The organism is Enterococcus sp. BWT-B8 (assembly GCF_020567625.1).
Classification (GTDB): Bacteria; Bacillota; Bacilli; order Lactobacillales; family Enterococcaceae; genus Enterococcus_L.
Genome location: NZ_JAJDJV010000010.1, coordinates 115,344 through 160,128 on the forward strand (window position 1 = coordinate 115,344; position 44,785 = coordinate 160,128).

General features: G+C 38.8%; 39 protein-coding genes and 1 pseudogene (1 of these 40 running past the window's edge). 11 read left to right on the plus strand and 29 right to left on the minus strand.

The genetic code is table 11. From position 1 onward, the window contains the following. From LI951_RS10640 to LI951_RS10680, 9 genes are all read right to left on the minus strand, one after another. Positions 1-594: the 5' portion of a type IV pilus modification PilV family protein gene (locus LI951_RS10640; RefSeq protein ID WP_229442120.1), read on the minus strand. It extends 108 nt beyond the left edge of the window; only the first 594 of its 702 coding nucleotides appear in the window; the start codon lies at positions 592-594; its stop codon lies off the left edge, out of view. 56 nt (positions 595-650) lie between these two features. Beyond that, complete coding sequence (locus LI951_RS10645; RefSeq protein WP_229442121.1) at positions 651-1,943, minus strand: glucosaminidase domain-containing protein; 1,293 nt, start codon at positions 1,941-1,943, stop codon at positions 651-653. Then, positions 1,936-2,241: a hypothetical protein gene (locus LI951_RS10650; protein ID WP_229442122.1), complete on the minus strand. Its 306-nt coding sequence runs from the start codon at positions 2,239-2,241 to the stop codon at positions 1,936-1,938. Before LI951_RS10650 ends, LI951_RS10645 begins: the two co-directional genes overlap by 8 nt. A gap of 225 nt (positions 2,242-2,466) precedes the next feature. After that, positions 2,467-3,165, minus strand: coding sequence for a winged helix-turn-helix domain-containing protein (locus LI951_RS10655; RefSeq protein ID WP_202067071.1), 699 nt, complete (start codon positions 3,163-3,165; stop codon positions 2,467-2,469). Between the two features lie 60 nt (positions 3,166-3,225). Next, entirely contained in the window at positions 3,226-4,080 is an 855-nt protein-coding gene (locus tag LI951_RS10660; protein WP_229442123.1) for a hypothetical protein, read from the minus strand. Positions 4,081-4,312: 232 nt separating this feature from the next. Beyond that, positions 4,313-5,266, minus strand: coding sequence for a hypothetical protein (locus LI951_RS10665; RefSeq protein ID WP_202067073.1), 954 nt, complete (start codon positions 5,264-5,266; stop codon positions 4,313-4,315). 257 nt (positions 5,267-5,523) lie between these two features. Beyond that, entirely contained in the window at positions 5,524-6,639 is a 1,116-nt protein-coding gene (locus LI951_RS10670) for a tyrosine-type recombinase/integrase (protein ID WP_229442124.1), read from the minus strand. 1,025 nt (positions 6,640-7,664) lie between these two features. Next, positions 7,665-7,802 carry a hypothetical protein gene (locus tag LI951_RS15415; RefSeq protein ID WP_420705930.1) on the minus strand — a complete coding sequence of 46 codons (138 nt, stop codon included), beginning with the start codon at positions 7,800-7,802 and terminating at the stop codon, positions 7,665-7,667. A 76-nt stretch (positions 7,803-7,878) separates the two neighbouring features. Then, the gene (locus tag LI951_RS10680; RefSeq protein ID WP_229442125.1) at positions 7,879-8,571 is read right to left on the minus strand and encodes an NAD(P)H-binding protein; all 693 of its coding nucleotides are present in this window, start codon (positions 8,569-8,571) and stop codon (positions 7,879-7,881) included. 454 nt (positions 8,572-9,025) lie between these two features. Here LI951_RS10680 and LI951_RS10685 point away from each other — a divergent pair, with 454 nt between their 5' ends. Both LI951_RS10685 and LI951_RS10690 read left to right on the plus strand, forming a co-directional pair. Next, complete coding sequence (locus LI951_RS10685; RefSeq protein WP_229442126.1) at positions 9,026-10,411, plus strand: M24 family metallopeptidase; 1,386 nt, start codon at positions 9,026-9,028, stop codon at positions 10,409-10,411. 124 nt (positions 10,412-10,535) lie between these two features. After that, positions 10,536-11,297, plus strand: a complete 762-nt coding sequence (locus tag LI951_RS10690; RefSeq protein ID WP_229442127.1) for a DeoR/GlpR family DNA-binding transcription regulator — start codon at positions 10,536-10,538, stop codon at positions 11,295-11,297. A 102-nt stretch (positions 11,298-11,399) separates the two neighbouring features. Here LI951_RS10690 and LI951_RS10695 read toward each other — a convergent pair whose 3' ends face one another. Together LI951_RS10695 and LI951_RS10700 are read right to left on the minus strand one after the other, a co-directional pair. Next, the gene (locus LI951_RS10695; protein ID WP_229442128.1) at positions 11,400-12,044 is read right to left on the minus strand and encodes an HAD family hydrolase; all 645 of its coding nucleotides are present in this window, start codon (positions 12,042-12,044) and stop codon (positions 11,400-11,402) included. Between the two features lie 30 nt (positions 12,045-12,074). Continuing rightward, positions 12,075-12,350, minus strand: a complete 276-nt coding sequence (locus LI951_RS10700; RefSeq protein WP_229442129.1) for a hypothetical protein — start codon at positions 12,348-12,350, stop codon at positions 12,075-12,077. Positions 12,351-13,220: 870 nt separating this feature from the next. Here LI951_RS10700 and LI951_RS10705 point away from each other — a divergent pair. Then, on the plus strand, positions 13,221-13,979 hold the full coding sequence (locus LI951_RS10705) for an ATP-grasp domain-containing protein (RefSeq protein WP_229442130.1): 759 nt from the start codon (positions 13,221-13,223) through the stop codon (positions 13,977-13,979). A gap of 136 nt (positions 13,980-14,115) precedes the next feature. Here LI951_RS10705 and LI951_RS10710 read toward each other — a convergent pair whose 3' ends face one another. Both LI951_RS10710 and LI951_RS10715 read right to left on the minus strand, forming a co-directional pair. Then, positions 14,116-16,488: a glycyl radical protein gene (locus LI951_RS10710; protein WP_202067112.1), complete on the minus strand. Its 2,373-nt coding sequence runs from the start codon at positions 16,486-16,488 to the stop codon at positions 14,116-14,118. Positions 16,489-16,699: 211 nt separating this feature from the next. Then, positions 16,700-17,443, minus strand: a complete 744-nt coding sequence (locus LI951_RS10715) for a DeoR/GlpR family DNA-binding transcription regulator (protein WP_202067081.1) — start codon at positions 17,441-17,443, stop codon at positions 16,700-16,702. Between the two features lie 141 nt (positions 17,444-17,584). Between LI951_RS10715 and LI951_RS10720 the strand changes: the two genes are divergently transcribed. Then, a complete protein-coding gene (locus LI951_RS10720) occupies positions 17,585-18,361 on the plus strand; it encodes a glycyl-radical enzyme activating protein (RefSeq protein WP_202067082.1) in 777 nt (258 codons plus the stop codon). Positions 18,362-18,620: 259 nt separating this feature from the next. Here LI951_RS10720 and LI951_RS10725 read toward each other — a convergent pair whose 3' ends face one another. The 7 genes from LI951_RS10725 to LI951_RS10755 form a co-directional block, all read right to left on the minus strand. Continuing rightward, the gene (locus tag LI951_RS10725) at positions 18,621-19,796 is read right to left on the minus strand and encodes a MalY/PatB family protein (protein WP_229442131.1); all 1,176 of its coding nucleotides are present in this window, start codon (positions 19,794-19,796) and stop codon (positions 18,621-18,623) included. Next, complete coding sequence (locus tag LI951_RS10730; RefSeq protein ID WP_229442132.1) at positions 19,783-20,838, minus strand: M42 family metallopeptidase; 1,056 nt, start codon at positions 20,836-20,838, stop codon at positions 19,783-19,785. The genes LI951_RS10725 and LI951_RS10730 overlap by 14 nt, the downstream gene beginning before the upstream one ends. After that, entirely contained in the window at positions 20,829-21,914 is a 1,086-nt protein-coding gene (locus LI951_RS10735) for a M24 family metallopeptidase (protein WP_229442133.1), read from the minus strand. The genes LI951_RS10730 and LI951_RS10735 overlap by 10 nt, the downstream gene beginning before the upstream one ends. Before the next feature lie 89 nt (positions 21,915-22,003). Next, positions 22,004-23,344 (minus strand): PTS sugar transporter subunit IIC, encoded by a 1,341-nt coding sequence (locus LI951_RS10740; RefSeq protein ID WP_229442134.1) that lies wholly within the window; start codon positions 23,342-23,344, stop codon positions 22,004-22,006. A gap of 23 nt (positions 23,345-23,367) precedes the next feature. Continuing rightward, on the minus strand, positions 23,368-23,691 hold the full coding sequence (locus tag LI951_RS10745) for a PTS sugar transporter subunit IIB (RefSeq protein WP_202067087.1): 324 nt from the start codon (positions 23,689-23,691) through the stop codon (positions 23,368-23,370). A 15-nt stretch (positions 23,692-23,706) separates the two neighbouring features. Continuing rightward, a complete protein-coding gene (locus LI951_RS10750; protein WP_202067088.1) occupies positions 23,707-24,024 on the minus strand; it encodes a PTS lactose/cellobiose transporter subunit IIA in 318 nt (105 codons plus the stop codon). Positions 24,025-24,030: 6 nt separating this feature from the next. Beyond that, positions 24,031-25,950 (minus strand): BglG family transcription antiterminator, encoded by a 1,920-nt coding sequence (locus LI951_RS10755; RefSeq protein WP_229442135.1) that lies wholly within the window; start codon positions 25,948-25,950, stop codon positions 24,031-24,033. A gap of 368 nt (positions 25,951-26,318) precedes the next feature. On the opposite strand from LI951_RS10755, the gene LI951_RS10760 reads away from it, so the two are divergent. Next, positions 26,319-27,536, plus strand: a complete 1,218-nt coding sequence (locus LI951_RS10760; protein ID WP_229442136.1) for a DUF998 domain-containing protein — start codon at positions 26,319-26,321, stop codon at positions 27,534-27,536. Between the two features lie 92 nt (positions 27,537-27,628). On the opposite strand, the gene LI951_RS10765 is transcribed toward LI951_RS10760, so the two are convergent. Further along, positions 27,629-28,669: an aldose epimerase family protein gene (locus LI951_RS10765; RefSeq protein WP_202067091.1), complete on the minus strand. Its 1,041-nt coding sequence runs from the start codon at positions 28,667-28,669 to the stop codon at positions 27,629-27,631. Between the two features lie 213 nt (positions 28,670-28,882). Here LI951_RS10765 and LI951_RS10770 point away from each other — a divergent pair, with 213 nt between their 5' ends. Genes LI951_RS10770 through LI951_RS10785 form a run of 4 tightly spaced genes read left to right on the plus strand, consistent with a single transcriptional unit; the run spans position 28,883 to position 33,563 of the window. Next, positions 28,883-30,049 carry a galactokinase gene (locus LI951_RS10770; protein WP_229442137.1) on the plus strand — a complete coding sequence of 389 codons (1,167 nt, stop codon included), beginning with the start codon at positions 28,883-28,885 and terminating at the stop codon, positions 30,047-30,049. A gap of 38 nt (positions 30,050-30,087) precedes the next feature. Beyond that, on the plus strand, positions 30,088-31,077 hold the full coding sequence (gene galE / locus LI951_RS10775) for a UDP-glucose 4-epimerase GalE (RefSeq protein WP_202067093.1): 990 nt from the start codon (positions 30,088-30,090) through the stop codon (positions 31,075-31,077). Between the two features lie 11 nt (positions 31,078-31,088). Then, positions 31,089-32,567 carry a UDP-glucose--hexose-1-phosphate uridylyltransferase gene (gene galT, locus LI951_RS10780; RefSeq protein ID WP_229442138.1) on the plus strand — a complete coding sequence of 493 codons (1,479 nt, stop codon included), beginning with the start codon at positions 31,089-31,091 and terminating at the stop codon, positions 32,565-32,567. A 15-nt stretch (positions 32,568-32,582) separates the two neighbouring features. Next, positions 32,583-33,563 carry a LacI family DNA-binding transcriptional regulator gene (locus LI951_RS10785; protein WP_229442139.1) on the plus strand — a complete coding sequence of 327 codons (981 nt, stop codon included), beginning with the start codon at positions 32,583-32,585 and terminating at the stop codon, positions 33,561-33,563. Between the two features lie 773 nt (positions 33,564-34,336). Here the strand turns inward: LI951_RS10785 and LI951_RS10790 are convergent. Then, positions 34,337-35,377: a glycosyltransferase family 4 protein gene (locus LI951_RS10790; protein ID WP_202067096.1), complete on the minus strand. Its 1,041-nt coding sequence runs from the start codon at positions 35,375-35,377 to the stop codon at positions 34,337-34,339. Between the two features lie 690 nt (positions 35,378-36,067). Further along, the gene (locus tag LI951_RS10795; RefSeq protein WP_202067097.1) at positions 36,068-37,360 is read right to left on the minus strand and encodes a CAP domain-containing protein; all 1,293 of its coding nucleotides are present in this window, start codon (positions 37,358-37,360) and stop codon (positions 36,068-36,070) included. Between the two features lie 937 nt (positions 37,361-38,297). Here LI951_RS10795 and LI951_RS10800 point away from each other — a divergent pair. Both LI951_RS10800 and LI951_RS10805 read left to right on the plus strand, forming a co-directional pair. Then, on the plus strand, positions 38,298-38,969 hold the full coding sequence (locus tag LI951_RS10800) for a hypothetical protein (protein WP_229442140.1): 672 nt from the start codon (positions 38,298-38,300) through the stop codon (positions 38,967-38,969). Further along, positions 38,969-39,838, plus strand: a complete 870-nt coding sequence (locus LI951_RS10805; protein WP_229442141.1) for a sce7725 family protein — start codon at positions 38,969-38,971, stop codon at positions 39,836-39,838. Before LI951_RS10800 ends, LI951_RS10805 begins: the two co-directional genes overlap by 1 nt. 210 nt (positions 39,839-40,048) lie before the next feature. On the opposite strand, the pseudogene LI951_RS15420 reads toward LI951_RS10805, so the two are convergent. The 6 genes and pseudogenes from LI951_RS15420 to LI951_RS10830 form a co-directional block, all read right to left on the minus strand. Next, a pseudogene (locus tag LI951_RS15420) lies at positions 40,049-40,246 on the minus strand (transposase); the annotation flags it as partial. A gap of 641 nt (positions 40,247-40,887) precedes the next feature. Further along, the gene (locus LI951_RS10810; protein WP_229442142.1) at positions 40,888-41,076 is read right to left on the minus strand and encodes a hypothetical protein; all 189 of its coding nucleotides are present in this window, start codon (positions 41,074-41,076) and stop codon (positions 40,888-40,890) included. Between the two features lie 30 nt (positions 41,077-41,106). Next, positions 41,107-41,994 (minus strand): signal peptidase I, encoded by an 888-nt coding sequence (gene lepB / locus LI951_RS10815; RefSeq protein WP_229442143.1) that lies wholly within the window; start codon positions 41,992-41,994, stop codon positions 41,107-41,109. Further along, positions 41,991-42,674: a hypothetical protein gene (locus tag LI951_RS10820; protein WP_229442144.1), complete on the minus strand. Its 684-nt coding sequence runs from the start codon at positions 42,672-42,674 to the stop codon at positions 41,991-41,993. The genes lepB and LI951_RS10820 overlap by 4 nt, the downstream gene beginning before the upstream one ends. A gap of 21 nt (positions 42,675-42,695) precedes the next feature. Then, positions 42,696-43,859, minus strand: coding sequence for a DUF916 and DUF3324 domain-containing protein (locus tag LI951_RS10825; protein WP_229442145.1), 1,164 nt, complete (start codon positions 43,857-43,859; stop codon positions 42,696-42,698). Between the two features lie 133 nt (positions 43,860-43,992). Then, the gene (locus LI951_RS10830; protein ID WP_202069435.1) at positions 43,993-44,742 is read right to left on the minus strand and encodes a WxL domain-containing protein; all 750 of its coding nucleotides are present in this window, start codon (positions 44,740-44,742) and stop codon (positions 43,993-43,995) included. Positions 44,743-44,785: the final 43 nt, after the last annotated feature.

The window sequence follows — 44,785 nt, forward strand, 5'->3', positions numbered from 1 at the left end:
GGAAACCCCAACCTTGTGATTCACAACAATTTTCACTAAAAAATCAGTTTCTTCATTAAAACGATCAACATATTGACCAATGTATAATTGATTCCCATCCGTTCTTAGTGATTCCGGCAAAAAATCTGCATCCGTCAAATGATACTTAAGCTTTTGGATAAAGGTTCCCCGCTCATCATCACTCAACGGCACTTCAATCTCTCCATACTTGCCCTTACCTGTCAGCACATCTCTTTGAATGCCGGAGTTATCCAGAATCAAATGATTCCTTCTAGCTATCTGTCCCTCGTCAAGCGACGCTTTGAATTCAATAAAAACAAATGAATTTAAGTTGGCAATATCCTGCAGCTGTGATTTATAAAGCAGCCATTCTTTAATGTCTTCACGAACAAAGATTGCTTCTTCTTTTCGTTTATTGAGCTTAATTGCCTGATTATTTTGATAAATCATTGATGCCAGAAACAAGAACGAAGTCCCCAACAAAACAATGGCAATCAGTATTTCCAGTAATGAAAAACCTCGTTCATCCAGCTGTCTGTTCTTTATGATCTCTGTCACAGCTGTTTTAACCCGCCCCTCTTTATTTTTCTTCATGATGAGCCATCTCGATTTTCCAGTTTTTTCGCAAACTATTCAGCACCGTTTCAATTCTATTCCTCATCGACTTCTGAACTCTCTGAAAAGGTATCATCAACTGTAGATGAAACGACTTGACTACCCATAATTTCTCTGGCAGGTTGTTTGAAAATAGACATTTTTTCTTCCGTCCAGTTTTTAAAAATGTAGGTTGTGGTCTGTGAAGGATCGGTCTCTTGACTGTTGCTAAAGCCAAATTTATAGGCATCTTTCACTTTTTCTACAATCTCAATTGCTCTTGAATCAAGCTCAGTATCTGTTATCTGCTTTGCCTTCTCAGAAGGCTTGCTTTTCTTTTTCTCTATAACATTGCCATCAAAGGTTGTTAAATCATAGGCTTCAATCAATGCATTCAATTTGTTTCCATATTGTGTATCTGTTGCATATCTGCCGGTTAAAAAAGCCGTCACATCTCGATAACTTTCAGTATTGGATTTCCACGTTTTACTGTAGAAATTCTTATTACCGTCAATACCATTTTTCAACAATTTCGCGTAATCTTCCAATGACTCTTTGTAGCTAGGATATTTTCTAAAGCTGGCAGTTATAGTAAACAAGCTCCCGTCTCCTGCATCTTCCTGAGTGAGGAAGCTGACACTTTTTCCGTCATACGCACCTTTGACACCAAATAAATTATAATTAGGTGCCTGAGAAAGACTGCTTCCGCCAGAACCTGTTTCTAAAATTGCCTGACTAATCATTACCGAAGCGTATAAGTCATTGTTCCATGCAATTTCCTGTGCAAATGAGCTGATCGAATCAATAAACTCGCCTGTGCTCTGATTTTTTACAACTGAAAACTCATAATTTGCCTCCACCTCTTCTGTTACAGCACTTCCTGGAAGAGACTCAGCTGCTTCCTCCTCCATTTGTTCCGCTGCCTCTGTTTGTGAGGTTTCTTTTCTGTTGGACTCTGTTGTTTGACTGGCAGAGCTTTCAGTAACAGAAGAATCTTCAGTGACCGAAGAGGTTGTAGTAGCTATCTCTTCTTGGCTTTCTCTAGACGGCTCTTCCATACTTGAAGATGCTGTGCTTTCATATGTTGTATCTGTTACATCTGTTGATTCTGTTGTATCTGTTGAAAATTCTAATGCTTCCAACCTGCTGTCTGTTGTTTCCTCTATATCTAAAACTGATAATTCAGCAGTATTCAAATCTGTTGATTCCATTCTTTCTGTCTCTTCTGTACTTTCAGATGTCTGGTTCTGTTCCTGTGCCAAAATTCTGCCGGGTACATTTTTTACACCCAAAAACAGCAACCCTGCACAAATCGTCAGAGCAGTGAAATAATTCAATTTTTTATTCATAAAATTGTGTATCCTCCCTCAATTGCTGCAACTTTTCTTTACTCATCCGTACACGGGCCGCTTCTTCTTCCTTCCATAAAAATCTTTGATAGTGACAGGCATTTATTCGAAAAAAAGTGGTTAGCATAATCAGCAGAACCATCAAAATTAAATGAGCCAATGTCACTTTTTCCTGAAAGTCAGTAAAATAGCAAAAATAAAATACGATAGAAAAAACAGTCAGTAATACCAGCGAAGCAACATAGTGCAGCCAGAATAATAGCGTGTATTGTTTTATCTGAATGTTACGTCTGTACATGTAAACAGACCTCCTCTCATTCACGGCTGCAACACTTTCAGCTTATTTAAATCAGAAGGTTAGAAAAAACTTTCATCTATCAACTATTGTTTATTGTCAGAATTTTCAAATAATTAACCCGAAAAAACATCTGATTTTAACAATTACCCTTACTAAAAAATAGTTTTCCATTTTTTAACATTCAACTACTTTCGTATGCAACAACAACTGCACACCTTCAATCAATTAAATACTGAATTCCGGATTTAACATATAGCCTTTCAAACGGATCGTTCGAATAAATTCTGAACAGCCGGTATGATCTTCGACTTTTTTTCTTAAATAAAAAATTAAATTTGCAATGCGCATTTTGTAATCTTCTACTCCATTTTCTTTCCAAAGAATTTTATTTAGTTCCTCATAGCCAAACACTTTTCCGTGTTCACTATGCAAAGCATCCACTAAACGATATTCCAATCTGGTCAAACCAATTTCAATTCGGTCATCAATCATCATACTTTGACTGTGATTACGCAATTCTACTATTTGTTTAGCATTTTTTAGAGACTTTTCATCCTCACTCTTGACTTTGCAATGATTCACAGTATTTGCCAAAACTAGTTGGAATTCTGTCGGTGTACATGGTTTCTGAATTGTTCCATTTGCACCGAGCTGAAGATAAACCAGCCGATTAACATCAGATATTTTTTTTGAAACAACCCATATAAACGAATGCTTTTTATCTTTAATCTGTAAAATTAAATTACAGACCATTCCAACAAATTGTTCTTCTTCAGCATATATAACTACTGCATCAGTCTCCTTTGCTGTGAACAGTAAATCCTCTGAATCCATAAAAACAATCTCATGCTGCGCTTCTGCCAAGGCTCCGATATAGGATTCATCTAATTCTCCAGAAACATTTATTATTCCAACTGTGCACATTTTAATTCCCCCTGTATATGTACTCAAACACCTAATGCTACCATCGAATATAAGAACAAATCATTTCACCTGATAGCTGTTAATAGGTTGACAATCGTAGATTAATTTTCTTAAAAAGTAATTTTCTCCCTGTAATAAATCAAAATAGGCAGCCTTATTCTTCAAACTAATGTAGTCTGCTTTCATTAGTTTAACAAAAGGCTTACGAAACCATGGATAGAGATTAATTACGGTATTTTCTTCAATCTCTCTGCACTTATTCATCGTTAAAAATACATCACTATCCAAAATTGTCGATTTGATCTCCTCCACCTGATTTTTATACTTATAGTTTGGAGTTTTTCCAACTGTTTTTTCTGATTGCATAGTTAGCTCTCTATTCTGCTTCCAAATTTTTTCTAAATATTTGGCTTTTTGCATTAAATAAGAGTATTCCCGAAAAGCAATATGTAAATATTCTTTATCCTCATCAGTTTCTTTTGAAGAGTTTAACTGACGGATGCCGCTATATATTGCAGCCCGCTCCATTTCTTCAATCAGAATCTCCAGCTTCTCATTTGCAATTCGCATCCGTTCTTTCGTATAATTACTTCGTTTAAGCTCTTCCTGATATATCAACAGCTGATTTTTCAAGCTGGTCGCTTCTCTGATAAAACAGGTAGCTTCTTCCTGCGGCTCTGAATAAAGTTCATTCTTGCTAATTTCTGTTTCTTGCGATGGGTGTATTAAAGATTTAGATAAAATACTTTGTTCAATATCTGAACATAAATTATTAACTGATTCTTTTGGACTATAAAACAGTTGTTGTTGGATACTGTCCTGCAGATGAATATCGTAAGTACAGCTAGTTTCACGATACACAACTGGAATAAAATCAACATAATAAATAAATCGATTATTTTTTTTCTTTGTCATTTTACACCTAATCCAGGCAAACTGAGGGAGTAAAACAGCTAGGTCTTGCATCAGCTGCTCCCAGTTCAGTTTTCCTGATATTATTGAAAACTCCATATGATGAACAAAGGTCATTATTTTTAACATAGAATGAAAACGCTGTTTGACTTGATCACATTCATACTTCCCCAATATTTCCCTGTTCAAATGGATTTTTTCACAAACATAACATAATTCGTCCAGCTCTTCTCTTTTATAGAGTAGCTCTTCTGTTGACGGGGCTAATGTCGGGTAAATGTTCACTTGCAGCTCTCTTACCTTCAATGGTAAAGTCCCCTCCCCGTATTTCCTGCTGACTTAGTTTCTCCGTTCTGATAATCAGCTGGTCAAACAGCTTACCGGATTCATTTTTCATTTCAATCAGCTGTTCCCGATGTTTCTCTGCCGCCTGTTTAATCAGACGTAACTCCATTGCAGCTTCTGTTAACACTCGTTGTGCTTCACTTTGTGCATTTTCACGAATTTGCTCCGCTTCCCATTGCGCACGTGTAATTGTTTCTTTTTGTTGTTCTTTTGTTTCAATAATAATATTTGCCAAATCATTTTTGAGTGATTCCTGCTGATGTGTTTTCCCTTGCAGCTCATGAATTCGCTGCTCCTGCTCGGCTATTTTTCTTTCATAAGACTGTTTGACAGAATCTACCTGCCTATCTTGTGTGCGAACCTGTCTTTTACGTTCAGACAGCTCATCTTCCAGCATCTCTATGCGATTCTTATACTCTCTTAACACTGCCTCTGACTCGCTGCGAACCTGAGAAATTTCTTCATCTACTTGTTTTCTCAGTTCACTTACAGCTGCATCAGAGAGACTTTCTTTTTCAGTCAGTAAATTGGTCACATTATAAAGTTCTTCCTGTTTCACTTCCAACTGACCTGTCAATCGTTCCACCGTTTCCTCTAAATGATCAATCTCAAAGCGCAACTCTTCTTCTTCCTGTTTGGAAATGCCAGACTCAGCAACGCTCTGAACTTCTTTTTCCCGTTGTCTCTTTGTAGAATATTGCGACTGTCTATCATAGCTCTCTTCATCATATTCTTCGTCATCGTATTCTTCATACTCATCCTCGTACTCGTCCTCATACTCATCTTCATAAACATAGACATCATTATAATCTTGTTCCTCTTTACGCTTACCTAGTCCAAACATTTAGTGTCACCGCTCCAATCTTCTATCTTTTTTTTTACAACATTTACAAACAACCTTAATTCTTTGCACCTCAGTTAAAACATTATTTCCTACAGCATCAATTTGTTACAGCTCAACTATTTTTTTCTTTCTTATCCCACTATTTTTTACAAAGTAAATAATTGACAACTTTCTTAATTCAGCTAAAATTGAGAAAATTCTTTCTAATTCCAATAGTAATGCGGGATTAAAAAAAATATGACCATTTTTCTGACGTGTTATACTGACCCGTAAAACATGGTATCGATTGTTGACATAGCCAGTCGCCTTGTTTCCATCAGTGAGTCTGTATATGTGTCCAATGTCATTTTTATTGATTGATGTCCAAGGATTTTGCTTAAACTGGCTACATCTATTCCTTTTTCTATGCACCTTGTAGCAAACGTATTTCTCAATACATGGAACTTGACATCTTTCAATCCGGCATCCTTTAAATTTCTTTTAAAATGATTCGTTATTGTTCTTGGTTCCACTAAACCAGTTGCACCTTCTATGACATATTCTGTAGCAGCCCTCTTATGTTTTTCCAACAAATATTTTTTTAGATTATTTGCCAGTGGAATCTGACGGATTGAACGGCTGGATTTAGGTGTCCCTTCTATCAATTTTGTCTTTGAATGCAAAGAAGACTCATCCAGCACTCTGGATACAGTTCGCCTAACGTAGATAAGCTCATTTTCTATATCAATGTCAGACCATTTTAAGCCGCTAATCTCCCCAATTCGCATGCCGGAATAAAGAGACAGTATGACTGGTGAACATCCTTTCTCCTGAAATGCAACAAATTCCAATTTTCTCTGTTGCTCTATAGACAAAGCATGGACCTCTGTTCTTTTTGCTTTTGGAAGCTCTACAAAATCACAGGGGTTTTCCACAATATATGACTGACGTTTTGCATCATTCAAGCATTTTTTTACAATGCTGAATATATTTTTTATTGATCCTGCAGATAAATCTTTTTGTAGAATAAAAATAAAATTTTGTAAATCTTTTGTTTGAAGTTTTGTGAGTGGATAGTTTCCTAGAAGCGGTAGTATATGCTTCTTAATCAAGCGGAAATAGTTAGAATACGTAGTAGGTTTTACCTGATTTTTCACCTGAGTTGTCACCCAATATTGAAGCCAGTCAGAAAATAGGTCATAGTAAGGATTAATCACTGCACTATTTTCAAGATGTTGTGCTTTTACCTTGAATAATTTTTCTTTCACCTCAGTGTATTTTTTCCCATAAACAGAACCATAGATGATTTTCCCAGTGCTGGTTCTTGCCTTTACGTATCTGCCTTCCCATCGGCCATCTTTTCGTTTATAGATATTCTCACCTTTTTTCGCCAATTGAATCTCCCCTTTTCTCCACTCATCACTAGTAATACTTGACAATTTTTTTGACGGCTCATTTTGTATTTCCCCTCCTTCTTCCTCTAAAAATTCTTATGTTTTTCTGATTTTCCAAATCATAAAAAAATAAAAGTGAAATTTTTATGATTATCTTGACAAAAACTAAGTACATTGCTAAGATAATATCGACAAGTAATGAACAGATTGTAAAATTTTCTGTTGTAAATAATTATTTTAATAACATTTACATTTCCTAATTTTAGCTGAATTAAGAAATATGTTTCATTACTACCCTTGATTTAATAAGGCAGAAATCACACAGCCATTTTTTCTCTCTCTCTCAAAAAAAAACATATTTTTTACAATTAAATACTCATTTAAAAATCATAACATTTTGAAAATAACACTTCAATTTTTATTTTATATGATACATCAAAAATTATTGAACACGAAAAACAAGTCTTTCAGAATGAATAACTTTGATTAAAGTCAGATAAATAACTGTTTTTTTCTCTTTATAAAGTACATAATACCTTTAAGTAAGTAATTTAATTCATTTTCATACAAAAAACCCGGTGGATCTTCATTTATGAAGGTTCCTCCGGGTCTTTTAATTATTATTTCTCTACCAATATACTTGTAAAAGAAGATAACAAGACTTCAGTCTTTATATATCATCTTCAAGATTGAGACTTTTTACAAATTCCTATCAAAGAAGTCTTTCTCTTTTTTAAATAATTTTTTTCTCTAATTAATTATTGGACCATACTCATCATCTGAAATAAGTTCCAGCTATTCCGGTATGCCGACAGTTATCGTAATATGCTCAAACCGGCTATCCTTTGCCGCTCCATACCAATACTTCACACCCTCATGAGTGATAACTGTATCTCCGACCTTTAACAATCTGGCTTTCTAACCTTCTTCCTGACACTAGCCTCCTCCGCTCGTTACCAGTAAAAGCTGATAGCCATCTCAATGAATATGCCAGTAATTCCAGCAGCCGGCTCAAAAGTCACATTTCACACATCAACATTAACAGCCGAATCAGCAATCAACATTTGAAGATAATTTTGACCGATAAAATACTGGGAAAACACCTCATTTATTTCTCTAACCGGAAAAATAATGCCGTTCTCTATTTCTTCATTTTTTATCATCTATACTCCTCCACCTTATCCCTTCTCAAACTAAAATCATCTTAACAGCCCATATTCCAGCCCTTGTCAGTTCACCTTACTTCCATTCGTCCAATACCTGTTGACGGACATCACATGCCCGAAAGGTACCATCAATATAAAACTGCGCAGTCCAGTCTGCATTCGGCTCGGCTACTCCCAGACTTTGTTGAGCATAACACTCGGGATCAGCCAAAATATCCATCAATAACCGGGCAACTGCCTCTCTGGCAACTTGCCTGCCCCTGACGGGCTCCGATTTTTGTGTCAAAACATATCTTTCATTATTTCTCTGATTGTAAAGCCATGTCATCCGTAGAATTGTATAATTGATTCCGGATTGTTCAATAATTTCAGCAGAAAGTTTTTGGTGATCTACCAAAGTATTTCCTGCTATCCGAGCATAGGAATGTCCATATCTGGCAATTAATTCATCATAAATTCCCAAAATAGAAGAGCAGATTAATCGATCTACTTCACAAATTTTCATAGCATTTAAAATCTGCTGTGTCGCTGCCGGAGAGTCCAGACTATTTAAATAAACAATATCCACTCCTTCCATTGCCTCCACCAGTATATTCCAATCAGTAAAATCACCATCAATAATTTTTTCTCTTTTTGGTTTTAATCGTGTTAACCGACGAGTGCCATTTCTTGCGTAAAGAATCAGTTCATCCTGCCGCTCATTCAAAATCCTTTTAGTGAACCGACGACTAATCTCTCCAGCAGCCCCCAAAATTAATATTCTCATAAACCTCTCCCTTCCATGTATCTATAAAATCTTCAAATATTTAACTTACACTGAATAGATTCCTTCAATACTTTCAAGAATACCCCCTGAAGTGAACTTTAGGTCAAGAGATTAAGAACAACTTTTTCAGTATATTTTCCTGGAAGGCATACTCTGGAAATTTTGTCTCACTGAAAAAAAGTAAATTTCTTGATTCAGGAAATAAAGGAAAAAAAGCACATACTATACAGCAGTCCAAAAATACAATTTGTTTAGATAATTTACTATTTGGTCATTCTTTAATGACAATAATTAATAGGCATTTCCGATGTATTTATCTTTAGATTGATTTTATATTTGACATCCGCTTTGAAATTAACAAATTATAACAAAAATAAAGTTATATGTTGTTTCGTTATATTTACCATGCTATATTAAACTTGTAGAAAATCATTACTTATAGAGGAGAAGAAAAATGAAAATTGTTACCTCAGAAATCGCGCAACCTACTATATCCCAAAAGTTATTTCCAGTCGATTTGAGTCAGACGACTATGGAAGAAAGAAAAAATAATCTATTGACGAAAATGAAGGAACATCAATTGGATACTATTTTTATCTATGCGGACCGTGAGCATGGTTCAAATTTCGAATATTTGACTGGATTTATTCCCCGTTTTGAAGAAGCCTGTCTGGTTGTTCATTCAAACGGCAGTGCTTTTTTACTTTTAGGAAATGAAAATACAAAAATGGGCAGCTATTCCCGCATAGCTGCCGAAGTCATTCATGTCCCTTACTTTTCTTTACCTAATCAGCCGATGGAAGATGACGCCCCTTTCACCAGTTATTTGGTACAGGCCGGCATTCATGAAGACAGTCGGCTGGGGCTTATCGGCTGGAAAAATTTCACTACAGCTTATCAGGATAATCGATCACTATTTGATCTGCCCCATTTCATTGTTTCAGGACTGGAAAAGCTCGTTGCCAGTCCGGCTCAGTTAATGAATTATGCAGATTTACTGATTGGTCCTTCTGATGGTCTAAGAACCGTGAACAACGCAAATGAAATAGCACATTACGAATACGGTGCTGCCTTGGCTGGTCAATGTATTTTGACTACTCTAAATCGGATCAAGCTCGGTAAAACTGAGCTTGATCTGGCAGAAACACTGGCTGCTTCCGGACAGCCTCACAGTGTTACAACGATTTGTGCAACAGGTGATCGGTTCACAAACGCTGTACTTTATCCAAGAAATAAGCAGGTTCAGCTAGGGGATACCTTTTCATTAACAACTGGCTATAAGGGCGGACTATCCAGTCGAGCCGCCTATATTGCTCAGTCTCCAAAAGATCTGCCGGCAGCTGTACAGGATTATGAAGAAAAAATTGCTCAGCCGTATTATCAGGCATTTGTTACCTGGCTGGAGACAATTCGAATCGGGATGACTGGAAAAGAATTATTTGACACAATTCAGACCATACTGCCAAAAGAAAACTATCACTGGGAATTAAATCCCGGTCATTTTACAGCAGATGAAGAATGGATGGCTTCTCCTTTTTATGAGGGCTCAACCAGTATTCTTAAAAGCGGGCAGCTGTTTCAAATTGACATCATCCCTAAAGTAAAGGGGTACGGCGGAGTCAGCTGCGAAGATGGTATTGTACTGGCAGATAACGAGCTGCGTGCTGAAATCCAAAAGGAATATCCTGAAATGTGGGAACGTTTTTCCAAACGCAGAGACTACATTATTAACGAATTAAATATACAGCTTTCAGAAGACATTTTGCCGTTGAATGACATCGTGGCTTATTACAGACCTTTCCTGCTAAATCAAAATCTGGCTTTTTCAGTAAAAAAATAGGCTGTTAGGTTTCAGAGAAAATTGAATTTAAGAGCTCAGAAACAAACCCAACCATCACTAGTCTTAGAACAGTCATTTCTACAGAGGGTTTAAAATAATAATTTGAAGAAAAGAGGGAGAGAGAATGAACCAAAAACAGCGACAGGATTTAATCGTGGAAAGAATCCGAATGACCGGACAAGTGACTACCAAAGAATTGGCTGATGAATTATCAGTATCTTCCATGACAATCGGTCGGGATTTAAAAGAACTGGCAAATCAGCAGATTGTTGAACTGTTCCATGGCGGCGCTGTTTATAAAGATGCAAATTTACTGGAATACCCTATGTCCATCAAAGAAGATGTCTCTGTGGAAGAAAAAAAAATGATAGCTAAATACTGTAAAAATCTGGTAAAAAACGGAGATGCTGTCTTTATTGAAACAGGAACCACTACTCTGTTTGTTGCTCAGGAATTATTTTCATTTAAATACTGTAACTTTTTTTCTAACTCTCTTTTGGTTCTGAATGCTCTCTCAAAAATTGAAGGAATCATGCTCCACAGTATTCCAGGCAAATACAGAGAACTCTCAAAAGGCTTTTTAGGAATCGAAACAGCCAGTTATATTAGGAGCTATCACTTTGACATTTGCTTTATAGGTACTGAAGGAATTGATGCTCAAGGAAATGTTACTCTCCTAAGTGAAGAAGACACCTTTACGAAACAGGCAATTATGGCTCAGTCAAAAATAAATGTGCTGGTTGCAGACCATACTAAATTTGAAAAGACATTTTTTTGCAAGATTGGCAGCATCCGTGAGTTCGATTGGGTTATCACAGATTTGAATGAGTGCTCTGAGTTGTTTAAAAAACTGAAGCAGTTGAATCCCAACCTGATCTCTGTTTAAGTCAGAAAAATGAAAACAAGCAGAAACCTGAAAATAACATCAGATTTCTGCTTATTAATAATAGATAAATCATTTACAAAGTAACAGTTAAGAAAAATATCGTCAGTCATCACTTATATTCAAGTTCAGCTGCTTTTTATCCAATTTCACTCCTGCATTTTCCAGTTTCAAAACCAGCTCCTGAATATTTCCTTTAAAAATACAGCCGTCCATTCCGGCATTGATTGCTCCCTCAACATTTATCGCCAGATCATCAATAAAAAGGCATTCACTCGGAACCAGTTGAAAATGACTGCAAAAAGCCTGGAATATTTCGATTTGGGGTTTCAAAAGCTTCCATTCAGCTGATACAAAAGCACTATCAAAAAGATCCAACGCCGGAATTCTATGTTTAAATTCATGAAAGGCATGAGGAGCATTAGAAAGAATATATAACTTGTATCCTTGATCTTTCAGTTGTTTTACAAGAGGTTTCATCGCTTCATTCGGTTTGATTTCTTCGTGCCAGCAGTCAATAATTTCCAACACAGTATCATGAAGATTTTCCTTTACCCTGCTGCAAATCATTCTGCCTAATTCTTCTTTGGAGATCGTTCCCCGATCATACTTAATCCATTCTACAGACAGAAAAATCTCATGAAGCAGCAGCTCCTGATATTCTGGAACATCTGTGAATCTCTTAATAAATTTTGCCGGAGCATAGTGCACCAGTACATTTCCTACATCAAATACAATATTTTTTATCATTTATCTTTTCCCTTCCTGTCATCTAATCAGCTAACAAATTTCCTCGTTGTAAAACGTGTCAAAAAAACTTTCAACTGTGTCGCTTGTTGAATCTCCTTTTGATACCTCTGCCTGATTTCTTTGTCTGACCTCACGAAACAGCTTTTGCTTCCCTTCAGCTTCAGTTAGAAATACCAAGAAGCAGCTGCAGTCAGATTTTTCTTTGCAACGTCTGTCTGCTTCATGCCCACACATTATTAGAAAATTTTTCCAACTGATAAATCCTAATCGATAGCGGATATACATTGAAGCAGTATAATAGTCCATTCCTCCAGATAATTCCCCAAAGAGCAGGTCATATATGTATTTTCTAAACACCTGAACAGCAGCTTAATTTTTGTTAGTAAAGACCAAATCCAACAGCCACTCTTCTGGAGCTTCAGACTTACCACAAGCTAGTATTGCCATCCAAAATAAGAACGGGAATCAATTGGTTCTGCATTTAACATTTCTACAATTACAAGCAGCTCCTGTTTTGAAAACACCATTCTCATACCATATTTCCTCATAAACTAAACTTATAAACTGATTTTTCGGTTCAATCGTTATTTTTTGTTCCTTGATAATTTAATGACCGTTCATTTGCTTGGTTATTGTGTAATGTTCTAGAATTGTATTTGGAAAGAAGTTGCAGAAAAATACTATTTCTCCTTAACGAAACCATTTTTACCAGAAAATAGCTCTTCCATCCGATTGATCGAAAAATAAATTAATCGATTCTTCTCTCATAGCTACTTTCCATTATATATCATTCTACACTTTTTGTTTAACCATCCGAAAAAACTTTAACATCAATTAATGCTGAGTCTAAATCAATTATCTCTGTAAGCAAAACTACTTGGTGATTTTTGTCAGTCGCTCACTTATTTTAAGCTGGAATCCATCCTCTAATTCTTTTCACTCATTCAACCGGTCGAATTTTAGAACACTAATTTTCAGTCATTCTATCAATGTTTCCGCTATTCCTGATATAATTAATGAAGCATACAAAAAGGAGGAAACTAGATGATTTCTCACTATCTCTTCCTGTTTCCCGCAGATCCACTCGATACAAGCTTACCGGATGAGGACTATAAAAAAGAATATGATGCAGCAAAACAATAGTTTAATGTTGCCTTGCTGCAGCTGGAGCCATTGATGGAATCAAACAAAGTAAAATTGAGTCGTCTCCTGACTGAAAACGAGATAATCGTCTATCGAGGATGGATGCTGACACCTTGTCAGTATGACCAGCTTCAACAAGCCGTTGAGCAACAGGGAGCTTCGATGTTGACCGCTCTTTCAGAGTACAAAAATACTCACTTGCTTCCAAGCTGGGCTGGTATGCCTCATATGCTGCAGACGAATTGGACAGAGAGTTTATCAGAAACAGCCTTGATTAATCTACTTTCCCACTTCAGCGGTGCAGTCACCGTAAAGGATTTTGTTAAAAGCAGAAAGCATGAATGGCACGATGCTTTTTTTGTCCCTGATGTGTCCGATACAACACAGGCCTTGAAAGTAATCAATACATTTATTGAACGTCAGGAAAAAAATTTAATGGGCGGTATTGTTTTGAGGGAATTTGTTGAATTGATGAAAATTGGAGAACATCCTAAAAGTTATACACCAATTTTTGAAGAGTATCGAGTCTTTTATTGGCTAAATGAACCGATTGCATTAATAGATTATTGGCATAATGATTCTGTACAGCTTTCGGAAGAGGAAGAGCGGTTTATCAAACAACAGGGAAAGAAAATACACTCTCCTTTCTTCACAGTCGACTATGCTAGAAAAACAACTGGCAAATTGATCATTATAGAGATAGGCGACGGACAGGTCTCAGGGCTTCAGGAACATGATGAAGAATTTTTTTATGCAGAATTATCAAAGAGACATAAATTTTATAAAGACTAAGAAAAAGAGGTCGAGACAAACACCCATGAGGGCGATCGCCCTCATGGGTGTTTGTCACATCTTCTTAAAAATGCAAAGTACTTTATTCAGCTGTCTTTCTATCATTTACAGGCAAATTTTATTTACGTTCTAATACCTACAATATATGCTCCGTCCGCTCAATAATATCATCCTGTGTTGCTTTGGACAGAACATTGAAAAATGCTGAGTAACCTGCTACCCGAACGATTAAATCCCGGTATTTTTCAGGACGTGCCTGCGCATCCCGCAGTGTGTCTTTTGAAACAACGTTGTACTGAATATGATAACCGTGCAATCGATTGAAGAAAGTTCTCAGCAGCATAACCAGTTTCATCCGATCCTCTTCTTTTTCCAAAACCTGCGGGGTTACTTTCTGATTCAGCAATACACCCCCGGTAATTTCTTTAGTTGGCAGCTTCGAAACAGTTTTCAGTACTGCAGTTGGTCCATTTTTATCCATGGAGTGAGAAGGAGAGCAGCCTTCCGCCAAAGGAGTTGAAGCGTTTCGTCCGTCAGGCGTTGCCATCGTTCCCCTTCCCTGTCCAACATTGGCTGAAATTGATGAAGTTCCTGCATATCTTGTACCACCGATTGGTCCTCTGCCAAAACGGGTATTCGGATATTTTTTCACCTCATCAATATAGCTGTCATACGCATCAACAACCAGCTGATCCACGTAATCATCATCATTACCATATTTCGGTGCTTCTTCCAATAATAGTTTTTGAATTACCTGTCCTTTTTCTTCGGCAAAGTCCGTCATTAATGCCTCCCAAAGCTCTTTCTGAGTTATCTTCTGTTCTTCAAAAACCAGCTTTTTAATTGCTGCCAGTGAATCAGCCAAATTAGCAATCCCTACCTGCAGTCCTGAAATAAAGTCGTAAACAGCACCGCCTTCTTTCAACGTTTTTCCTCGTCCAATACAGTCTTCTGTCAGCGCTGAGCATAAAACATCTGGGACATCCTCTTCCAAAACCATATCACAGCTGTTTTCAATAATGACACTATGTTTGGTGAAATCACGAATCACATGATCCCAGGCTTTTTCCAACTCTTCGTAAGAGGTCATCTCTTCGAAATGTCCCAATCCTTCAACCAGTTTAGTTCCTGATTTCGGATCAACACCATTATTCATCGCAATCAGCAATGTTTTGGGGAAGTTAATAAAGCTCATACCCGTACAGCGATAGCCCCATTTTCCCGGAACTGCTGTTTCCACACAGCCAATTGCACTATAATTATAAGCATCCTCCTCTTTTATTCCCTTTTCAATAAAGGACGGAATAATAATCTCATCATTGTTAAATGCCGGCATCCCGATACCAATTCTAATCACTTCCACACATTCCCGCATAAACCTATCATCCAGTCCTTTATGATAGCGAACAGTTAAATTAGGCTGCGGCAGCTTGGTCTGAGCCACACTGCGCAATATCAGATAGGATAATTTGTTTACTGCATCTTTTTTCTCTGTTGTCTGTCCGCCAATCGTTACGTTTTGATACAAAGGGCTTCCGGCACTGAATTGCGTATGCGACCAGCTGCGGATTTTATTAATCGTAATCGTTTTAATCCAGAGGTTAGTCAGCAGCTCCACAGCAGTTTCTTCGGTCATTTTTCCCTCAGCTAAATCTTTTTCCAGCAGTGGATTCAAATACTGATCCATTCGACCATAAGAGAGTGAGTGACCATTTGATTCAATTTGTAAAACCAGCTGAATCATCCAAACAGACTGAATCGCTTCATAAAATGTTTCTGCCGGCTCATAAGGAACCTTTTTCAAAACACGCGCCATCTCCTTTAATTCCACCGCTCGTTCAGGTGATGACAACCTCGCCTTTTCCTCTGCCAGTTTTGCATACCGCAACGCAAAATTTTGAACAGCATCCAGCGTAATTAGAACTGATTCATAGAAATACAGTTTCTTCTGATTTTCCAAAACTGTTAGATCCAATTCCTTCATTAATTTTTCCACACGTTCCCGATAACCCTTCAATCCGCTCTTAATAACTGTTTCATAACTTACTGCAATATGTGCATCTCCGGAAGTGATATTTCCTTCTGCCTTGATAATACCCAAATCATAAAATACGCGACTGGCTGGAGGAATCGCTGCCAGACCTTTTTCTTTTGTTGTATTGTGCTTCCAGTAATCAGAAATGGAACGAAGCTCTTCTTTTGTTTCTTCAGTAATATAAAAAACATCCCCATCACGTTGTTCAAATTCGTCCAATTCTGCAATTACCCAGTCCATCGCATATTCCGGAAAAATCGGTGCCGACCGATTCGCAGCAGCCTGATTTCCTGCCAGCAGACTTTCATCTTCAATGTATAATGTCATGTGCTCAAGGATATTTTTCAACATATATGCCCGTTTTAAAACCACCGGCTGATCCTGGTATTCTTTATATGCCTCAGTAGTTAAAAGGGCGCGCTCTGCACAGACATAAGGCTTTGTAGACAAGACACTTTCGCGGTATGCTGCCATTCTGGGAGTCAGCTCCCCAAAGTAGGATCTCAGTCTCTCTTTTTCTATTACCGTATTCACTTGAATCCCTCCGATCTATTTTCTTTTGAAACGAAAATTAGTTTCTTTTGAAACAAACATATCATTATTCAATTGAAAATTCAATTCCTGTTTAGAATTAAGATAAAGTTGCACATATGTGCAAAAATAAAAAAGCATCAAATGATGCTTTTTATACAGCCACTACCTCAATCTGTCTTTTTTCTAATAACTGCTTCTTCTCTTTAGTAATTGCCTGATCTGTATAAACTAGAGAAACCTCATCAAAGCCAAACTCAGCAACTACACCTTTTTGCATAAATTTGCTTGAATCCGTCAGCACAATGGTCTTGTCAGCATGTTCCGCCATCATTCTTGCTGCATCACAACGAGTGATATCGCTCCCAGTGAATCCCCGCTTTTCGTCACAGCCGTCAACGCCGACAAACAACTTATCCACGTGAAAATTTTCCACAACTTTCTTTATCAGCGGTCCAACATTAACCTGTGATTCCTTTTGATATTCTCCGCCTAAAAGAATAATTTTTACACTTTCCGCTTTGCGGATATAAGAAGCAATAAAGCTTGAATTAGTAATAATTGTGATATTATTTCTGTTAAATGCCAATTCCTCTGCCAATAATGTACAGGTTGATCCTGATTCAATCATAACGATCTCTCCATCAGAGACACTCTTTGCAGCTTTTTTGGCAATTTTCAGCTTTAAATCATAGTTCTTAGCTAAGCGATAATTGATATCTGCTTCATTATTCAGCAGAGCAAAACCGTGCTGACGGTGAAGTATCCCTCGTGCTTCCAGCTTGTCCAGATCTTTTCGAATCGTTACCTTTGAAACATTTAACTGCTCAGCTAGTTGATTCACTTCTATTTTCTTTTGACTGCTTACTATTGAAATAATATCTTCTTCTCTCGACATAAGATAAGTCCTCCTGCTTTCATTAGTTTATCACAGCCTTTCAGTTATCTCAATCCAACAAATTTTATTTTCGAAACTAAAAATATTTACGAATGAAATTACATATGTTAAAATCGAACTGAAAAACAGGAGGGAAAAGTAATGAGTGAAACAGCATGCATATTCAATATTCAAAAATTCAGTATTCATGATGGCCCCGGTATTCGAACTGTTGTTTTCTTTAAAGGCTGTCCGCTGAAATGCTACTGGTGTTCAAATCCAGAATCACAGTGCGGTGAACCTGAACAAATGTGGAATAGCCAAAAAAAAGAGACAACAATTATAGGAGAATATAAGACAATCGCTGAAATTGTCAATGAGGTCATGAAAGACGAACCCTTTTATGAAGAATCGGGTGGTGGTGTTACGTTGTCAGGCGGAGAAGTTTTGTATCAGGCAGTCTTTGCAACTGAATTACTAAAAGAGCTTAAAAAGAAAAATATTCACACCGCCTGTGAGACAACCGGTTATGCAAAAACTGATGTTTTTGAAGCATTTATCCAGCATGTTGATTTATTATATTTTGATGTAAAGCATTATGATTCAGCCAAGCATAAAAGCGGCATCGGTGTACCGAATGAACTGATTTTAAAGAATTTGCAGACAGCAGTTCGCACGCATGCCGGACTCGTAGTTAGAATTCCGGTTATTCCCTTTTATAATGATAGTCTGGCTGATGCAGAAGAATTTTCAAAGCTATTCAATGAAATGGGCGTTAATCAGATTGAACTGCTGCCCTTCCACCAGTTTGGTGAAAAAAAGTATCAATACTTGAATCGGGATTATGCAATGCATGATATTCCTCAGCTGCATACAGAGGATTTGTACACCTATAAAGCAGTGATGGAAGCTGCCAATATTCAATGTCTGGTCAGATAAAAAAGTGTTTTACCTCGAGATATCAAGTATCATCTGCTCCTGCGGTTACTCGTCGCATGTCTGAGGGACATGTAAGAACTTGCTCCTGCGATTACTCGTCGCAGTTAAGTTCATGCACGTGCTCCTGCAGTTACTCGTCGCAGTTAAGTTCATGCACGTGCTCCTGCGCTTCTTACGAATGCTCGAATCATACAAAGACGGGAACACCGTCTATTCGTTTTTTAGAGCATGCGACATAGTCTTGTCTTTCATCTTTTTACTACAAAACAGCCTGAATTCCCCTCAACAGACGTTCTGTTCCTTCCAGTACCTTCTCTCGGGGTGCACCAAGGTTCAGACGCAGATACATACTTCCTTCTGCTCCATAGGTTTCTCCTCGCATAATCGCTACTTTTTCCTGTTGAATAAGCACCTTTTGCAGTTGAGCCATGTTAACCGGTAAAGTTGTCAAATCAAGCCAAGCCAGATAACTAGCTTCAGGTATATACGATGAGATGAATGGATGATTCTTCAATTGTTCATGCATCACCTGAAAATTTCCATCAATATAATGATTCAGCTCTTGCAGCCACAGCTCCTGATGTGTATAGCAGTCCTGCAATGCCAACAGCCCGAGATAAGGAACAGATGATAAACCATCACGACCTTTTAACACAGTCAAAAACTGATCCCTCAATTTTTCATCAGGAATCACACAATACGAACAGCCTAATCCGGGTGTATTAAATGATTTTGAAGCTGAAGACACCAACATAACCGGTACTTTAATCTGCTTAATAAATTTTAGTACTGGAAGATGATCAATGCCCGACCGTCGAATATCCATATGAATCTCATCACTGATCAGACCAACCTGATAACGATTACACAGATCAATGATAGTTAAAAGCTCTTCTTCCGTAAATGCTCTGCCAGTTGGGTTATGAGGATTACATAAAAGAAAAAGCTCCGGCTGTTCTGTTTTAAATGCTTCTTCAAGTGTTGAAAAATCAATATCAAACCGTTCATTTTTTATCAGACTAACTGAGATTAACTGCTGATGATTCTCTTTGATAGTATTAAAAAAGGCATCATAACAAGGTGTCAGCGTGACAATCTTTCCCGCTCTCTTTGAAAGCAGCTGCAATGCTGTAGATAAGCTGTAGATTACGCTGGGACTGTAGACAATCCAGTCATCTTTCAGCTGTGTGTGAAACTGTCGGCGGAACCAACCGCTTATAGCTCCTTTAAACTCTTTATGATTCCAGCGGGTATAGCCAAAAATCCCTTTTTCTACAGCTGCATTCAACACTTGCTTCGTTCCAGAGGGAAGCTCGAAATCCATATCTGAAATAGAAAAAGGCAGTAAATTTTTCTCCCCGAAACGATCCTGAATATAGTCCCACTGTGTAGAATAGGTTCCGTATCTGGAGATTACTCGATCAAAATTTGTCATTCAACTCACCCAATTTCTTTTCAAAATTTTCAATATATCGACAAATCAGCGTAACGGCATTTTCACAATCTGACAAATGAACCATGGAATTCCATGAATGACAGTAGCGGACTGGAACACTTATAACAATTGTTGGTTTTCCTTCATAAAGTTGAATGGAGCCGGCATCTGTTCCACCGCCAGTAAACTGATCAAATTGATAAGGAATCTGATTCGACTCAGCTGTTTCCTTCAACGCATCTGCCAAAGTTATATCGGCAAGTGCCGTTTTATCATACAGACAGATACCGGGACCTGCTCCTAAAATACGGGTTTTGGTTGAAGCAGCCTTCGGTGTATCCTTCCCGTTTGCTACATCGATGATCAGATTAATATCTCCCCGAACCTTCGGTGCAGCCACTTTTGATCCCCGTGTACCTGCCTCTTCCTGAGCCGTCGCAACACCCAGAACTTCGATCTGAGCCAGTTCATTCTTGGAAAAATAATCCATAACACCAGCCATTACACTACAGCCTACACGGTTATCCAATGCTTTTCCTGTAATGAAGTTACCTGTTGCCGTTTCCTGAGCAGCTGTATCCGGTGTGATCATATCACCAATCTGAATTTCCAGATCTGCTGCCTCCTGCCGACTGCCGGCACCAAGATCAATATACATCTTATCAACCTCAACAACCCTGTCATCCATCACAGAACCTTCAGACAGCGTTCCGACAATTCCAATAAAAGTCTGTCCGGTTTTTCTCGAAGTAATGCGGACTCTCTGACCTAAAATGACATGTCCCCACCAGCCGCCGATTGGCTGAAAACGAATAAAGCCAGCCGAATCAATCTCTCTAACGAAAAAGCCAACCTCATCCAGATGTGCATAAACAGCCACCCTTTTTTTCTTCGTTGTCAAATCGCCAAAATAATAATTTTTAAACGTATCCTTAAATGAAGATTGTTTGATAATCGTTGCCAGATAATCACCCACTGCATCTTCTCTTCCCGCAATTCCATCCAAATTTGATAAATAAAGCAAATGATCTTTTAGTTCCATTCGAGTTCCATCCATTCTTTGCTTGTTTGTGTAAAGCTTTTTACTCTGCCGTCAGCTGTGATAAAAATATCATCTTCGATCCGAATACCGTAGTCTCCTGGAAAATAAATGCCTGGTTCAACAGTAAATACCATTCCTTCACGAATATTGACAGTGCTGTCATGATTAACCACAGGATATTCATGACAGGACAGACCAATACCATGTCCCAGTCCATGTGAAAAATACTCGGCAATTCCTGATTCTTCTAAACACATTCGAGCAGTTTGATCAATTTCCTTCAGCGTTTTCCCAGTCTCAATCGCCTGAATCGCCTGTTTTTGAGCGTTCAAAACCTGTTGATATGTCTCCTTGATTTTATCAGCTGCTTTTCCCAATGCAAAAGTCCGTGTCATATCAGAATGATAGCCATGATACATGCAACCAAAATCAATCATAATCAACTCATCCGGCTGAATAACTTTTCGGGATGCATGTGCATGAGGCAGGGCTGTCCGGTTCCCTGATGCCACAATGGTCTCAAATGCAGGTCCTTCACTGCCGATTCGCTTACTGTAGTAATCAATTTCATTGGCAACATCCAACTCAGACATACCTGGTTTAATAATTGTTTTGATATACTCAAACGTTTGATCTGCCAACATCGCAGCCTCTTTTAAATACCTGATTTCTGTCGGCTCTTTAATCATCCGGAGCTGTTCAATCAGATGGATGGTCTCAATCAGTTTTCCCTTCTGCTCAGAAATGACTGATTCAAGTTCAAGATACATTAGATAAGAAATGGATGACCGTTCAAAGCCGACACTGCCATCTCCAACAATTTCAGCCAGATACTGCCACTGATTTTTTTGCGGTGTTGTTGTAAGAATACAGATATTTTCTGTCTGCTGTTCTGCCTGTTCTGTATAGCGTCCATCAACTAACAGATATTCCCGCTCATCCCCCACAACTAAAAGTCCATTTGAACCAGTAAAACCAGACAGGTACCGGTAATTGATTTTATCACTTACTATCAAAAAATCGATCGAATAGTTTTCATGCATTATTTTTTTCACTTGTTTTAGCCGTTCATTCATCGGCTGCACCTCCTTGCTTTAAAACAGAATGAGAATAGAGGAATGATTACCGAAAAAGCAACCCTCCCTCCACCTCATATTTTATTCCATTAGAAATCTAAATCAGACAGCAATGCCTCATCTTCTTCACTTAGGATTGAATGACTCTCTTTTACATCTTTTTCCTGCTCAAGTTCCTGACGCTCCAACACTTTGAAAAACGGCAGATATAAAGCAAAAGACAGACCAATTTGAACCAGCTGAATAATAATTGCCCGCCAGTCAAAGCCAGTCAGAAATCCTTCCATGAAGACTGGTACATAAGGCGGATCAAAAATCGGATAATTCAGCCAGCCCAGCTTCATGCAGATCATTGGAATCATCCCCACAAAAGCACCGCCAAAGATAAACGGGATCATTAACACCGGATTCAAAATAATCGGCACTCCGAAAAGAACAGGCTCATTAATCCCAAATAATGAAGGCAGAAGCGCAACCGCTCCGACTTTTTTATATCGTAGAGATTTGCTGACAAGCATGGCTATAACCAGACCCATTGTCACACCGGAACCAGTAAAATTTGCGAACGCGGATAACGTTCCTCCGGTAATAACGTGCGTCAGCGGCTGACCTGCTTCATGTGCTGCGATATTTTCTGACAGATACTGAACTGCGATCGGCGATAGAATAGGCGACAACACGGCTGAATGAATGCCGAAAAACCAGAAAACCAAACGCAGAACTAAAACAAAGTAAATGACCCCTAATGAATCCAGTCCACCAATTGCCGGTGCTAGAAACTCCATAATAACCTGCGGCAGCAGACCCCCGCCCGTCAGTGCATCCGTAACCGCTCGAACTGTAATAAACAAGACTCCAATGGTTGCTGTCGGTGTAATCAGTTCAAAGGAACTGGAAACAAAATCAGGTACCCCTTCCGGCATCTTGATAACAAGCTTATGCTTTGTAAAAAACTGATAGATTTTAACACAAATAATAGCGATAAAAATTCCTGCAAATAGTCCTTTTGAATCCAGATAGGTTGGAATGATATTTCCATTCTCATCCACATCCATCGAAACCAGTAAAAAACCAATTGCCGACAGAATCATGGACCCAATCGTATAGAGTTTCCATTGTTCACTCAGAAAATAAGCAATTGCCAGCACTGCATAAAGACCCACCAACCCTAATGACACTTTTGATAAAAGACCGAAAATGTAGCCGTACTGCTCAAACCAGTTTTGAACAGGTGCTGCATTAATAAACTCTGGAATCGACGGAAAAATTGCTGCTACTGAGCCTAGTAATAAAGCTGGTGTTAAGACGACCATCCCCTTTTTAATGGCAGTCAGATAAGCATTGTTATCTACTTTGTTCGCAACCGGTACAAGGGTCCTGCGAATAAATCCTTCAACTCTGTCAAAGGCCGATACTTTCTGTTGTTCCATTTTCTCTCCTCCAAATAACAAATTTATTGATTTTTGCGGTAAGCTAATATTGCCTGTTTCATGACTGTCGCTCCATCCATTGATCCATAAATATCAGATGTAAGCAGAACAGCAGGTTTATTCAGTTTGTCTGCCTCCCCTTTGATGAACGCATATTTGTGGCTGAGCTGAGGACCAACCAAAATAACATCGTACTCATTAATATACCGATCCAGCTTATCCACTCCGATGGCTTCCATCGGATAGTCTTCAATTTCAAGCTTAGCTGAATCCTTTACTACTTTCTTCATGGCTTCCATCATCATGGTTGTTGAAAAACCACCTGCACAGACTAATAACGTTTTCATTTTTTTCATCCTTTCTTACGCTTCAAGATTTTTCTCTTTCAACATCCCTATCATCTCTTCGATCAGATCTCTTGCAAGCAGACTATTCATCAGATGGTCCTGAGCATGAACCATCAATAATGTTGTTTCTGTTTTTTCTCCATTAATTTCTTTGGTAATCAATGCAGTTTGTTCTTCATGGGCTGTGATACTCTTTTCCTTTGCCTCCTGCATCTTTACTTCCGCTTCCTCAAATTTTCCTTTTCTGGCCAGACGCAGCGCCTCAAACGCAGCACCTCGGCTGTCTCCGGCTGAAGATATAATCTGAAAAATACTTTTTTCCTGTTCTGTCATGTCTGCTTATCCTTTCTTAATCAATTCTCTTAAATAGTGAGAAAAGTCCTGATAGTTCTTAATGCCGTTTAAATTCTTCTCCAAATTTTGATCATCAATCATGCGGATCATCAAACGACTGATTTCCTTGTGTAAAAAGAGATGTCCGTTTTCAATATTAATCAGAAAAATTAACCGGACAGGCTTCTTTCTGTATGTTAATCCCGGTCGAAGCAGTATAACATCAATACATTCTTTCAGTGCTCTGGCCTCCATCGGGTGAGGTCCGGCAATCCCATTTTGATAAATTGTATCCAACAGCTTTTCCCGCTGCAGAACCAGCTCTGTATACTCAGCCGCAGCATACCCATCATCCTGCAGCCGTTCTGCTCTTTTTTTCAATAAATCAAGGTAACTCGTTTCTTTTGCAATACTAAAATTCTCTTTCGAAAAAAGTGACAACAGCTGATGATCAACATCCGTTTCCAACAGCTGATTTTCCCGAATCAGCAGCAGATCATTTTGAATTTTTTGAATTTCTTTTTCTGTCAGCAGTGCCTGTGTATAAATGACAGGTATTTTAGTAAATTTCTGCTCAATTGGTACCGTTGAAATAATCAGGTCAAAATCTTCGTCAATTTCATTGCTCTCAATGATCGAAAACGTCTGAACCTCTGCATTGGCAAAAATCTGTTCCAGTTTGGTTTTCAAAAAATAAGAAACCCCTCCGCCAGTCGCACAAATGACAGCAATTGATCGATATCGCTTAATCTCTTTCTGAGATGTCTTTTCCAGACTTGCGGCAAAGTAAATTGCTAAATACCCCATTTCATCCTTACTGATTTTCACTTCGACATTATCACTAATCAGTTGAATAAATTCATAGGTAATTGTAAATACATTGGCATAGCGGGTATATACATCTTCAATAATCGGATTTTCCAGCTGATGTCCGCCGTAGAGCCGCTGCAGCAGCGGCGCCACATGAAGAATCAGTGCACCGCTCAATTCTTCATCATGACTGAAAAAAGTGTGGTATTTATGATCAATCACTTTCAAGCTTTGCTCAATATATCTGCGAAGATCATCATATTTGGTCAGCTCATTAACGGCCAGCATTTTTCCATAAAGCTGACGAGTCAAATAATTTTTTTCATTTCCCGGGAGTTGAATCCCCAACTCAGCCTTCAGATAAGCCGCAATTTGATCTGTGAGATTTTCATATTCTGTTGATGCTTCGTCTTGTTCCTGTACTTCTTTCAACAAGTTATTCTGCCTGATACGAAATCCCAAAAGCACCACATGCTGGACCAGATTATCCAAGACAAGATCGTTCATTTTGATTTCAAACTGCTGAATCTGCTGAATCAAATAGGCTTTAAACCTCTCTTCATCAAAAGCGGAAAGAAATGCCGCATACTCTGCCGTAATTTTGGGCTGAGTGATTTCATTACGGAGCAGTTGAATGATCAGTGCTCTCCGGTTTTCCTCCGAACCAACAACTTTATATCCATAATGAGGTTTTGAATACAGGGTCAGACCATCCAGTTCAAATTCTGTTCTCACTTGATTCATATCTTTTTTCACAGTTGAAACACTAACAGCCAGTATATTGGATATCTGAGTCATTGTCAGATAGTCATTTGCAAAAAGCAGCAGTAAAGCAATATTTGTTTTACGTGAATTTGGATTTAAAATCTCTCGTTCATTTTCTGCAGAGAGTTGAGTGAAATAGTTGTTAAATGCTGGATGGTCAAATATCTCCAGACCGTATCCCAGCCCCCTCTTGTTCGTAATCTGAAAGCCATGACGACTTGCTGCGGCATTGATCAACTTTATATCACTGGAAATGGTGCGAGGTGAGACTTCGAATAAATCCGCCAGCTTCAACAAGGACTGACGACCGGTACTGGCAATCAAGTACTGAATGATTTTTTCTTCCCTCATCTGTTTTTCCTCCTCGTATAGTCATAAGATAACTTGAAACCGTTTTATTTAAAACAGTCTCTTTTTCAATTTGAAATGGAAATAAGTAGCTTATATTCCTCTGTCGGTATTGTCTCCTTTATCTTAAAATTTTTTTGTCGAAATTTTGCGGGCTTTGTTCTGCATATCAACAGAATTTATCCCCCTCTCTGTCTATTGTCGCTTGTAATTACTCTGACAGTCTGAGAGAATAAAACAACAAATACTATAATGAGTATATCCAGAATATCGTTGTTCTTCGAGTGAAGCAACCAAAGAGGATAGTCTCTACACATCAATGAAAAGTACTTGATTACAAACAACTTATGTTCACACAAGGAGTTATATACATGAAAAAACCTCATTACACCATACAGCTACCTGAAGAAGTAGTTCAGGAACTGCAGCTGAAGGAAGAAGAACCGCTTCAGATAAAAATTGAAAACAAGAAAATAATTATTGAACCGAAACGTACAAAAACAGAAAGACAAGCTGTTTCACTTCGCTGGTTTTTAATTCCGTCTTTACTGGTCAGCGTGATCTTTTTCGGCTTTTTTTATGAACAGGGACGGTCCCACCTCTTGCTTACAGGGCGTATTTCCATTGCTGCTTCAGTTCTTATTTTGGGACTTTTAAGCGGCATATGCTCCTTTATTATTTTTTTTGTTAAAGGGAAAAGAAAACAGCTTTTTTCATTTAAAGACATTTACTGGCGAAACTTCCTCACCATACTAATTTCTTTTGTGATCATTCTTGCATTGGTTTTACTGGGATTTTTCTGGCTTTTGGGAATTCTTTTTGAAGGAGCCAGCTTTGATCTTTTAACAGCGACATTTATCTTTTTTGTGTTTGTTGGAATGATCAATTACCTGATGATTTATTTTGCACTGGCTATCTCACCAGCACTGATCACAACTCTGCTGATCTCCGTCATCATCGGCGGTGTATTGATGTCAATGGCTGCAAATGGACAGCTTCAGTGGTGGCAGTACAATTTCAGCTTTTTAGGAACCAGCAATGCCAACAGCAGCTGGCAATTTAATCTAACGCTGATTATTTCTGCATTGCTGATGATCGCACTGATTGACTATCTCTTTGTTTCCCTGCAAAAATCAATGACTAAAAATATTCAACTGACCATTTTGCGTATTTTACTGACATTGACGGCAATTGATTTGGGTGCTGTTGGTTTCTTTCCCAACAATGGAAACGGACGACTTCATGAGCTGCACAATCAGGCTGCAAACTATCTTGTTTACATGATTATTATTTTGATTATCAGTATTCGCTGGCTCCTGCCAGCTATTTCCAGAGAATTTCTGGGAATCTCGTATATGATTGCAGCCGTACTGCTTATCGCCAATGTTCTGTTCAAAAATATTGGTTATCTCTCTCTGACTGCCTTCGAACTGATCGCCTTCTTTCTGGCATTCAGCTGGATTTTACTTCTGCTGCAAAATTTACAGAAACTGACAAGAAAAGTTGCACCAGTCTATGAGATCGCCTTTAATTCACAGGAAACACTTCAGGACACAACTGTGGCTGATACTGCAGAAAACAGAAAATAGTGGGTAAGATATTCTGTTGAATATCTTACCCACTAATCTTAGTATGTTTTTTTGTTTATTCAGCTGATTCAATTAAACATTTCCTGAAAGACTTATTCTGTTGTCTTTATTTTGTAGATTGTGGATGAATAGTACGCCTTCTCCGGTCTCAAAGTAATATCACCAAATTCAGAGAAATGCTCTGCCCCCGGTGCCTCCTGAGTCTCAAAAGTAATACCTCCATGATCCACCATTTTTTCGCCTTGCATTATCGGCCCTTCTCCGGAGAAGTTTGCTGTAAAAATAACGACTGCCGAACGATCCGTGAACACCTCTACTTCAATCCTATTATCGGGACTGATCAAAGTCGCATTTGGCTCTTTGCTGCTCTCTTTTTTCAAAAAGAATGGATGATCCATTCCCTTTGTTTGAATAATTTGCTGATCCTCACTGTTAAATGCTTCTGCCAGCTTTTTCCCCTTTCGAAAATCAAACGCCGTTCCTTCTACAGAAACACGCTCTCCTTTAACTGTTATATCCTCGTTCACTGGAGCATATTCTTCCGCTCGAACCATTAATTCGTGGTCATCAATAACTGCGGCAGGATCGCCCAACAGATTAAAATACACATGATTAGTTGGGTTAAACAATGTTGGCTGCGTTGTTTTAGCATGATAGACAACTTCCCACTCATTTTCTTCATTCAGACTATAGGTCACTGAAACCGCCAGTTCTCCCGGAAAACCATTCTCACCAGCTGGGCTCACCAAAGAAAATGTAACAGATGCCTTTGACTCTTCTTCCTTTGTCTCAGCAAGCCATGTTTTCGCTTCAAATCCCAGTATTCCGCCATGTAACGTATGCAGCTGGTCTTCTGCCCGTTCTATTTGAACGGTTTTACCATCCATAGTAAATGTTCCATTTAGTATTCGGCCAGCTACTCGACCGATTGTTGCACCAAAATACAAATCTTTTTCTTCATATTCCTCTGCTGAATCAAAGCCCAAAACGATATTTCGTTTTTCTTCTCCTATCGGAACAAGAAGCCGAACAATCCGGGCTCCTAAATCCGTAATCTCCATAATAACACCCTTTCCATTTTCAAGAGAATAAAGTGTCGCTCCGTTGCCAAACGGTTTTTGTGTCAGTTTCATTATTCATTTCTTCCTTTCTCGACGATCTTCCGTTCTTTTACATGCATAATCTATAACAACCATTTTACATGAAATTTCTTTAAATGGCACTAAGTCAGCTGTAAAAACAGAAAAGTATCTTGTAATCTGGAAACCCCTTTCAATTTATCATTGAAATTCTTTAGTAAACGTTTTATAATATATTTACTAAATATTTTACCACGAGGTGAAAAAATGGAAAAGAGCTTAGAGAAAAAATTTAACACAATTTTTGAGACAGAGAGCAGCAGCAGCTATTTTGCACCTGGAAGAATTAATTTAATCGGTGAACACACAGATTATAATGGCGGTCATGTCTTCCCTGCTGCAATCAGTATTGGTACCTATGGAATTGCTGAAAAAAGGGACGATCAAACCGTTCGCATGTACTCTGAAAATTTCCCGGAAAAAGGAACCATCACTTTTTCACTGGATGACCTTTCCTACAATCAAGAACACGATTGGGCAAATTACCCTAAAGGAGTGATCAAGTATTTAATTGAAGCCGGGGCAAAAATCGAATCTGGTGCAGACATTCTTTTTTATGGAACCATCCCAAATGGTGCGGGACTTTCCTCTTCGGCTTCCATTGAGCTGCTTACAGGAGTTATCTTTAACGACCTGTTCAAACTGCAGCAGGAAACACTGGACTTGGTTAAAATCGGCAAGCGAGTGGAAAATGAATTCATTGGTGTAAATTCTGGTATCATGGATCAGTTTGCCATCGGTATGGGGAAAAAGGATCACGCAATTCTGCTGGATACCAATACATTGAAGTATGAATTAGTACCAGCTGCATTCGGAGAATATACGATTGTCATCATGAATACAAATAAACGAAGAGAACTGGCTGACTCAAAATACAATGAACGACGAGCTGAATGTGAAGAAGCACTGCATCGGCTGCAGACAATACTTGAGATACAATCTTTAGGTGAGCTGACAGAAGAGCAGTTTAATCGACATCAATCTTTAATTGAAGATCCTGTTCTGATAAAACGGGCACGACATGCAGTGACTGAAAATCAGCGAACATTAAAAGCAAAAGCAGCACTGCAGGCTGGAGATCTGGAAGCTTTTGGTCTGCTGCTGAATGATTCCCACCGTTCATTACAGGAAGATTATGAAGTAACTGGTATCGAGCTGGACACACTGGTTAACTTTGCACAAAAGCAACCAAATGTTTTGGGCGCCCGGATGACAGGTGCTGGTTTCGGGGGTTGTGCTATTGCTTTAGTGAAAAAAGAAGCTGTTGAAGCCTTTCAAGCTGCAGTCAGTTACAGGTATAAAGAAGCAATTGGCTATGCAGCTGATTTTTATCCGGCAGAAATTGCCGATGGTGCCGGAAAACTGGTAAAATGATCTGGAGAGTCTAAAAAATGAAGAATTGAGGAAATCAAATGACAATATTAATTTTAGGGGGAGCCGGATATATCGGTTCTCACGCAGTAGATTTATTTATTAATGAAGGACAGAAGGTCGTTGTTGTCGATAATTTGGCTACTGGTCACCGAAAAGCTGTTCATCCAGAGGCAGCCTTTTATCAGGGAGACATCAGAGATAAAGCTTTTTTACAAAGTGTCTTTCAAAATGAAAAGATCGACAGCGTTGTCCATTTTGCTGCAAGCTCTCTGGTTGGAGAATCTGTTGAAAAGCCGCTGCTTTACTTCAACAACAATGTTTATGGTATGCAGGTACTTCTGGAAACAATGGTTGAGTTTAATGTCAAATACATTGTTTTTTCCAGTACGGCAGCAACTTATGGCGAACCTGAAGTTACACCAATCGATGAAACTACCCGGACTGATCCAAAGAATCCATACGGTGAAAGCAAGCTGATTATGGAAAAAATGATTAAATGGTGCGACAACGCCTATGGTCTGAAGTATGTGGCTCTGCGCTATTTCAATGTTGCCGGGGCAAAATCCGACGCTTCTATTGGAGAAGATCACACGCCTGAAAGTCACCTAGTTCCAATCATTCTTCAGACAGCGTTGGGACAGCGGCCGCATCTGCAAATTTTTGGAGATGATTATGATACACCAGACGGTACTTGTATTCGCGACTATGTTCATGTAGAAGATTTAGCTAAAGCACATCAGCTGGCTCTGAATTATCTGGAAAACGGTAAAGACAGCTCTGTCTTCAATCTTGGCAGCAACCACGGCTACTCTGTTAAGGAAATGCTGACAGCGGCAGAAAAAGTTACTGGAAAAGCAATTCCGGCGACTGTTGTACCACGCCGAGCAGGAGATCCCAGCCGTCTGGTTGCATCCAGCAAAAAAGCACAGGAAATTTTGGGGTGGCAGCCGAAATATACAGATATTAACGAAATTATTAAAACGGCTTGGGAGTGGCATCACAGTCATCCTAATGGATATCAGGATTAGGAGGAAAAAGAGTGTTAGTGAGTCAGACTGTTACAGATTTTACAACACTTGTTATCCAATCCGGAGAATGGGAAGAAATAGACCGCCTCTATTTGGAAAACAAAGTTTTATGCTTAATCGGTGAAGAAATGATGGAGAACACCTCTGTCAGAAACGTTGAACAATCTGCTTTGGAGCTGGTTGAGCTGCTGCTTGCCAAAGCTCAGGAGAACCAGGTAATTGGGGATTTACAGGCAGAAACAGATATTCTGGAGGCTCAGCTGATGGATTTGCTGACGCCCTCCCCCTCTGCTGTAAATAAATTTTTTTCAACCTTGTATGACGAATCACCCGAAAAAGCAACGAGCTATTTTTACAGGCTTTGTCAGGAAAACAACTACATTAAAACAAAAGCGATTGCTCAAAACCTTTATTTCCCTGTTGAGACAGATTACGGTACTTTGGAAATTACAATCAATCTTTCCAAACCCGAAAAAGATCCTAAGCAGATTGAAGCGGAAAGAAATGCGCCAAGCATTGCCTTTCCAAAATGTATGCTGTGTATGGAAAATGAAGGCTATCAGGGCAGACTGAATTACCCTGCCCGCACCAACCATCGGATTATTCGAATGGATATTGCCGACGAAAAATGGGGCTTTCAGTATTCACCCTATGCATATTATAACGAACACTCGATTATTCTGTCGGAAGAGCATCGACCAATGCTCATCAATGAAAAAACATTTCAGCGGCTGTTAAACATCACAGAGGTACTGCCTCACTATTTTGTTGGCTCAAATGCCGACTTGCCAATTGTCGGCGGCTCCATTCTGTCACACGATCATTATCAGGCAGGCCGCCACACATTTCCAATGGCCAAAGCCTCTGTTGAACAGAAATTTATAGTTCCCGGATTCGAGCAAATCCATGCTGGAATCGTAAAGTGGCCAATGTCTGTTATTCGACTAAGCAGCCGCTCGCAGGAAGACCTGATTCAAGCCTCTGTTATGATTTTAGAAAAATGGAGAAGTTATTCTGATCCGACAGTAAGGGTCTCAGCTTATTCAGAAGACGGAACTCCGCATCATACTATCACACCAATTGCACGACGTAATGGAGAGCTGTTCGAGCTTGATCTGGTTTTGAGAGATAATAATACGTCAGAGGATCATCCGGATGGTATTTTCCATCCTCATAAAAATGTGCAGCATATCAAAAAAGAAAATATTGGTTTAATCGAAGTAATGGGACTGGCCATTCTTCCTCCCCGTCTGGCAGATGAAATAAAAGAGGTTGAAAACTATTTACTGAATAAACCAAATATAATCAATGATCGACATTTGGATTGGGCAAATCAGCTGAAGGAGCAAAATTTCACTGCTGAAACCGTTCGCTCTGTTATCGAAAACTCTATCGGACATATTTTTGAGCAAGTACTAATTGACGCTGGGGTTTTTAAAAGAGATACGGAAGGTCAGGAAGCCTTTCAGCGATTCATTAATTATTTATAAAGAGAGGTTGATACGATGGCTACAATTAAAGATATTGCACAGCTTGCCGGAGTATCTCCAGCAACTGTTTCCAGAGTATTGAATTACGATACCGAACTCTCTGTTGCACTGGAAACCAAGAAAAAAATTTTTGAAGCAGCAGAAGAATTGAACTATACCAAGTATAAAAAGAATCAGCGGGCAAGCAGTCAAACAGTTCGCTTAATTCAATGGTTCAGTGATCAGGAAGAACTGGAAGATATCTATTATCTTTCTATACGACTGGGAATCGAGAAGAGAGCAGAAGAAGCGAACATTCAGCTAATCAAGGAATCCTTCGACACATTATCTGAACGAACTGCCGATGGGACGATTGCTCTTGGAAAATTCGATAACGATCAGATTAAGGAATTGGCTTCGCTGGATGGTGAACTGCTATTTGTCGACTTTGACGGAATCACCTATGGTCACAATTCAATTGTTGTCGATTTTTCTCAGGGAATGGACTTGGTATTCAACCACTTTATGAAAGCAGGGTATAAAAAAATTGGTTGTTTGACAGGTGTTGAATTCACAAAAGGCAACAAAACGCGTGTTGAAGATCCCCGCTTCCAGTATTTGAAATCAAATCTTGAAGCAGCAGAATTATTTGATGAGCAACTGATTATCTCTGCAGATTTTTCTTTGGATGATGGATATAAACAAACTAAAAAATTTTTGGAGACACATTCTGAATATCCGGAAGCTTTGTTTGCCTCAAGTGATGCATTGGCAATCGGTGCTTTAAAAGCCTTTCAGGAAGCAGGTTTGCGCATTCCAGAAGAAATCTCTGTTATTGGATTTAATGATGTCAGTGTAGCGAAATATGTTTCACCTGCATTGACAACTGTAAAGGTTTATACAGAATGGATGGGTGAACTGGCCATTGAAACAATGGATCAGCTGATTCGGGAACGTGCTCCTGTTCCAAGAAAGATCACTGTTGGAACTGAGCTGATTGTTCGCCAGTCCAGCTGATTCACTTTAAAGACGAATAGCTGAAAGAAACGCTCTAATGAAATATCCACCTGTAATACCAGAACCAAAAATCTGATATTACAGGTGGATTATTTTTATCGCTGTTTAGGACCTGTCTGAAAACTCTAGCGGCAACTATTTTCGAAAAAATGGACAGAGGCTACTTTCCATTAAAAAAAGGATGCTGTCTCGTTCTTCGTATTGGCAACGCAGACCATTCTACTAGATGCTCCTACATTAAAGAAAATTCTTGTATCTACAAGTCTCACTACACTGCACTTCGTTTCGATCTCATCAATTTCTAAATGGCAGAGCCATTAAGAATTGAAGGACCTTGTTCGATTCTCGATACAAACATGTCTATTTGGAAAAGCGTTGGTAAAACCCATTTCCTCCATTGTTTTCTGATTCACTCTAGTTTCATAGAAAGAGCGAATCAAAGAACTGTTCTTATTTGGTCCTGTCGTTCATTCCTCTGGAACCGCTGCGATTGATTTATCAAAGCAAGTCTTTTCATACGATCAGTAATAGCAAAAACACTTATACAGTCTAAAACTGCGACCAGTAACCGCAGGAGCACTTACACAGCCTGAAACTGCGACCAGTAACCGCAGGAGCACTTACACAGCCTGAAATTGCGACGAGTAACCGCAGGAGCATATACTGCATACTACTACTTGGCTCTTGAAGCTCTGTGCTTCTACAATCTCCTTTTCAAGTCCTTCTTGTACGCTTTCATACACCTTTATTGATAGGATAGGTCTCTTGATGAATTAGTCATTTTCAAAAACTTCTTTACCCACTAAATGACTGTAATATTCCAACCATCTTTTTGAAGTATGCTCTTCAGAATAATACGCTGCTGCTTCTTTGGACCTCACTCTGTACTCTTCCAGCTTTTCCGGATTTCCAGCGTACTCTTTCAGCAATTGATCCATTTGTTCTGCATCTTCCGCTTTCAGATACGAATCACCTAAAATGCCTGTATATAAATCTAAATGCCTCAGCATAACCGGCGTTTCACAGTTAAATGCTTCCAAAACACTTACAGGAAACAGCTCACTGAATGATGGAAGCAGAAATACATTCGCAATATTGTAATAGCCGACAATCTCTTCCCGATCAATGATTCCTGTAAATAAAAGATTGGCAGGGGGATTATCATAAATTTCCTTATATTCATCATAGCCATCAGTAATTTTTCCAAATGAGAAGCCGCCAGCCCAGATAAACTGAATATCCGGATTCCGTTTAGCCAGTTCAATAAAATCGTCTACACCTTTTCGCTTCTGAATTTGTCCGACACCTAATACCACAAATTTTTCTTCCTCAATCAGTTTATCTCGTCTAAATGCCTGCTTATCCGTATCACTCATTTTGAAAAAGACATCGGTGCTGACAAAATTTGGGATATATGCTACTTTTTCCCGTGACACCCCTAATGCTTCCAGCTTGTTGATAAAATCAGGGTTAACAACTACCAACTGATCCATACGCTTGTAAAAGGACATCAGGTATTTATCAAAAACTGCTTTAAACGGTTTGGCCAAAGTGATACTTCCTTCTAGGGTTTCAGGTAAAAAGTGAACATATCCCACTCTGACTCCCCGTGATTTTTTGAAAAAAGTTGAGAAATAGAACGTTGGATTTATTGTATGATAATGCGAAATATCCGATTTTCCATACGTATTTACCTTTATTTCCAGCGTATCGCTGAAATTCTTCTTTAACGTTTTCATTAATTCCGAGTAGGCACTTCCCACTCCCTGACCACTAACTTTTTCTGCCTGCGAGAACATTGTAATTTTTATCATAAGCACTTTTCACCATAATCTTTTTCTAAATTTATTTACTATTTTACTATCTCTAAAGTAAGCGGAAATCTTCTGCCTTGCAGCAGTCAATTTCAAATTTCCTTCCTTACTTTTTCCGTTTCTATATGTCCCAATCAGTCAAATCAGCATTTATATTGCGGGTAGCATACAAACTTTAACGTTCGTTATCCAGTTTACTATCTCTTTCGTTTTTTGTAAAATTATCTCATTATTAATTCTATACCGATCAAAATAAGTTCCTTCTGACTGAGGGATTGGATAGACCTTTTCACCATTTACTATTGACTCTATCCTATTAAAAAATATTTGTCTATGGATATTCTTCTTTCTTAATAACTACAGTGAAAAATCAGTCTTTAGACTGACAAAATACTGAATAAAAAATCGAAATGAAATAAAAAATAACACCTAAAATATCAAACAGATATCTTAAAAATACTCTTTTATATAAAAAACAGGTGCAGATTATTCCAAAGATTTTCTTGTTGTTTTCATCAAGGTATATCCCAAAAAAGCAATTTCTATCACCCGCAAGTATTTACCTCTGTCCAAGCCCCTTCTCTTTTCTTTCAAAATGAATAAAAAAAGAACCTGAGATTGTCTCTATTCAGGCTCTATAATAAAGACAGCTTCTCCGTTCAAGAGAAACTGTCTTTAAAAATTCCATTTTTATGCTGAACGTCCAACAATTACACTACCGCTATAGCCAAATCCAACACGAGTAATGCTTGGATTCAATTCCCAGTCGCGGTGTCCGCTTCCTGTTGAAGTCGTCATGTTTGTTTCATAATACCAGGCATTAATTACTGCTGAACCTGGTGCAAACATAATAGCGATTACTTCATAGCCATTTGACCAGTGATCTGAAGGAATTTGGAAACCAGATCCTTCAACTAATGCCGCACGAGCTGTTGCTGTTGCTGCAAGACCAGCATCCCAACTTACAGGGTTCAATCCATGTGAGCTGCGCAATGCATTCAATGCTGCCAATGTCGGATCAGAAGAGTTTGAGACTGTACCGCCGCCGGAATTATTATTACCGGTATTTCCTGTTCCTGAATTTGATGATCCGCTGTTTCCTGAACTGCTTCCAGTATTTGGCGCTTGCGATTGCGTTGTTCCGCTGTCCTGACTGGTTTGAGTTGCTGAAGTAGCTGTACTTGATTCTGTTGTTTTGGCAGAAGCTGCTGCTTTTTGTTCTTCAACTGCCAGAGCTGCTGCTTCGGCATCTTTTTTCGCTTGTTCTTCAGCTGCTTGTTTCTCAGCTGCAACACGAGCTTGTTCTGCTTCTGCTGCTGCTTTTTGTTCTACCAATGCTGATTTTGAACTCTCAGCTGATGCTTGTTCCAATTCCAAAGAAGACTTCAAAACGTTTAAATCTGCTTGCTTTACAACAATATCTTCTTTTTTGACTTCTAATTCAGCTTTTGTTTCTTCAATTTGAGCTAGTTTCTTTTCATTCTCATCTTGTTTTGCAACAACTGCTTCTTTATCTGCTTTTTGTTGTGTTACCAAGTCATTATTGGCGCTGACAATTGTTGAAATTGCCTGAATACGGCTGATTGCATCTGTAAATGAGCTTGCATTCAAAACAGCATCCATCATTGTTGTACTTTGACCATTGACCTGTACATCACGAGCCTGATTTTTGATTGCTTCTTCGCGCTTTTCAATGCGAACCTTTAACTCTTCAATTTCAGTTTTCAGCTGTTGTGTTTTATTTTCAAGCTCCAACTGTTGTTGTCTCAGCTCAGTACCTTCTTCAATAATAGCTGAAATATCAGATTCTAAGGAAGCAATCTGAGAAGCAACTGTTCCCTGCTGCTCCTTAAGGTTGGAAATTTCACTGTCTTTTTGCTGTATTTTTTCATCAAAGTTATCTGCTAAAGTAATACTGGGAGCTGCTATCGTACTAAGTGTCAGTGAACACAATAATAATGATGCAAATATACGTTTCTTCACTCTTAATTCCTCCGACGGATTCTCACCAATTAATTTTTTTAAATTTAATCCTCAATTGCAACACGTAAATTCTAACATAACCATGTGTCAATTTAGAAATATTAACATTACAAGAATATTTCAACTTATATCAAACATTACTTTAATATCTTATTATCCCCGTTTTTAAGTACTATATGAAGAAAATTTGAGAGGTTTGTCTGTTTAATAAGATGAAATTTTTTTCGTACTTTCTAAGACTATCACAAACCTGCTATTTTTGTAAATTCATAATCATACTAAAATAAACGGACCTTAGCAGGCAACTCAAAAGAATCTATGAAAAACTTACTAATTAAATAACTGATCCACCTGACAACGACTCACCATCATTGAATGTTCTGATAGTAAAAAATACAGAAAAAAAGCGCCATAACAACTATTTAAGCTCAACACTGCTCATTGCAAATTTTTACTTCGCTAACTAATATAACACAATCAAACCATTGCAAAGCAAGAGAATGAGAACAGTTTGTGGATACTTGTATATCAAGGATTTGGAAGGTTTAGATAAATATATTTTGAATTCTCCCTTAGCAAGTGGGAACATTTTCCTGAAAAAAACAAACTAATCTATCTCGGTTAAACCTGTATTGCATAATTAAATGAACAAGTTTCCTATATATAAACTATCATCCAAGTACTTCCTAGAGAGCAGGCGGCCCAACGGTTTATCAACAATATACAGTTTATTTTTAGTAAAAAGTAGGCACTGACTCAGCAGATGCTGACATTTCAAGCAGCGGCAGTTAAAAACAAAAAAATGTCTTAGTTTCCTTTTTAACTAGGAAGTCATTCAGAAGAACAGGAATATTTCTTTTTCTTTAAATGCAAAGTTTCCTCTTTTAAAATACGAACTTATGTTTTATAGTAGAGGAAAAACTTAAAGGAATTTGAAATGAAAACTTCATTAACTATACAGATGGAAGAAGCTCTTTATTACTATTGCCGTGAAAATGGCGATATTGTCATAGAGGAAGTCAATATGCCGGAGGATCATGGCATCGTTGATACGCTCAGCTGTCGTTTGATTTCAGAAAATCAGTTTGAGTGGCGCTGCTATGAACTTAAGATAAGTAAAGCGGACTTTCATTCAAAAGCTAAGCTTTCTTTTGTGGGACACTATAATTATTTTGTCCTGCCGGAAGCTCTTTATGAAAAAGTAAAAGATGACATTCCCGGACATATTGGGGCGATGGTTTACCACTCCTATCTGCCAGCTGAAAATCTGACACTCCCAGGCTATTTTACTATTGAAAAAAAACCACAAAAGCAAAAACTTCTAGTCAACGAACAGACCTTGCTCTTCCGACTAATCGGTGCTCAGGCAAGAGAAGTAGGAAAAGCCAAACAGACAGCACGGGGGCTAAGGGTCTTTTCAACAGATCAGCTCTATAAAGAATTAAAGAAAAGACAGCCGGATTATGATTTGTTTGGCGGCGGAGTTAATTTCTATGATCGCTTCGTAGAAGATATTCAAAATCAGGCAATTGAAGCTTTAAAAAGCGAACTAGAAGCAACTCGTGAAGCCTACTTTGAACTGGAACAACGATTTTTGGAGGGAGACTAATGTATTATCCCTATTTTCGCGGCAAGCAATTTGATCTACTTGCACTGACTGCACTCCTTGAAAAGGAGCGTTTATCCAGAAACATTCTGCCGATTATCGAACCTGTTAAAAATTCCAATGCTTTAAAAAAACTTTTATCAGAATCCCAAAAAAACCAACATCCCTTCTATCTAATCCAAAACCCTCAGTCCGGTGATTTCCTGACTGCTGAAGGGGTAGATTTTTTAAATTCGCTACCCTCTGCCAATGCATTGATTATTAAACAGCCGATTGAAACACTTGATGAAACACCTAAGCTATTAATCGTAAATGAATCTACTCCGATATTGGAGAGTGACTGGCTGAACAATCAGACAGCTGTACTTTTACCAGAGGAATTTCGATTGCTCCAAAAGATAAAAGGTCCTAAAATTCTGTCTCAGGATGTGTTTACACGACTGCCTAAAACTATATTCTACCAGGAAGTACCGGATGAACTCTTTTCAACTACCCATCTGTCCTATAAAAAACGTGGATTTGTTGGATTTAGTGATTTTTCGATTGACAGCCGTATCTATTATGAAGGTGGTTATCCATCCCCAATATTGAGTCTGCATCTTGTCTATTTCGAAGGAAGAGTACTTCGGATACATCATTTTCTTTCCAGCGAAGAAGCCCCTTCTCAACAAGACAAATTTTTTGAACTGATGAACGAAGTTACTGACTGGTTGAAGAAATTGTGCGGGGATACACCAACTTTAGGAATTCAACTGTTGATCGATTCAGTAAACATACAGAAGTTTCCCGGAATGGGCGTGATGCGTAAAGCAGCAGTCATGCATCATTTAGAGCTGATGTCCAGATATCTGGATAATCAGTTTTTGGATTGAGGCTGTTAGAATTGCTGATAAATCAGATAAATTTTTTGTAAATTAACCACTTATTCATTCTTCTATCCTATTGAACAACAAACTGCAAAAAGAAAGTGAATAGAGTAAAAATAAAAAAGTAATTATTACTAATACCGGTGGAGGTATCGGCAGTGTCATTCTAACCAGATGTCTAAAAGAAAAATATTATCTCATTGAGACAGCTCTTAGTCATGGTAGTCTGACTAAATCTATGTATTGGTGATTCTCCTGCCTCAAATGGAGAAACTCTTTGATACGAAAAGTATTAAACACGCGATTTAAGTGTTGAACAATATGAGAACGATCAATGATAAACTTCGCTTTGGAGAAGACTTGTGGAATTAATTGAAAATAGTGGATATTCATATCTGTGACTAGAACACGTACCTTCTCTGAATCGGGACATTTCTTAAATCAATGGATGAGGTTCTTCAATTTCCAGGAAGGAAGCAGATCAACTAATTCTTCCTCCGGTTTCTCCATTGATACAGATAGATCTCATGTTATCTTCAAGGAAAGTATAGGTACAAAATCCATCCAACATCAACACAGAAGGTAAACAGGTTCATTTTCATATAAGGAGATACACTTCTGTACTTTTAAGAACACGGCTGACTGTATAATGGACACCTTAACAGAGAGAAGTGATCAGATGAAGAGAAATTTTCTCTTTTAATAACACAACAATCTTCCCAGAAAAATGCTTAGCAATACAGCAATGAGAAGCAACAAAATAAGATTGAGACATCTAATGACAGGTATAAGCCAAACAAAAATAACACTGTTTGGCCAGTTCCATGACAAGAGGTAAATAATTAAAGGAATCAAAGCGAATTCTAGTAACCTTTATTCCGTTCCAACTGGTTGTAAAGGGCTCCTCTGAACAGGCACAATGAGGAACAGAGAACTTAAACTGGCATAGATGATCAGTTCCAATTTATTATAGAGCAAAAAAAGACAGAAGAACTGAGATTTTATTCTCAGTCCTGCTGTCTGCTTCCCCTTTAAAATATATGTTTGTACTTAAATCATGGAATCCAATGTTCCTGACTGTCAATCGTTTCATCCCTTGACAGTGCTTCTCCATTATCGTCAAAGCTGCCACCCATATTCATACTGCCAACAACGATTTTGCTGACAACTTTATTTTTCATTGTGACTTCGATAATCTTCCCCACAGTCACATTGTCCAGTTCAATAAAAACTTCCTTGTACATTTTTTATTGTTAACAGATTTAAATCCAAATTCAGAAGGCCGTCAAGTCATTCAAAGGCAATAAGCGCATGCGAACAACCCCTATCACCTGCTCCCTGTCGATCAGTCCATAATCTCGACTGTCATACCCATATTCTCTATTGTCTCCTAAAACCAAATAACAATTCTTGGGGATGACCGCTTCCCGGCTGATATCATACTGATCAAAATCAGCCGTGTACTGTCCCCCATTTTTTTGGGCTTCATTGATTTCATCAATGATAAATTTCTCATCCACTACCTCACCATTCACATAAAGAAAATCCTCTGAATACTTGATCTGTTCTTCCGGCAAACCAATGATTCGGCGAACCTGCTGCGTCTCTCCCCGACGAAACAGTACCAGATCAAACCGGTTAACTGCTTTCGTCTTTTGAACCAGAACCGTATGATTATCCTGTAATGTCGGCATCATGCTGTAGCCGTTAACTTTGGTAATTTTAACAAATAACGAACTGACAAACAGGAAAAGAAGCACCGCAGCTAGGAATGCCGCCCACAGCGCCCCTGCCCCTGTTCTCATACGGTGTAACAGGGTTCGCTTTTTACGCAAGACTCTTTTGGGGGCACTTTTACTCTCCCGTGGCTTCTTTTTCCTCGTTGAAGCCGGTCGTTTCGCCAATGTCTTTTGATTAGAAGACACATTGGTTACCGATTTCGAACGCTTCTTTTGACCGATCACTGCAACAGCCTTTTTCTGCGGTCTGCTGTTTGCTTTTCCTAAACGGCTTTGGCTGGCAGAAGCAAGTGCCGGTCGTTTTCTTTTTTTCCTGGCAGACGGGTGCTTCCCGACTTCCCCTTTTTTATTGCTTGGGGTGTTTTGAGGGGAGGAGGGTCTTCGTTGATGGGTTGAATTCTTTTGCTTTAATTCTCGACTCATTCATCCTCACTGGCTCCTTCTTCCTCAAGCTCGGACTGGTTCACCTTGTAATACTCAAAAGCAGTTGTCTCATAGGTGATCGTCTTCTCAATGTCTGCCAAAAACTCCTCCGCCAATTCACCATTCCCGTAAAAATTTCCGCTCACCAAGGTCGCATTCACCCCTAGCTCAGACAAGGAGGCATAGTACCGGTTTAGAGCCGATTGCCCCTCCGGTGTATTCACAGTACTGGCCTTCTTGGTAGAATAAGCCGCCAAGGTGGTCGCCAAATAGCGAATGTTCTGCTGTGAAGCTACTTCTGTCTCTTCCTGCTGAGCAGCTTTCGTCAATTCTGCTTTGAAATCTCTAAGTAAATAATACGAGCGAACAATTAACGCAGAATCATCAGAAGACAAATTAATCGACTGATAATAACTGGCATAGCCTGCGCCGCCTCCACAAGCAACAGCCGATATTAATAGAACAATGACGAAAAGCAGCGCCCGTTTGCGTCGTTGTTTCAACCTTGCGATGGCAGCCGTCCATCTTCTTCGCTTTTTCTTATTCTTAGGCGGTCGTTTCGGCAATCGTTTTAACTTCTGACTTTGAAAAAAGATCTGAGCTAAAAAGTAAAGGGTCAGCAGCAGGAAAATAATCGCTCCAGCCACAGCTCCCATAATAATCCAAGCAAGTATTGTCATTTCCAGTACTCCTACTCTTCTTTAACGTCTTTTCTTCTTGGGCGTTCCAGTATGACTATTCTTTGACGGTTGTTTTTTCTGCGTACCTTTTGCGCCCTTCCCATTCTGTTGTTTCTTTTTGCGGAAAAGGGTAATCAATCCAAAGATCACCACAACTGCTGCGATAAAGCCGCCCACAATGAGCGCAATCAGCTGCCAATTGATTCCTGTTTCCTGCGTCAGACCGACATCCCGCTCATTGTATTTTTGTGCTTCATCCTCTGTAATCTCAAAATCTTCCGTCCATTCCCAGCGCTGTTCCCCAGAAGTGGCCAGAACATGAGTCGTGTAAGAGCCGGCTTCCATTCGCTCCCCATTCATACTAACCGGAAACTCCATAAAGGAGTTTGGCGCCATTCGCATAGAAGTCTTTTTCGCTTCATACAAAACGGTATTGCTGTCCTTTTTCATCACCTGTGCTTCCACAGTCAAATCATTTAAATACGCCGCAATCACATTAGAAAAATTAATGTACACAGAGTTGCGATAGTTTAACTGCCCCCCATAGGCACGGTTAAACTGAAGATCAGGGACAAGCTCTGTGTCACTCTCTTGTAATAGAATGGACACCACATAGGCATACTGATTGATAACCTTAGACCCTCCATTAGAGTCTGTGTCCTCTGTCTGCCCCGCCTTCATCATTTGCAGACCACCGGCAATGACTCCTTCAAAGCTGGTTTCAGGCATCTTAACAGTAAGCGGCACTTGCTTTGTCTCACCGGCTGCCAATTCCACCGATTCAGGACCCGTTACCAAGTCCTCAAAAGCGAAAGCCAATGATGCATCATTTTCAATGTCACGATTGGCATATTCAATAACCCCTGTTTTATTGGTTTTGGCGCCATTCAATGCCAGATTGACAGTGATTGCTTCTGAGCCTGGATTACTAAAAATAACAGAAAGGGTCTGTTCCTGACCAGGGGTCATCATTAGCTGATAATAGCCCAGATTCGGGTTTAGTTGATTTTCCGGAAATTCAAGACTATAAGTAAAACCTGCTGCAGAAGGGGATTCCCCTTCTGCAGCTTCCTCTGCTCCCCAAGCAGTTATGTTCGTTGCCGCCACTGTGAAACTCAGCAGAAAGAAACTGATGAACACCTTAAAAAAATTATTTACATTCTTTTTTCCAAAGTCTTTTCTCATTATAATTATCCTCATCATTTTTATTTATAGTGAAAACAAGAGACGTGTTCTATGTATATACATTGATTGAAAAAGTAAGCTGGTAAATAATTACCAGCTTACCCCAATAAAACATAAAACTAATGGTTCTTTATTATGCAGTAGCACCCATTGTCCAAGTAACTGTTGCATTATAAGTATCCAAAGTCATTGCAGATGCAACACTTGCAGGGATAGCCAATTGCACAGAGTTTGCATCTGTTCCAGGAGTACCTGCTTCAGAAGTTGCACTTTGACCAAATTCCAATGTCCATAGACCGCTTCCTTCGCCAGCTGCTGCAGAAACAAATGTTTGTGCACCTTCTTCTGTGCTCAATACAACGGATGCCGGAACTGCTGCTGCAATTGTTCCTGTTCCTGATGATGCCAATAGTGGGTTTGTGTATGTGATTGATGCGCCATCAAGCGTTGTTGTGCCGTTTGTAAATTGGCTTGTCAATTCACCGGTAATTGTATACCCAGTGTATGAACCAGTCACATCACCAAATGATACGATGTTACCACGTGTGTTTGTTCCATCCAATAATTCAAGAGCTGCAGCATTTGCTGAAGTAGTACCAACAGTAATTTGACCAAAATCTAAATCAGATACAGCAATAATCCCTTTACTGATTTCTTCTGGATTTGGAATTACTCCTGGTGTTTCTGGATCAATCCCAGGTCCTTCTGGGTTTTCTGGATCGACGATGTTATCTGGACCACTTGGATCAATTTTACCTCCGACAACTTCTACAGTGCCTCGTGAATCTAGTGACTTTTCGTCAGCACTTGCTGCTGCTGATCCTACTGTTGCTGCTCCGATTGTTGCTACTAACGCTACTGCACATAATTTTCTTAATTTCATTTTTTGTTCCTCCTAGATTTTGTGTGATATATATACAAATGGA

What these genes read in the sequence shown, in the direction of transcription:
- LI951_RS10645 (WP_229442121.1), bottom strand. Translation starts at nt 1,943, where the DNA reads ATGAATAAAAAATTGAATTATTTCACTGCTCTGACGATTTGTGCAGGG.
- LI951_RS10650 (WP_229442122.1), bottom strand. Translation starts at nt 2,241, where the DNA reads ATGTACAGACGTAACATTCAGATAAAACAATACACGCTATTATTCTGG.
- LI951_RS10655 (WP_202067071.1), bottom strand. Translation starts at nt 3,165, where the DNA reads ATGTGCACAGTTGGAATAATAAATGTTTCTGGAGAATTAGATGAATCC.
- LI951_RS10660 (WP_229442123.1), bottom strand. Translation starts at nt 4,080, where the DNA reads ATGACAAAGAAAAAAAATAATCGATTTATTTATTATGTTGATTTTATT.
- LI951_RS10665 (WP_202067073.1), bottom strand. Translation starts at nt 5,266, where the DNA reads ATGTTTGGACTAGGTAAGCGTAAAGAGGAACAAGATTATAATGATGTC.
- LI951_RS15415 (WP_420705930.1), bottom strand. Translation starts at nt 7,802, where the DNA reads ATGATAAAAAATGAAGAAATAGAGAACGGCATTATTTTTCCGGTTAGA.
- LI951_RS10680 (WP_229442125.1), bottom strand. Translation starts at nt 8,571, where the DNA reads ATGAGAATATTAATTTTGGGGGCTGCTGGAGAGATTAGTCGTCGGTTC.
- LI951_RS10685 (WP_229442126.1), top strand. Translation starts at nt 9,026, where the DNA reads ATGAAAATTGTTACCTCAGAAATCGCGCAACCTACTATATCCCAAAAG.
- LI951_RS10690 (WP_229442127.1), top strand. Translation starts at nt 10,536, where the DNA reads ATGAACCAAAAACAGCGACAGGATTTAATCGTGGAAAGAATCCGAATG.
- LI951_RS10695 (WP_229442128.1), bottom strand. Translation starts at nt 12,044, where the DNA reads ATGATAAAAAATATTGTATTTGATGTAGGAAATGTACTGGTGCACTAT.
- LI951_RS10700 (WP_229442129.1), bottom strand. Translation starts at nt 12,350, where the DNA reads ATGGACTATTATACTGCTTCAATGTATATCCGCTATCGATTAGGATTT.
- LI951_RS10705 (WP_229442130.1), top strand. Translation starts at nt 13,221, where the DNA reads ATGGAATCAAACAAAGTAAAATTGAGTCGTCTCCTGACTGAAAACGAG.
- LI951_RS10710 (WP_202067112.1), bottom strand. Translation starts at nt 16,488, where the DNA reads ATGGCAGCATACCGCGAAAGTGTCTTGTCTACAAAGCCTTATGTCTGT.
- LI951_RS10715 (WP_202067081.1), bottom strand. Translation starts at nt 17,443, where the DNA reads ATGTCGAGAGAAGAAGATATTATTTCAATAGTAAGCAGTCAAAAGAAA.
- LI951_RS10720 (WP_202067082.1), top strand. Translation starts at nt 17,585, where the DNA reads ATGAGTGAAACAGCATGCATATTCAATATTCAAAAATTCAGTATTCAT.
- LI951_RS10725 (WP_229442131.1), bottom strand. Translation starts at nt 19,796, where the DNA reads ATGACAAATTTTGATCGAGTAATCTCCAGATACGGAACCTATTCTACA.
- LI951_RS10730 (WP_229442132.1), bottom strand. Translation starts at nt 20,838, where the DNA reads ATGGAACTAAAAGATCATTTGCTTTATTTATCAAATTTGGATGGAATT.
- LI951_RS10735 (WP_229442133.1), bottom strand. Translation starts at nt 21,914, where the DNA reads ATGAATGAACGGCTAAAACAAGTGAAAAAAATAATGCATGAAAACTAT.
- LI951_RS10740 (WP_229442134.1), bottom strand. Translation starts at nt 23,344, where the DNA reads ATGGAACAACAGAAAGTATCGGCCTTTGACAGAGTTGAAGGATTTATT.
- LI951_RS10745 (WP_202067087.1), bottom strand. Translation starts at nt 23,691, where the DNA reads ATGAAAACGTTATTAGTCTGTGCAGGTGGTTTTTCAACAACCATGATG.
- LI951_RS10750 (WP_202067088.1), bottom strand. Translation starts at nt 24,024, where the DNA reads ATGACAGAACAGGAAAAAAGTATTTTTCAGATTATATCTTCAGCCGGA.
- LI951_RS10755 (WP_229442135.1), bottom strand. Translation starts at nt 25,950, where the DNA reads ATGAGGGAAGAAAAAATCATTCAGTACTTGATTGCCAGTACCGGTCGT.
- LI951_RS10760 (WP_229442136.1), top strand. Translation starts at nt 26,319, where the DNA reads ATGAAAAAACCTCATTACACCATACAGCTACCTGAAGAAGTAGTTCAG.
- LI951_RS10765 (WP_202067091.1), bottom strand. Translation starts at nt 28,669, where the DNA reads ATGAAACTGACACAAAAACCGTTTGGCAACGGAGCGACACTTTATTCT.
- LI951_RS10770 (WP_229442137.1), top strand. Translation starts at nt 28,883, where the DNA reads ATGGAAAAGAGCTTAGAGAAAAAATTTAACACAATTTTTGAGACAGAG.
- galE (WP_202067093.1), top strand. Translation starts at nt 30,088, where the DNA reads ATGACAATATTAATTTTAGGGGGAGCCGGATATATCGGTTCTCACGCA.
- LI951_RS10785 (WP_229442139.1), top strand. Translation starts at nt 32,583, where the DNA reads ATGGCTACAATTAAAGATATTGCACAGCTTGCCGGAGTATCTCCAGCA.
- LI951_RS10790 (WP_202067096.1), bottom strand. Translation starts at nt 35,377, where the DNA reads ATGATAAAAATTACAATGTTCTCGCAGGCAGAAAAAGTTAGTGGTCAG.
- LI951_RS10800 (WP_229442140.1), top strand. Translation starts at nt 38,298, where the DNA reads ATGAAAACTTCATTAACTATACAGATGGAAGAAGCTCTTTATTACTAT.
- LI951_RS10805 (WP_229442141.1), top strand. Translation starts at nt 38,969, where the DNA reads ATGTATTATCCCTATTTTCGCGGCAAGCAATTTGATCTACTTGCACTG.
- LI951_RS10810 (WP_229442142.1), bottom strand. Translation starts at nt 41,076, where the DNA reads ATGTACAAGGAAGTTTTTATTGAACTGGACAATGTGACTGTGGGGAAG.
- lepB (WP_229442143.1), bottom strand. Translation starts at nt 41,994, where the DNA reads ATGAGTCGAGAATTAAAGCAAAAGAATTCAACCCATCAACGAAGACCC.
- LI951_RS10820 (WP_229442144.1), bottom strand. Translation starts at nt 42,674, where the DNA reads ATGACAATACTTGCTTGGATTATTATGGGAGCTGTGGCTGGAGCGATT.
- LI951_RS10825 (WP_229442145.1), bottom strand. Translation starts at nt 43,859, where the DNA reads ATGAGAAAAGACTTTGGAAAAAAGAATGTAAATAATTTTTTTAAGGTG.
- LI951_RS10830 (WP_202069435.1), bottom strand. Translation starts at nt 44,742, where the DNA reads ATGAAATTAAGAAAATTATGTGCAGTAGCGTTAGTAGCAACAATCGGA.